General features: G+C 48.3%; 39 protein-coding genes and 3 pseudogenes (1 of these 42 only partly in view). 15 read left to right on the forward strand and 27 right to left on the reverse strand.

Going from position 1 to position 57,671, the window contains the following annotated elements:
• Positions 1-119: 119 nt before the first annotated feature.
• The 6 genes from GC097_RS15700 to GC097_RS15725 form a co-directional block, all read right to left on the reverse strand.
• On the reverse strand, positions 120-914 hold the full coding sequence (locus tag GC097_RS15700) for a TatD family hydrolase (RefSeq protein WP_171684238.1): 795 nt from the start codon (positions 912-914) through the stop codon (positions 120-122).
• Positions 907-1,485 (reverse strand): RNA 2'-phosphotransferase, encoded by a 579-nt coding sequence (locus GC097_RS15705; protein WP_171684239.1) that lies wholly within the window; start codon positions 1,483-1,485, stop codon positions 907-909. Before GC097_RS15705 ends, GC097_RS15700 begins: the two co-directional genes overlap by 8 nt.
• A gap of 30 nt (positions 1,486-1,515) precedes the next feature.
• Positions 1,516-2,829, reverse strand: coding sequence for an ATP-binding protein (locus GC097_RS15710; protein ID WP_246294268.1), 1,314 nt, complete (start codon positions 2,827-2,829; stop codon positions 1,516-1,518).
• On the reverse strand, positions 2,826-4,247 hold the full coding sequence (locus GC097_RS15715) for an RtcB family protein (protein WP_171684240.1): 1,422 nt from the start codon (positions 4,245-4,247) through the stop codon (positions 2,826-2,828). The genes GC097_RS15710 and GC097_RS15715 overlap by 4 nt, the downstream gene beginning before the upstream one ends.
• A 15-nt stretch (positions 4,248-4,262) precedes the next feature.
• The gene (locus GC097_RS15720; RefSeq protein WP_171684241.1) at positions 4,263-5,045 is read right to left on the reverse strand and encodes a nucleotidyltransferase domain-containing protein; all 783 of its coding nucleotides are present in this window, start codon (positions 5,043-5,045) and stop codon (positions 4,263-4,265) included.
• A gap of 282 nt (positions 5,046-5,327) precedes the next feature.
• On the reverse strand, positions 5,328-6,740 hold the full coding sequence (locus GC097_RS15725) for an RtcB family protein (protein ID WP_171684318.1): 1,413 nt from the start codon (positions 6,738-6,740) through the stop codon (positions 5,328-5,330).
• A gap of 177 nt (positions 6,741-6,917) precedes the next feature.
• On the opposite strand from GC097_RS15725, the gene GC097_RS15730 reads away from it, so the two are divergent.
• Positions 6,918-8,240, forward strand: coding sequence for a WCX domain-containing protein (locus GC097_RS15730; RefSeq protein WP_171684242.1), 1,323 nt, complete (start codon positions 6,918-6,920; stop codon positions 8,238-8,240).
• On the forward strand, positions 8,227-9,030 hold the full coding sequence (locus GC097_RS15735) for a WYL domain-containing protein (protein WP_171684243.1): 804 nt from the start codon (positions 8,227-8,229) through the stop codon (positions 9,028-9,030). The genes GC097_RS15730 and GC097_RS15735 overlap by 14 nt, the downstream gene beginning before the upstream one ends.
• A gap of 303 nt (positions 9,031-9,333) precedes the next feature.
• Here the strand turns inward: GC097_RS15735 and GC097_RS15740 are convergent, their stop codons facing one another.
• Complete coding sequence (locus GC097_RS15740) at positions 9,334-10,278, reverse strand: aldo/keto reductase family protein (protein ID WP_171684244.1); 945 nt, start codon at positions 10,276-10,278, stop codon at positions 9,334-9,336.
• Between the two features lie 193 nt (positions 10,279-10,471).
• Here GC097_RS15740 and GC097_RS15745 point away from each other — a divergent pair, with 193 nt between their 5' ends.
• The 4 genes from GC097_RS15745 to GC097_RS15760 all read left to right on the forward strand — a co-directional run bounded on the left by GC097_RS15745 (position 10,472) and on the right by GC097_RS15760 (position 15,249).
• Positions 10,472-11,593 carry a GntR family transcriptional regulator gene (locus GC097_RS15745; RefSeq protein ID WP_171684245.1) on the forward strand — a complete coding sequence of 374 codons (1,122 nt, stop codon included), beginning with the start codon at positions 10,472-10,474 and terminating at the stop codon, positions 11,591-11,593.
• A 431-nt stretch (positions 11,594-12,024) separates the two neighbouring features.
• Positions 12,025-13,383 carry an ABC transporter substrate-binding protein gene (locus GC097_RS15750; protein WP_171684246.1) on the forward strand — a complete coding sequence of 453 codons (1,359 nt, stop codon included), beginning with the start codon at positions 12,025-12,027 and terminating at the stop codon, positions 13,381-13,383.
• Positions 13,384-13,454: 71 nt separating this feature from the next.
• Positions 13,455-14,396: a carbohydrate ABC transporter permease gene (locus GC097_RS15755; RefSeq protein ID WP_171684247.1), complete on the forward strand. Its 942-nt coding sequence runs from the start codon at positions 13,455-13,457 to the stop codon at positions 14,394-14,396.
• A 16-nt stretch (positions 14,397-14,412) separates the two neighbouring features.
• Positions 14,413-15,249, forward strand: a complete 837-nt coding sequence (locus GC097_RS15760) for a carbohydrate ABC transporter permease (RefSeq protein ID WP_171684248.1) — start codon at positions 14,413-14,415, stop codon at positions 15,247-15,249.
• Positions 15,250-16,077: 828 nt separating this feature from the next.
• On the opposite strand, the gene GC097_RS15765 is transcribed toward GC097_RS15760, so the two are convergent.
• Both GC097_RS15765 and GC097_RS15770 read right to left on the reverse strand, forming a co-directional pair.
• The gene (locus GC097_RS15765) at positions 16,078-16,953 is read right to left on the reverse strand and encodes an ABC transporter permease (protein ID WP_171684249.1); all 876 of its coding nucleotides are present in this window, start codon (positions 16,951-16,953) and stop codon (positions 16,078-16,080) included.
• Between the two features lie 37 nt (positions 16,954-16,990).
• Positions 16,991-17,770, reverse strand: a complete 780-nt coding sequence (locus GC097_RS15770) for an ABC transporter ATP-binding protein (protein ID WP_171684250.1) — start codon at positions 17,768-17,770, stop codon at positions 16,991-16,993.
• Positions 17,771-18,115: 345 nt separating this feature from the next.
• On the opposite strand from GC097_RS15770, the gene GC097_RS15775 reads away from it, so the two are divergent.
• Genes GC097_RS15775 through GC097_RS15785 form a run of 3 tightly spaced genes read left to right on the forward strand, consistent with a single transcriptional unit; the run spans position 18,116 to position 21,972 of the window.
• Positions 18,116-19,477, forward strand: a complete 1,362-nt coding sequence (locus GC097_RS15775) for an LLM class flavin-dependent oxidoreductase (protein ID WP_171684251.1) — start codon at positions 18,116-18,118, stop codon at positions 19,475-19,477.
• A gap of 13 nt (positions 19,478-19,490) precedes the next feature.
• A complete protein-coding gene (locus GC097_RS15780) occupies positions 19,491-20,861 on the forward strand; it encodes an LLM class flavin-dependent oxidoreductase (protein ID WP_171684252.1) in 1,371 nt (456 codons plus the stop codon).
• 34 nt (positions 20,862-20,895) lie between these two features.
• Positions 20,896-21,972: an aliphatic sulfonate ABC transporter substrate-binding protein gene (locus GC097_RS15785; RefSeq protein WP_171684253.1), complete on the forward strand. Its 1,077-nt coding sequence runs from the start codon at positions 20,896-20,898 to the stop codon at positions 21,970-21,972.
• Positions 21,973-22,335: 363 nt separating this feature from the next.
• Here the strand turns inward: GC097_RS15785 and GC097_RS15790 are convergent, their stop codons facing one another.
• The 15 genes and pseudogenes from GC097_RS15790 to GC097_RS15875 all read right to left on the reverse strand — a co-directional run bounded on the left by GC097_RS15790 (position 22,336) and on the right by GC097_RS15875 (position 50,732).
• Positions 22,336-23,169, reverse strand: a complete 834-nt coding sequence (locus GC097_RS15790; RefSeq protein ID WP_171684254.1) for a (2Fe-2S)-binding protein — start codon at positions 23,167-23,169, stop codon at positions 22,336-22,338.
• A 22-nt stretch (positions 23,170-23,191) separates the two neighbouring features.
• Positions 23,192-24,055, reverse strand: a pseudogene (locus GC097_RS15795) (ABC transporter ATP-binding protein).
• Positions 24,056-24,273: 218 nt separating this feature from the next.
• A complete protein-coding gene (gene deoR, locus GC097_RS15800; protein ID WP_171684255.1) occupies positions 24,274-25,218 on the reverse strand; it encodes a DNA-binding transcriptional repressor DeoR in 945 nt (314 codons plus the stop codon).
• Positions 25,219-25,504: 286 nt separating this feature from the next.
• Positions 25,505-26,524 (reverse strand): DUF7309 domain-containing protein, encoded by a 1,020-nt coding sequence (locus tag GC097_RS15805; protein ID WP_171684256.1) that lies wholly within the window; start codon positions 26,522-26,524, stop codon positions 25,505-25,507.
• Positions 26,525-26,688: 164 nt separating this feature from the next.
• Positions 26,689-30,327 carry an immunoglobulin-like domain-containing protein gene (locus GC097_RS15810; protein WP_171684257.1) on the reverse strand — a complete coding sequence of 1,213 codons (3,639 nt, stop codon included), beginning with the start codon at positions 30,325-30,327 and terminating at the stop codon, positions 26,689-26,691.
• A gap of 60 nt (positions 30,328-30,387) precedes the next feature.
• Entirely contained in the window at positions 30,388-34,185 is a 3,798-nt protein-coding gene (locus tag GC097_RS15815; protein ID WP_171684258.1) for a GH92 family glycosyl hydrolase, read from the reverse strand.
• 82 nt (positions 34,186-34,267) lie between these two features.
• Entirely contained in the window at positions 34,268-40,165 is a 5,898-nt protein-coding gene (locus GC097_RS15835) for a GH92 family glycosyl hydrolase (protein WP_246294270.1), read from the reverse strand.
• Positions 40,166-40,457: 292 nt separating this feature from the next.
• Positions 40,458-41,249, reverse strand: coding sequence for a carbohydrate ABC transporter permease (locus tag GC097_RS15840; protein ID WP_376768393.1), 792 nt, complete (start codon positions 41,247-41,249; stop codon positions 40,458-40,460).
• Positions 41,250-41,280: 31 nt separating this feature from the next.
• Positions 41,281-42,264 (reverse strand): carbohydrate ABC transporter permease, encoded by a 984-nt coding sequence (locus GC097_RS15845; protein WP_171684260.1) that lies wholly within the window; start codon positions 42,262-42,264, stop codon positions 41,281-41,283.
• Positions 42,265-42,329: 65 nt separating this feature from the next.
• Positions 42,330-43,682: an ABC transporter substrate-binding protein gene (locus GC097_RS15850; RefSeq protein ID WP_171684261.1), complete on the reverse strand. Its 1,353-nt coding sequence runs from the start codon at positions 43,680-43,682 to the stop codon at positions 42,330-42,332.
• Positions 43,683-43,816: 134 nt separating this feature from the next.
• Positions 43,817-44,596 carry a response regulator transcription factor gene (locus tag GC097_RS15855; RefSeq protein WP_171684262.1) on the reverse strand — a complete coding sequence of 260 codons (780 nt, stop codon included), beginning with the start codon at positions 44,594-44,596 and terminating at the stop codon, positions 43,817-43,819.
• A gap of 16 nt (positions 44,597-44,612) precedes the next feature.
• The gene (locus GC097_RS15860; protein ID WP_171684263.1) at positions 44,613-45,947 is read right to left on the reverse strand and encodes an ABC transporter substrate-binding protein; all 1,335 of its coding nucleotides are present in this window, start codon (positions 45,945-45,947) and stop codon (positions 44,613-44,615) included.
• A 2-nt stretch (positions 45,948-45,949) separates the two neighbouring features.
• Positions 45,950-47,755, reverse strand: coding sequence for a sensor histidine kinase (locus GC097_RS34970; protein WP_171684264.1), 1,806 nt, complete (start codon positions 47,753-47,755; stop codon positions 45,950-45,952).
• A gap of 178 nt (positions 47,756-47,933) precedes the next feature.
• The gene (gene pepF / locus GC097_RS15870; RefSeq protein ID WP_171684265.1) at positions 47,934-49,733 is read right to left on the reverse strand and encodes an oligoendopeptidase F; all 1,800 of its coding nucleotides are present in this window, start codon (positions 49,731-49,733) and stop codon (positions 47,934-47,936) included.
• Between the two features lie 732 nt (positions 49,734-50,465).
• Positions 50,466-50,732 (reverse strand): hypothetical protein, encoded by a 267-nt coding sequence (locus GC097_RS15875; protein ID WP_171684266.1) that lies wholly within the window; start codon positions 50,730-50,732, stop codon positions 50,466-50,468.
• 237 nt (positions 50,733-50,969) lie between these two features.
• Between GC097_RS15875 and yhbH the strand changes: the two genes are divergently transcribed.
• From yhbH to GC097_RS15895, 4 genes are all read left to right on the forward strand, one after another.
• Entirely contained in the window at positions 50,970-52,127 is a 1,158-nt protein-coding gene (gene yhbH, locus GC097_RS15880; protein ID WP_171684267.1) for a sporulation protein YhbH, read from the forward strand.
• Positions 52,124-53,557 carry a SpoVR family protein gene (locus GC097_RS15885; protein ID WP_171684268.1) on the forward strand — a complete coding sequence of 478 codons (1,434 nt, stop codon included), beginning with the start codon at positions 52,124-52,126 and terminating at the stop codon, positions 53,555-53,557. Before yhbH ends, GC097_RS15885 begins: the two co-directional genes overlap by 4 nt.
• A 292-nt stretch (positions 53,558-53,849) precedes the next feature.
• On the forward strand, positions 53,850-54,074 hold the full coding sequence (locus GC097_RS15890; RefSeq protein WP_171684269.1) for a hypothetical protein: 225 nt from the start codon (positions 53,850-53,852) through the stop codon (positions 54,072-54,074).
• A 23-nt stretch (positions 54,075-54,097) separates the two neighbouring features.
• Positions 54,098-54,487 (forward strand): aspartyl protease family protein, encoded by a 390-nt coding sequence (locus GC097_RS15895; RefSeq protein WP_171684270.1) that lies wholly within the window; start codon positions 54,098-54,100, stop codon positions 54,485-54,487.
• Positions 54,488-54,572: 85 nt separating this feature from the next.
• On the opposite strand, the gene GC097_RS34735 is transcribed toward GC097_RS15895, so the two are convergent.
• Positions 54,573-54,992, reverse strand: coding sequence for a DNA methyltransferase (locus GC097_RS34735; protein ID WP_171684320.1), 420 nt, complete (start codon positions 54,990-54,992; stop codon positions 54,573-54,575).
• Between the two features lie 14 nt (positions 54,993-55,006).
• Between GC097_RS34735 and GC097_RS15905 the strand changes: the two are divergent.
• A pseudogene (locus tag GC097_RS15905) lies at positions 55,007-55,438 on the forward strand (SpoVR family protein); the annotation flags it as partial.
• Positions 55,439-55,470: 32 nt separating this feature from the next.
• On the opposite strand, the pseudogene GC097_RS15910 reads toward GC097_RS15905, so the two are convergent.
• A pseudogene (locus GC097_RS15910) lies at positions 55,471-55,911 on the reverse strand (Uma2 family endonuclease).
• Between the two features lie 585 nt (positions 55,912-56,496).
• Here GC097_RS15910 and GC097_RS15915 point away from each other — a divergent pair.
• Positions 56,497-57,288: a hypothetical protein gene (locus GC097_RS15915; protein ID WP_171684271.1), complete on the forward strand. Its 792-nt coding sequence runs from the start codon at positions 56,497-56,499 to the stop codon at positions 57,286-57,288.
• 318 nt (positions 57,289-57,606) lie between these two features.
• On the opposite strand, the gene GC097_RS15920 is transcribed toward GC097_RS15915, so the two are convergent.
• Positions 57,607-57,671, reverse strand: the end of a protein-coding gene (locus GC097_RS15920; RefSeq protein WP_171684272.1) for an aldo/keto reductase. The gene runs 766 nt beyond the window's last position; only the last 65 of its 831 coding nucleotides appear in the window; the start codon falls outside the window, past its right edge; it ends in the stop codon at positions 57,607-57,609.

Below are 57,671 nucleotides of genomic sequence, written 5' to 3' on the forward strand. Positions count from 1 at the left end.
CCGTTGAGTTCCCCTGGTTCCTCTGTAGCTCCTCTCACGTTCCACTCGAGCTCCCCTCGAGCTCCCCCAGCCCCGCCTTAGCCCAAATTATGCCCCAAGCTTGCACAGCCCTGGCCTCATTAAAGCCCAAAAAACTCCCTCGCCGTCCTCGTCGTAGCTTCCGCAACCTCCTCCGCCGGTTTACCCAAACAATGCGCAACGGTTGCTGCGATATGAGGAAGAAACGCCGGCTCATTCCGGCCATCCTGCGGCTTAACGGGTAAATCCCGAGGCGTCAGAAAAGGGGCGTCGGTTTCCAACATCAGACGATCCAAAGGTATTCGCTTCACCAGCTCGCGCAAATGCTTGCCTCTACGCTCATCGCAGATCCAGCCGGTGATGCCGATATGCAGCCCTAGCTGCAGATAGACGTCAAGCTCCCGCATTGACCCCGTAAAACAATGGACAACAGCCTTACTTTTCCCCGCGACCAGGTAAGGTTTCAGAATACGCACGAAATCAGCATGCGCTTCCCGCTCGTGCAGAAAAAGTGGCATGTCCAGCTCGCAGGCAAGCTGAATCTGTTCTTCGAACCATTTGCGCTGCACATCACGCGGTGAAAAATCCCGGTTGTAATCCAATCCGCACTCCCCAATGGCCACAACCTGAGGCATCTTGGCTAATCGCCTCAATGTATCCAGCGTTCGCGCTGTACAATTCCGCGTGTCGTGCGGATGGACACCGGCTGTCGTAAACAGCTGCCCTGGGAATTTCGCCGCATACCGCGCAGCCGAATCGCTGTTCCTCTCGCTTGTGCCCGTCAAAACTAGAGGCGATACGCCTGCCTGAACCGCTCTTGCAACGACCTCGCCCCGATCCTGCTCAAAAGATCGATGCATCAAATTAACACCAATATCTATCATCTGCTTATTCATTCCGACCGCTCCCCTCTCCCCGTTCATATACGCTGCAAAACTCAGCAGGAACGGCATCTGCAAGCCAAACTTCATTTCCTGCATAATAGAACTCAATCCCCGCGCGCAAAGCCTTCACCGTATCAATACTTAAAATGACAAGCTCCCCTCTGCGTTTACCGGCAAGTGCAGCAAAATCAAGCCCTTCGGACAAATGCACGTACTGACGGTGCATGGGGCGCAATCCTTGTTTCAAAATCTTAGGAGCAGCCTCCACATTCGTGCCATGATACAGCACCATAGGCGGAACCCCGGTTGGATAGCTGACTTTATCATGGCTATGCCCGTACCTCGCCTTAATGCGATCGCCTACGATTTCAAAGCGCTGCTTTTCACAGCGCTCAACTACTTCCTCAATATCATTCAAGCTAAGCTCGGACCACTCCGGCTGAGCACGAAGAACATCCAATAAATCTGCAACCGCGCAAGAACCATCATCAGAATCAAGGTGAAGCCCGAATTTTTCCGGCGAATGCCGTAATATTTTACTCATGAACTTACTTAATCTTGTTTGTACGTTATTTGATAACATTCGTATCACATCCTTCCATCAATCCTCATCTCAATTCACCAAAAACCCAACCCGAACCTCCGAGTCCTCCTTCAGCCACGACATCGTCTGCCCCTTATGAAGATCCGATTTCATCGACTTCACCAGCTTCTCTATGTCCACACTCTGCTCATAATGCCACTGAAGCGCAGCCGCTGCGAACAACTCATTTAACTGGGCAAAAGTAAATCCCTCCGTTTGCTTCGCCGTTATCCGCATCATTTCATCGGTCACAAGCTTCCCCATACCCTTTTGCTCCAAATAGGTCTGCCTAAGCGTGACGTCTGGAAGCTGGATTTCATAAGCGCGGTCGAAGCGCCCTGCCCGGTTCATCAACGCGGGATCAATTTGCTCCGGGTAATTGGTTGTTCCAATGAGGAAAATACCTTCTTTCGAAGTCGCGCCGTCCAAAATATTCAAAAAGTAAGACCTTGACCGCTGAGGCATCGCGTCAATATCCTCAATCACCAGAATCATTGGCGCCAAATTCGCCGCCGCTTGAAAAACCTCCTGAATGGAGTCGCTGCATGTATTCTCCGTGATTTGCCAGTAAGCAACCGGTGCTTTCACGCTGCCGGCGATGGATTTGACAAGCGTTGTTTTTCCGTTGCCCGGCTTCCCGTAGAGCAGGATGCCTCTTTTGTAAGGAAGCCCATATTCCTTAAAAAAGGTACGGTCCTCATCGAAAAACTGATCGATGGACCTATAAATATCCCGCTTCACTTCATCCTTCATAATGACCTCTACACGGTCGACCATGCGAGTAATGGGAGCCAGCTCTTTTTCCATGCCATTAGGTCCGTCTGTAAAAATGGTCACTTGCCGCCGGTCCAAAGCTCTGCGACGCTGCCGCGCTTGCTCTAGAAAACGCCGAAGGCTGGCGTCATCCACGGCAAAAACAAAGTCCTCCGCGCCAATGCCATGCATTCGAAAGACAGGCACCCGGGCTAGCGCGATTCCCCAGTCCGGATAGGCGAAGACGTTATTGCGCAGGGTAGGAAAAGTACGGTAGGCCGAGATTTCGCTCTCTCCCTCCAGTCCGAATGCCCGAGATTCCATATAATCGAAAATCTTTGCAACATGCCGTACGTGACGGCTCCCTGTTTTAACATCTTGTTCCAGCAACTCCCAATATTCTTCTTTCCCATCGTCACTCACATAGGGTTCAAACTGCTTTCCGAATTGTTCTCCCAGCACGCTTTGGATACGTTCAAGTACATAGGCATAATCCCCATATGCGGTGAGCGAGCCGCTGCCAGACCTATTCGGAACGGTCACTGCGGCCGCAAAATCTTCTCCTGTTTTCACCATGTATTCTATCTTCATTTGGCACCTTTTACTGTCGCCATGGGCTTGCACTTCGCAACAACCTGAGCCAGATCCGCTCCGACGACACTCTCTATAATTTGATCGACATCTTTGTATGCTTGCGGAGACTCATCGAGGATCGACTCCAATGACTTTTGATTGACGACGATTTCCTCCGAGGTCCCTACGCGCATGGATGCGGCAAATTCACTCAGCGTAATCAGCCTTTTCGTTGCGCTGCGCGAACGGATGCGGCCCGCTCCATGGCAGATGGAGTGAAAGTTGGCTTGGCCGCCCGGCGCTCCGACCATGATATAGGAGGCCGTTCCCATCGAACCCGGAATGAGTGCCGGATGACCGGTGTTCACATAGGGCAGAGGATTATCCGGGTGCCCTGCGGGAAGCGAACGCGTCGCCCCTTTGCGATGGACAAAATAGGATTCCCCCTCATGCTCCTCCTCCCAGGCATAGTTATGCATAAGATCATACAAGGTCGTCATTTCAAACTTCGACCCGAACACATCCTTGCCCGCCTCGCGAACGGCGTATGCGATGAGGTGTCTATTCACAACGGCATAATTAAGCGCCGAGTACATCAAATTGACATAGGACTGCGCAGCTTCATGCTCCAGCGGAGCAAAAACAAGCTTAGGATCGGCGGTTCCTAACCCAAGCATTCGCATGACTTTCGACATCTCGCTGCTGCACACTTGGCTGACGGAGCCGCCCCACGCGCGTGATCCGGAATGGATCATGACGATGACTTGACCGTCGAACAGCCCCCAAGCTTCGGCGACCTCGCGGTTCTCTTCAGCGATCTCAACTGCCTGAATCTCGGCAAAATGGTTCCCATTCCCCAGCGTGCCGAGCTGACGATGTGACCGGTGCCACACTGCATTCGGGAAGCGGTTCAACACATTTTCATCCACTGTAAATTTGCTGCACTCTACATGTGTAAGGGACGTCGCCTTCCTGGGCGTATACCCGTCCGGTATATATTTTTTCGGCAGACCGTGCAGACCTTTGGTCACGATGTGCTCCAAGCGAACATCTGAGAAGTGACCGCGTGCGTGATCCTCGACAGGCAAATATTTTTCTATCGTTTTGACCAGTTTGCGGCGCAGCTTCACATCCTTCAGCTCATCCTTGTGCACATTTGTCATATGCACCCTCATGCCGCAGCCAATATCGCTGCCGACGATCGACGGCGACACATACCCATCATGGGTATGCCACGCAGCCGTTGTGCCAATGCAAGTGCCGACACCTACGTGTACGTCCGGCGTATAACTCATATATCTTTGATTCGGAATCTGCAAATTGTTGTTAGCCATCTGAAACACTTGATAATCTAACGCTTTAAACAGCTCAGGAGCTGCATAGACATGGACAACCCCCGAAGGGAGCTGAACCTGCTGTACATAATTTTCTTTCATTCGTGTTTATCCTCTCTATGAACCCCAAACCTCCTTCAGCGCCTCTCGGAACAGAGCATCCAATACTTGATCCTGCTGCTCGCCATAGGCCGCAATCTGTTTGGCGGTTTCTTCAAAATAAGCGATTTGCCGTTCTAAATAGTCGTTGATCACCGTTATTTTCGGCTCTAAATGGAATTCGACACCGGCCTTTTTCCGTGTCAACAATGTGTCTATTTCTTGCTTTAATTTCGAGTTGGGGAGCACTTGCTCCACCAGCTTTTCGAATTCCATAGGCGGCATGCTGCCGTGCCTTTCAATCCACTCGCAGGCGAGTATCGGGCGCAGCACATAGAAATATTTTTTGATTTTGACGACATCGCCTTGCAAATATTCCCGAAAATTCCCTTTTGCCATATGCAGGTAGTGATACATGCTTGATCGCGGGGAAAATGTGAACGGTGAGAGCTGACGGATTTTCTCCGTTACGCTGTACCTCTCCATATACGGGATCGGCGATTGCAGCCATTCGAGCAAAGGCGGATTCGATTTGCGAAACAAGTTCAACGCCTTCTTCAAATCCCAACCGTTGATATCGAGAAGATCGCTGATCGGACGTTCAATAACATCCCGTTTTTCAAAAATGGACAAGTACCAGTCCACCGGCCTTACATAGATGAACCTTACATCATAATCACTGTCCTTAGACGGGAATCCCCACGCCCTGCTGCCTGACTCACAGGCATACAGGATCCGGACGCCCTCCTCTTGTTCGATTTGCTGAAGCTGCGAATGTATATGCTTTAAATCCAAAGTCATCAGACTCACCCTCTCTTCCAAATATGGACGCAAAAAAACCGTAGACCTACATCGTCTACGGCTTTTCATGTCAAATTTAAACGAAGCCACTCCACCGAGGACCTACGTATTCGTCACAAACCCGGTCGAGACCGATGGCATGCTGCATTTTTCAATTGTCAGGATAGAAATTTGATTGCGAATCATATCGTCGGCCTCCTTTCCATTCATTTACAAACATCATACGAGTCAAACCCACATCACGTCAATCATCCTGCGGCGGAAAGATTCGTTATACTCAACCTATACCCCTTTGATCCCAACCATAGGCTTGCAAGTCGCCACCACATCTGCAAGCGAAGCGCCGACCACGCTGTCAATAATGAGATCCACATCCTTATAAGCTTGAGGACACTCATCCAAAATCGTTTGCAGCGAGCGATGGTTCACCAAAATCTCTTCCTCGGTGCCTACTTTGAGCGATTGCGCGAACTCATCGACGGTGACCAGCTCTTTGGTCGCTTTACGTGATCTGGCTCTCCCGGCGCCATGGCAAATGGAGTAGAAGTTCTTAACCCCTTCCTCTCTCCCCACCATGATGAAGGACGATGTTCCCATCGAACCCGGGATCAGGGCCGGATGGCCGGTAGTTTTGTAAGCGGGCGTATTGAGGAAATGGCCTGGCGGCAGCGCCCTTGTCGCCCCTTTGCGATGAACAAGCATCGGTTGATTGCGATGAAATTCCTTTAGCGCGTAGTTGTGCATAAGATCGTAGAGTACCGGCAGATCTTCCTTCTCGCCAAAAACTTCCTTGAACGCTTCACGCACACCGAAGGCAATCATATGCCGATTGCTGACCGCAAAGTTTAGCGCCGAATACATCAAATTAAGATAGGTTTTCCCTTCAGTACTCGAAATTGGGGCATACAAAAGATTCCTGTCGGGATTTTCAATCCCCCAGCTTTGCATCGCTTCTCTGAAAACTTTGGTAAACTCTTGGCCTAATCTTGCTCCCCAAGCGCGTGATCCGGAGTGTATCATAACGACGACCTGACCGTCGAACAATCCCCATTCCGCCGCCAATTGCTGATGTTTTTCCGCTACTTCCAAGTATTGAATTTCGATAAAATGGTTCCCACCGCCAAGCGTTCCCAACTGGCCATGCGCATATTTGCCGATTTTCTCCGGCAAGTTCTCCAGGTAGGCATGATCGAACTGGAACGTAGATTCTTCAACATGCGTCAACCACTGTTCGCTAGGGATATACGATTGTGGAAGTCCTTTCAGCCCGTGTTTCACGACTTCCATAATGTCGATATCGGCATAATTGGTATTGGTGCGCTCATTGGTCGGCACATATTTCTCGATGGCTTTAATTAATGACCGGCGCACGCCTTTGTCTTGTATATCTTTTTTGTGCAGAGACGTAGTATGAACGCGCATGCCGCAGCCGATATCCACGCCCACAATGGAAGGCGAAACGAAGCCGTCTTTCAAGCTCCAGACAGCCGTTGTGCCGATGCAGGTGCCAATGCCCACGTGAGCATCCGGCGTATAGCTCATATGCATATTGCGGGGAATCCGCAGATTGTTGTCCGCCATTTCATAGACCCGGCTTTCAAAAGACTGGAATACCTCGGGGTTAGCAAAAACGTGAAGGCGGCCATGAGCCAGCTCCATTTCGTAATGATTGTTGCCGTGTGTCGTCATTTTCATATCCATATCGGTTCTCCTCCGTTAGTTCTTCTTGTTTGTTCTTCTACACCTATCTTCGCTCATTTAGGATGAGGCGAACATGGCGAAAGTATGACGACAGGCCAAAAGTTTTCCATTTTCTCCTAAACGTTCCCCTGCTACAATAAGATAAGGTTAGAGGAAGAGCGAGGGGATTATGTGGCTAGGGAAAGCTTTGATAAAGAAATCCAGTTTCTACGGATGTTCGTTCTGACCAGCGGAGCGTACAACCGGCAGCAATTTGCGGACAGGCTGGGAATTTCGATTCATACCTTTGATAAAACGATACGCAGGTTAAAAGAAATCGTCGCTGCGATGCATCAACAAGTGCCGGATGCGCAAAAGAAGGAATTCGCCGATATGCTGCGCTATAGCTATTTCGATTCAACAGACCCCCTACTGCTGTTCTTATTTCGGGCCAAATCGTTGAAAGAATCGGAAAGCCTGCGTATGTCCACCCTGCTTGCCGCATTGAATGAGCAGCCTTTGACCGCGACTCAGCTGATTGAGGTATGCAGTAAAGAGCTCCCTGCGGATGCTTCCCTCCCTGATGAAAAAACGATCCGAAACGATTTGAAATATTTGGAGGAAGTCGGGGTCATTACGAAAGCATCCGAAGCGCGCCCTTACCGGTACCGCATCCATAATGCATTCATCCACGAGCTTACACAGGATGAACTTCTTGATCTCTATGATTTCGTTGATGTAATGGCCAATACGCAGGTCCCATCGGTGCAAGGTTATTTGCTGCGTGACGGGCTGAAAAAGCATATGAACCGCACTGCGGGCACATCAGCCGAACCGTCAGGGACAGAGCCTTTTCTATATAAATATCAATACTACTCACGGATTTTGGACGAGGCCCATTTGTCCGCATTATTATCCGCGATCACGCAGCGCCGCAAGGTCCAGTTCCTTTATTTTTCCCCAAAAAATAACCAAGCTTATGCTTCAAAAAATACGAATCCGTTATTCGAACGGGAAATGGAAGGCAAGCTGCAGATAACGGTACCGCTGCAAATCGTGTACGATCACCAATATGGGCGGTGGTATTTGCTCGCGCATGATTCGCGGCACGGCATCCGGAAATTCCGCCTGGAAGGGATGACGCAGATTGAGCACGGCGAGCCTGTGGACGCGTCTTTTTTCGAGGAAAAAAAGAAGGAAATGGATGAGCGAATCCGGCTGAGTTGGGTCATTGATACGGGGCGTGCCATTACGGTGAAAGTACGGTTTTATAATCCGGGCCGTTCCGGACCTAATTTCATCAAAGACCGCGTCCGTCTTCAGGGACAGTGGGGAGAAATTACGGAAGAATATGATGATTCATTCGTCTATGAAATCACGGTAAACGGCACATTGGAAATAAAGCCTTGGATTCGAAGCTTCGGGTCTAGCTGTGAAGTGCTCGAACCTATTGAGTTCCGGCAAGAGATGATTGCGGAGTGGAAGGAGCTTGCGGGGTACTATGAACCTTTTTGAGAAAATTTTTAACTATGACATGATGACGCGTTTGGAGAATTCCGGTACCCTTATGATTACTTCTCTGGAGAAATCCTGGTTAAAAACGATGCTCAGCCATTCGGCTGCCCCGCATGCCTTCACACCGGCTGCTTTGGAAAAGCTTCAAAGGGTATTGGATACAGAGCCTGATTTGGATTTATCCGAAGCGTTTACGGAGAAAGCCAGAAGCAATGTGATACATGTGTATCATCCGCTGCTGCGTACCCTGCGCCGGATCATTACACGGCATGGAGCCATCAGGCTCACTTACCGGGTAAAGGATGAGCGTACTTTTATCAATGAAATGGCTTTTCCGTATAAACTCGAATATTCGCAAGTCAAGAAAGACTGGTATTTGCTCTGGTTTCATCTCAGGCATCGGGCGATGATGAGCACGAAGCTCGACAGCATTGAAACCATTCACGATCTTCCCTTCTCCGCCGAGCGGGCTGCCCAAGTCCGGTTACAAATTGAAAAACTGCTGCAAAAACGCCAAATCCATGCCACCATCGCCGTCCTCAAGGAATACAATCGAGAATTGTCGCGGATTTTGTATGCCTTCTCTTGCTTTGAGAAGCAGGTCGACTACGACGACACGGAGGGGACCTATACGATCCGGCTAACCTATCTCAACAATGAAGCCGAGTATGTACTTAGCAAGCTCCGCTTCTTGGGCAAGCGAGTGCGCGTCACACAGGGCGAGCATTTGCAAAAAAGGATGCTGGAGTCGGCTCAAAGAGCTTTGGCTAGATATGAGGCAGGCGGTTAAGAGCATGTAGAGCGCGGGATGACATTACCCATAGTGTCAACCCCAAAAAAGGCCGTCCCAAAAGTCATCATAGATGACAGAGGGGCAGCCTTTTTGTGGTTGGTTTGAGGGAGGGGAACTACAGGGCGCTATCTGAGTTAAACGGGTTGTTTTTAGGCTGCAGACGGAACTACATGGTCTTAATGGCTCTGAAAAACTGCCATTTTGTCCACTTTACATAAAATAAGGGATCGTAGTTCTCTCAACTCTGCAGAAATATTGATTTTTTGGAAAATAGCGGACCATAGTTCCCGCATCCCCGCATCAAGCCTTATTCATTATCGCCTCTATGCGCTCTAGAACTTCAGCAGATAATACAATATCCGAAGCTTTGGCATTGTCTTCAACCTGTTCCGGACGGCTTGCACCTACTAAAGCACTGGCAACATTAGGCTGACGCAAAATCCACGCAAGCGCTAAGTTTCCGATCGAAATGTTCAGATCTGCTGCTAAGGCTTCAAGCTGGTTCACTTTTGCTATATTTTCCTCCGTGAGACCTTTTCGGAAGTTTTCCAGCTTCGCCGCTCTGCTATCTTGAGGAATATCAGAAACAGACTTATATTTGCCAGTCAGCAAACCCTGCGCTAAAGGTGAGAACACAACCTGACCAATCCCCTGCTGCTCACCTAGCGGAATCACTTCTTTTTCGATATACCGATTAAAAAGGTTATAAATAGGCTGGTTGACGATGATTCTATCGAGCAAATATTTATCGGCCACAGCTAATGCTTGCGCCATTTGGGCTGCTGTCCATTCACTCACGCCGACATAGAGAACTTTGCCTTGTGTAACCAGATCATCCAGTGCCCGCAACGTCTCTTCTATTGGTGTCTCCTTATCATAACGGTGGCAGTAATACACATCCACATAGTCCGTATCAAGCCGCTTTAAACTCGCATGCAGCTGTTCAATGATGTGCTTTCGAGAGAGGCCTCTATCATTAGGTCCGTCACCCATAGCACCAAATACCTTGGTAGCAAGCACATAGGAATGACGAGGATACGCTTTCAAAACCTCGCCTACGACCTTCTCCGCTTCTCCTCGCTCATAAACATTTGCCGTATCAAAAAAGTTAATCCCCAGTTCATACGCTTTATGAATGGAATTGACAGCATTCTCACGTTCAACGTAGCCGCCGTATGTCAACCAGCTTCCCAAGCTAATCTCACTGACCTTTAATCCCGAAAGCCCTAATTTACGATATTTCATCTCATTCCATCCTCCTAATATTTTCAATTTCAGGCTCTACTATTATATCAATAGTTAGATAAAAGATATAAGTAGTGAAAAGTTTCTCACATAATATCCAAAAATAAAGCTAGTTACGTTTTGGTAACTATTGAAAAACATTAACGCGATGATATACTTAGTATATCAATGAAATATAGTTAGGGTGAATCGGATGGAAGGACATTTATACGAACAGCTTTATAACCATATCCTTCAAGAAATTAATAAGGGGCAGATGAAGGCAGGAGATCGCGTATCCTCCGAGAAAGAATTGGCCGAACGGTTTGGCGTCAGCCGAATCACATCCAAAAAAGCGCTGGAGAAGTTGGCCGAAGCCGGGGTCATCAAACGCATTCAAGGAAAAGGATCATTTGTTGCGGATGGCGTTAGAGAAGGATTGGATCACAAACGTCAGTCGGAAGAAAGACCGAGTCTAGTATTCGATGAAAAAGAAAGACCGTTGATCGGGTTCATTATTTCTAATTTTTCCGACGAATTCGGCCTGCAGTTGCTTCGATCGATTGAAAAGCAGAGCGCCGAGCTCAACTACGATCTGATCATCAAGCGTTCTCGTGGGAACAGGGACGAAGAAAAACGTGCTATCCAATTGCTTGTAAGTCTAGGCATCAAAGGATTAATCGTGACTCCCATCCATGGCGAACATTATAATGCTGAGCTGCTTCGCCTCGTCTTGGACAAGTTTCCCGTTGTATTAGTCGACAGATATCTAAAAGGAATCCCGGTTTGCTCCGTTTACACGGACAATAAGAAAGCCGCCGAGGATCTTACGCTCCATCTGATCGGGAGGGGCCACGATAAAATCGCCTACTTGTCTCCGCCTGAGGTAAACACGTCAACCTTGGAGGAAAGGCTGTTGGGTTATACTTTGGCCTTTACCCAAGAGGGATTGAAGTTAAATCAGGACTATTGTTTAACGAATTTGAAGGGTATTCTCCCCAAGAACCTGGGCGGAACTGAAATCGATAACGACAAAAAGGCAATAGAGCATTTTCTAGAACAATACCCTGATGTGAAAGCGTTTGTCGCCTCGGAATTTCTGGTCGCAACCTTGTTGACTCAGGTCATCCACTCGCTTGGAAAATCACTGGACGAATATGATATCGTCTGCTTTGACTCACTCAACGATTACCTCGGGAAGCCGATATTCACTCACATTCAACAAGATGAGAAGCGAATGGGCAAAGAAGCTGTGGACTTGCTCGTCTCACAGCTGATCGGAGAAGCTGTCCCCGAACAGAGAATTATCGAGCATCGATTGGTCGTGAAGGAATAGCCGGTAACGGTAACTGAACAGCGATTGAAAAACCATGGGTTGCACTCATGGTTTTTTGTTTTGTACTCACCGTAAAGGCAATTTTCCCGGTGGTCAACATCAGAAATTGAGCAATTTTATGTACATAGATGTCGCGATATTGAAGTTGACATGGTATGTTTGACGCATTAATATACTTAGTATATCTAGATATACTATTTTTTTGAAAAAGAGGTGAATCTTCTCGGTATACACGCAGTAGCGAATCAAGAAGAATCAGTCGTTGAAAGCTGCATATCATTTCATAGTCAACTTCAATGTAAACGCATACATATTTAGTTTGTTATCCTACTCCCTTTAGTCTCCTGCACATCGGAACTTGATAGAAGGTGAAATAAGTTTTCAGGAAGGCAAGTTGAAATAACAAAACCAACCTTAAGGGGGATTTATGTATGAGAAAATCTAAAAACCTCGCAATTCCAACACTGGTGTCCGTTGTTACTATTTCAGTTCTTGCAACCGCTTGCTCATCGACTCAAACTACGGGTGGTTCTACTTCGACTAATCCTTCAGCCGCTCCATCAACCACAGCAGCCTCGGAAGCTAAAGGCGCACAAGGCGGCGTTTCCACTGTCACGATGTGGCATGGGCTTACCTCCATTGATTTGGATAATATGAATAACGTCGTAAAAGCTTTTGAAGCGAAAAATCCTACGATCAAAATCAAATTGGTTTATACAGAATCCAGTGAGGGCGCCGATCAGAAGCTGCTTACTTCGGTCGCAGGCGGCAATCCTCCTGACATTGCCTATTTCGACCGGTTTAAGGTCGGCTCTTGGGCTGCGCAAGATTCATTGACTGACCTGTCCGCAATGGCTGCAGCGGCTGGAATTAACAAAGATTCATACTATCCTTTTGCATGGGACGAGTCCAGTTATAAAGGCAAGTTATATGCCATTCCACTCGGAACGGATTCCCGCCTGCTCTTTTACAATAAAGATCATTTCAAAGAAGTGGGGCTCGACCCGAACAATCCGCCCAAAACGATTGCCGAACTCGAAGCTGCCGCTCAGAAACTGACCATTAAAGAAGGAAAACGTTTCAAACGGATCGGTTTTATTCCTTGGTACTCACAAGGGTGGCTATACGGCTGGGGATGGTCGTTCGGAGGGGATTTCCAGGATAAAGCAACCGGAAAAATCACGGCAAATGATCCTAAAGTCGTAGATGCGCTTCAGTGGATGACCGATTTCGGTAAGAAATACAATGTAGAAGACATTGCAGGATTCACAAGCGCAGCAGGCACCGATGAAATGGACCCATTCATTGCCGGTCAAATCAGTATGAAGATTAGCGGAAACTGGACGGTAGCGGGTATCAAGAAATTTAAACCGAACCTGAATTATGGCGTTACACCGATCCCGACACCTACAGGCTCTAACTTCACAACATGGTCCGGTGGTATGTCCTTAATCATCCCTAAAGGCGCCAAAAACGTAGAACCGGCTTGGAAGTTCCTTGAATTTTTAGGTAAAGAAGAAGGGCAATACTTGCTGAACTCCCAGTCAGGCATGTCGGTAATCGATTCGGTTAACGCCAAGTTCGGGTACAAGGACGATCCCATCATGAAAGAATTCGTTAATATTCTTCCGAAATCACACAACCGTCCGGTCATTCCTGAAGGGCAGCTGCTCTGGAATGAATTAGCTTCCGCAACAGAAAAAGCCACTCGCGGTAGCGGCACCCCTAAAGAGAATCTCGATAAAGTGACAGAGACCGTCAATAAAGCGTTAGAGAAATATAATAAATAAGATGCTCCGCAGGCAGGGAGAGTCCCTCTCTCCTTGCCTATTGGCGTTTTATATTCGGAAGGAGGATATACATGGCAAAGTTAACTGATTCTGTTCATGTGTTAGATCATGCAACAGCAAGAAGAAAACAAAGATCATTTCGCACATCAAGCTTGATTGGGTGGCTCTTTGCTTCACCTTGGGCTCTGGGACTCATTTGCTTTTATGCAATTCCAATGTTCGCATCCGTCTACTTCAGCTTCACCACTTACAGCATCCTTCAACCTGGTGAGTTTGTCGGTCTGAATAATTATAAGGATCTTTTTAACGATCCCTTGTTTTGGAAATCCATCTACAACACGATCTATTTTGCCGTATTTTTTGTTCCTTTAAGCATATTTTTCGGTGTGGCGCTCGCTATGATGCTGAATATGAAAATCAAGGGGATGGCTGTATACAGAACGATCTTCTTCTTACCCACCCTTGTGCCGCAAGTAGCTTTGGCCGTTCTATGGATGTGGTTGTTGCACCCAAACTTCGGCTTAGTGAATGGGATGTTAGCAAGCATCGGTATCGATGGTCCCCCTTGGCTCGGTGGTGAATCGTGGTCCAAACCTTCCCTTATCTTGATGTCGCTTTGGGGGATCGGCCATGCTGTCGTCATTTACCTTGCTGGATTAGGGGACATCCCCGACGAGTACTACGAAGCGGCGGAAATCGATGGAGCCAATTGGTTTCAAAAAACGAAAACCGTTACGCTGCCTTTGCTAACTCCTGTTATTTTCTACAATCTGGTCATGGGAACGATCGGCGCTTTTCAACAATTCACCCTCCCCTACACAATGACCAAAGGCCAAGGAACTCCTGCAAATTCCATGACATTTTACGTCATGTATTTATATGAGAACGGATTCAAATATTTCAAAATGGGCTATGCTTCCGCCATGGCATGGATCTTGTTTGTTATCGTCATGGCACTAACGGCGTTTATTTTCGTTTCGTCAAAACGCTGGGTTCATTATCAAGGAAAATAAAGGAGGCAATAACGGAATGAATCCTATCGCTGTTAAAAGAATTAACCGAACTTTAGCACATTTATGCCTAATTATTGCTTCATTCTTTTTCATTATTCCGTTTATCTGGCTGGTCTCAACTTCTCTGAAGCCGCTCACGCAAATTTTTACCTTTCCTCCGGAATGGATTCCGCATCCGTTTCAGTGGAGCAACTATTCCCGGGCGGTAGAGTACATCTCTTTTTGGACATATTTGAAAAACACTGCGATTATTACCATCGTCAGTACGATCGGTGTAATCGTCTCCTGTCCTTTGGTTGCATACAGTTTTGCCAAGTTGGAGTGGCGGGGTCGCGGCGTGATGTTCTTCGTCACCCTCGCAGTTATGATGATTCCCGGACAAGTCACGATGATTCCCCTTTTCCTTTTGTTTACGAAGTTAGGATGGGTCGGAACATCTCTCCCGCTCATTGTTCCTCAATTTTTTGGAGTACCGTTTTACATTTTCTTATTACGGCAATTCTTTCTTGGCCTGCCCGATGCCCTTCGCGAAGCGGCCCGAATAGACGGCGCCAGCGAGTTCCGCATTTATTTGCAGATCATGTTTCCGTTAGCCAAGTCAGCTGTCTTAGCTGTGGCACTGTTTCAATTTATGGGAAGTTGGACCGATTTTATTGGTCCCCTGCTCTATTTAACCAATGAGCCGTCCTATACGGTCTCCCTCGGATTGCAGCAATTCCAAAGTCAAAAAGGCTCTGAATGGGGCATGTTAATGGCCGTATCCACCATGATGACCATACCGGTGATTATCCTTTTCTTTTTTCTACAGAAAACATTTATTAACGGAATTACTTTTAGTGGTATAAAAGGTTAGAAAGGCAGCTGGCTTTGCCTTTATCAAAGGCGAAGCCAGTAGCCATTTTGCGAGCAACAGCCGGACGTTTGGTCGTACTTCATACGCGAAAGGGAACTGCAGGGCGCTATTCGAGGAAAATCGTCGATTTCAAAAGTTAATGGGAACTACAGGGCCTTATTCGCTCCAAAACAGCCAAATTTCGGGTGAAATGATGAAATAGAGGACCATTGTTCCCGCTAGTTATCCCAATTACTCCTTTCTGCCAAAATAACGGACCATAGTTCCCTCCACTACTCCGCCTCCGCGCCTGCTCACTTGTTCGGATAGAAGGCTTTTGGGGCTCGTATTATTCGGAAATGGCTCGGTTCGAGCCCAATCCAGGCAAATAAGAGCCACCAGAGACTTCTATCCTGCGAAAATGGGACTCTTCGGCTGGGATAGAAGGCTTTTGGGGCTCTTATTATTCGGAAATGGCTCGGTTCGAGCCCGATCCAGGCAAATAAGAGCCTCCAGAGACTTCTATCCTGCGAAAACGGGGGTTTTCGGCTGCGATAGAAGGCTTTTGGGGCTCTTATTTGCCTGAGTGAGGCTGGAATCGGGGCAGAATGCCCCTCTTCATTGGATGATTTCCAATGAAACGGCCATTCCAGCGGCTGAAATGCCATTCTCGTTGGATGAAATCCAACGAGAACACCTGGGAGGCCCGTATTCCTGCCTCATAACAGCAGCTCAATTGGAATTTGTCCAATGAAACAGCCAATTCCTCGTCTAAAATACTACGTTCACTGGATTTCATCCAATGAACGCCTTTGTGCCACGCCAACTCTCCGTGGTGACAAGAACTTTTTACCCCTTAAAGCTATCGCGCCATTTCAACAGCTTCTTTTCCAATACCCGCACCAACGAGTCGGAGCCTTTGCCGACGAAAGCAAAGATCAATATCCCGACAAACACGATCGCCGTCTGCGAGAACTGTCTGGCATCCAAGATCAAGTACCCAACCCCCTCGCTAGAGCCCATCAGCTCCGCCACGACCAAGCCCAGCCAAGCAACGCCGATCGAGAGCCGCAAGCCCAGCAAAATATTAGGCAAAGCCGCCGGCAGCACCAGTTTGGTAATTTGTTTAAACTTACTGAATTCCAGCACTCTAGCTACATCGAACAATTTGGAGTCAACATTGCGGATGCCAAGAAAAGTCTGCACATATAACGGGAAAAAGGCACCTTTGGCAATAAGCAATACCTTGGAAAACTCGCCAAAGCCAAACCAAAGAATAAACAACGGCGTGATCGCCAAATGGGGGATCGTACGAAGCATCTGAACGGAAGGGTCAACCGTTTGCTCGAACTTGCGGAACAAGCCGACGAGCAAGCCAAATCCCAGCCCTAAACTGCCGCCAATCAGAAAGCCTACGGCCGCACGCCAAATGCTGATTTTCACATGCCTGAAAAGCTCTCCGCTTATTAGCAGGTCATAAAAGGCCTGCCATATCGCATACGGCGTAGGCAGCAGTGTTTTGGACACCACGCCTAACGAGCCGAAGATTTGCCAGAGGATTAACGCCGTAATCGGCAAAATGCTCCCCCTGACGACGAGTTCCCATCTGCCTTCCTTCCTTTGCGGCGTTGAAAAGTTAGGCTGTTCGGACGAAACCGGCTGTTCAACGGCCTTGGGCCGGGAAATGGGCTGATTTTGGCCAACAATGACTTCTGCTTGACTCATCGCTGCTCCCTCTCTTTCTTTTCAATAGTAAAATGCTTTAAATACCCGAGCTGTCTATCAGCTCTAATTCCTCGACGGGCTCAAATTCGCTGAGCACCAGCTTGCGCAGCTCTTGGAACGAAACGGTTGTTTTTTTACGCGGATAAGGCAGGTCGACAGCAATGATGTTACGGATCGTACCCGGACGCGCATCCATCACAACGACCCTGGTAGCCAAGAACACAGCTTCATCAATGTCATGCGTTACAAGAATCATCGTTGTCCGATTTTTCTCCCAGATATCGAGTGCCACCTCTTGCAAATGCGAACGCGTGAAAGCGTCCAATGCGCCAAACGGTTCATCAAGCAGCAGCACCTTCGGATTCCGCAGCAAAGCCCTTGCTATGGCAACCCGCTGCGACATACCCCCCGACAGTTCTCTCGGGTACGATTTCTCAAATCCTTTCAGCTTAACAAGCTCGATCAAAGAATCCACACGCGCCCGCACATCCGGATCTTTCAGGCTAAGGTCTGCGGCGATGTTTTTTTCGACAGTCAACCAAGGGAATAAACGATGCTCCTGAAAAATAAATCCTTTATCGATGCCGGGCTTCTCAACTTGCTTTTGTTCGAGAAGCACTTTTCCGTTATGCTCGGTGTCCAGCCCTGCAATGATTTTGAGCAGTGTGCTTTTGCCGCAGCCGCTGGGTCCGATAATGGTGATGAATTCACCTTCTTTAATTTTCAGCCGAATGTTATGCAGCGCTTCGACACGGTGCCCTTGAGGCGTCTGAAACCATTTGCCCGGTAAATCAATATCTAGTGCAATTACGCTCATCAAGCTCTCCCCCTTAGGCCAATTTTTCTAAAAATAAAAAAAGAGACCTCCGCAGCCCCCCCTTTGCGGGGAAGCTAGGAAGTCTCCAGATACCTGGTGGACGCGATTTAATTCATAGTGATTCACTTGGATATACAGGGATCATATCATCACAAATTTTGGAAGTCAACCCTTTAATTCTTACATTACCCACTTGTTTTATCGGATTTGATGTGCTAGCATAACTAATCAATAACCCAGACAGCCCATTGGTCAACCAACGGCTCTCCAGGCACAGCCCACAGCGGCAGCTTGGAGAGCTTTTCTTTTTACCGGGGCAACTTCTACATTATGGAGGGATGAAGGATGAGTACACCTGAGCACCGGCAGCTGCGCTTGGGCGCATTTCTTTTTCAAGTGGGCCACCACGTAGCGTCTTGGCGTTATCCGGAGACGGATGCGCAGGGCATTTTGCAGCATGCATTTTATGAGCATTTTGCCCAGACGGCGGAACGCGGCAAGTTCGATATGATTTTCCTCGCAGACACCCTCGCAGTCATCGACCGCTTTAAAACGAACATCAAACATACGGTGACAATCCGGCCTGAGCCGATTACGCTTCTCTCCTACTTGGCAGGAGTGACCGAGCGTATCGGTTTGGCTGCAACCGTATCAACGACCTATCATGAGCCGTACAATTTAGCGCGTGAATTCTCCTGCTTGGACCATTTGAGCGGTGGTCGCGCAGCGTGGAATGTCGTGACCTCCGGCCGGGATGAAGAGGCTCATAATTTCAGCCAACAGCGTCATCCCGCTCATGAGAAGCGATATGAACGAGCGCGCGAATTCGTCGATGTCGTGACATCCCTATGGGATAGCTGGGAAGATGACGCCATTGTGGCCGACAAAGCTAGCGGCATTTTCGCTGACCCTGACAAGGTGCACGAACTGAATCATCGGGGCGAATTTTTCGCCGTACGCGGACCCTTGAATCTGCCGCGCTCGCCGCAGGGCAGACCCGTTGTCATTCAAGCGGGAGCTTCCGAAACCGGGAAGCTCCTCGCCGCACAGACGGCGGAAGTTGTCTTCACAGCATGGCAAACGCTGGAGGAAGCGCAGCTCTTTTACCGCAGCGTCAAGGAACTGGCTGTCGCTAACGGAAGAGCGCCGAATGACATCCTCATTATGCCGGGCATCTTCCCTGTCATTGGAGCAACGGAAGAAGAGGCCCGCGAGAAGGAAGCGCTCCTCCAGTCCCAAGTGCTGCCGGCCGTTGGATTATCCATGCTCTCCGCATCGCTGAATGTCGACCTGACCGGCTATCCGCTGGACGGCCCGCTGCCCGATCTCCCAGAGCTGCAGCAGGTGAACGGCGGCAAAAGCCGCTTCCAGCTCGTCTCCGATATGGCGCGCCGCGAAGGCTTGACGATCCGCCAGCTCATGTACCGGGTGACGGGCGCCCGCGGTCACCGCACCATTTATGGCACACCGGTACAGATCGCCGATCAGCTCGAAGAGTGGTTCAGCAGCGGGGCGTGCGACGGCTTCAATATCATGCCGCCTTACTTGCCCGGAGGTCTGGAAGAATTCGTCGATCTTGTCATACCCGAGCTGCAGCGAAGAGGGTTATTCAGAACGGAGTACGAGGGCACGACCTTGCGCGATCACCTCGGACTGTCAAGACCGGCAAGCCGCTTTCGAGCGGCTGAATCTGCAAGTAGAAACTGAGGGGAGCATGCCGATGGGAACGAACAATCAACAAAGACAGCTTCATTTGGGGGCTTTTATTTTTGGCGTAGGCCATCATATTGCGGCTTGGCGCTATCCGTTGACGAATACAAGCGGACTTTTGAAGCTTGATTTCTACAAGCAATTCGCGCAGACCGCGGAGCGAGGCAAATTCGATCTTATTTTTATCGAAGACATCCCCGTGCTTCCGGAGCCGCTGAACAGAGCTGTTCAGTATACTCTCCCCGTTCGGGCGGAACCGCTCACCCTGCTGTCTGCGCTTGCCTCCGTCACTAAGAACATCGGACTTGTCGGAACGGTATCCACGACTTACAGCGAGCCTTTTCATGTTGCACGCAAATTCGCTTCCCTCGATCATCTAAGCGGAGGGCGCGCAGGCTGGAATGCCGTCACAACGAGTATGGAAAATACGGCCAAAAATTTCGGACGCGACCATCACTTGGACCACACGCTCCGCTATGAGCGGGCGAAGGAATTCGTGGATGTCGTAACCGCGTTATGGGACAGCTGGGAAGATGGCGCGCTCCTCGTCGATAAAGCTTCCGGCCAGTTCGCAGATCCGGATAAAGTGCATGAGATTAATCATGTAGGCGAGCATTTTTCCGTGCGCGGCCCGCTGAACGTCCACCGCTCCGTGCAGGGACGCCCGGTTGTCGTGCAGGCCGGCTCATCCGCGACAGGGCAAGCTTTTGCCGCTCAGACAGCGGAAGTTGTTTTCACGGCGTGGCAGACGCTGGAAGAAGCGCAATGCTTCTACGCGTCGCTCAAAGGTCAGCTGCCCACTTATGGACGATCGCCCGATGAGCTGAAAATATTGCCCGGCGTCCTGCCCTTCATTGGGGCAACGGAGGAAGAGGCGAAGCAGAAGGAAGCCGAATTCCAGGATCTCGTCCTCCCCGCGGTCGGACTGGGGATGGTGCAGAACATCCTGAGAGTGGATCTGTCGGGCTATCCGCTGGACGGACCTCTGCCTGATTTGCCCGATGCTGCCGATATCAATGGCGGCAAAAGCCGCTACCAGCTTCTGCTCGATATGGCGCGCAGAGAGCAACTCACGATTCGCCAGCTGATCCACCGGGTAACCGGCGCCCGCGGGCATCGAACCATTGCCGGAACTCCTGTCCAAATTGCAGACCAATTGGAAGAATGGTTCGTGCATGAAGCTTGCGACGGCTTCAACATTATGCCTCCCTATTTGCCCGGCGGGCTGGATGAATTCGTCGATCTTGTCATTCCTGAGCTGCGGCGGCGCGGATTATTCCGCTCGGATTATACGGGTCGGACCTTGCGCGACCACCTCGGCTTAGCCAAACCTGCGAATCGCTTTGCAAAGCCAGCAGCGTCAGCATCATCTGTTCATTAATCATCTATTACATTCAGTGAGGGGTCATGGCCATATGAAAAAGAAATCATTTAATAATAAAAGATTATCCTTATTGACGCTTATCACGTTGGTTCTGCTATCAGCATGCGGAGCAAAAACGACGGGCGCTCCGACAAACGCAAGCACTGCGGCTCCAAGCGGCACACCTGCTGCGCAAAGCACCACTGCCACATCCACTCCCGCGGCTGCTCCGAAAGAGAAGGTCGTTGTCAACATCGGCATCCAAGGCAAAACAGGCGTCCTTAACTATGCGCGTGATAAGGGATATTTTGAAAAAGCCTTTACCGCAGTTGGCGCTGAAGTGAAATGGAATGAGTTCGCCAGCGGCCCTCCTCATTTCGAGGCCATTGCTGCCGGAAGGCTTGACTTCGGGGCTACCGGCGGGACTCCTCTAATTTCCGGTCAAGTCGGCGGGGTTGATTTTAAAGGCATAGCCGTTACGAGCGACGGGAAAAAAGGCAACATGATCGTCGTGCCGAAAAATAGCCCCATCAAGGAATTGAAAGATCTCAAAGGCAAAAAAGTCGCCGTGGCGAAAGGCAGCAGCGCCTATAACTTCCTATACATGGCTATCGACAAAGCCGGACTGAAAGGCGACGACGTGAAAGTCATTCAGCTTCAGCCCGATGAAGCCAGACCTGCTCTCGACAGCGGCGCCATCGACGCTTGGTCCATTTGGGAGCCCTACGCGACTACAGCGGTGTACCAATCTGGAGCATCTATTCTGGTCTCCGGCGAGAATCTGAACATCAATGCGCCTTCCTTCCTGATTGCGAGGACCAAATTTACACAGGAGCACCCCGATCTTACCGTGCTTTTCCTCAAAACTTACGAAGAAGCTCGTAAGTACTACGTCGATCATCAGGACGAAATCGCCGACGAGCTGTCCAAGTCCCAAAAGCTAGACAAAGCCATCATTGTGGATGTCTTGAAAAACACATTCCCGATTCTCTCTTCGATAACGCCTGAGTTCGCCAAAGCGCACCAGGAGCAGGCTGACTTCCTGCAATCCGTCGGCGCGATTCCGAAAAAGCTGGACACATCGCAAGTGCTTGAAAGCAAATTCATCGATCAAGCGCTGAAGAAATAGCGGTTTTGCAGCAAAATAACTAGAACAGCAGACTCTGAGGGCTAGGAGTTAAGCCGCTTGCAGCAAATAAGGGAGAAAATTCCTTCTAATTTGACCGCAGAAGCTGGTCAGATCAATTTAGCCTGAAAAACTCCCGCTATTTGTACCGATTTCGTGGGAATTCACTAAATCCGGTCAAATTAACGGGAGTTTTTTCCTTTATTCCCCTCCGAGATCTTCATTCCATCCATTTAGAGGTGAATTTTCCAGTTATTATACTACCACTACTTCCCTGACCCGAAAACATCATCGTTCATCCAACCTTCCCCACAACAAAAAAATCTGCCCAAGCTCACCGCTGCAAGCAGATTTCCTCTATGTATGCTACTGCACAGCAACCTTATCCGCTGCTTCTTGCGCCAACTTCTCCCGGATCTGCGCTTTACGCTCCTCGCGCTCGCTGGGTTTCATCCGCGGGCATGTGTAGCAGTAATAGCCGCCTTCCGTCCGGTAAAACATACAACAAGCGCTCTTCATCCGGATTTGCGTATCGGGCTCGCCCGGGGCTCCAGGATAATCCAAGAAAATGAATTTCACTTGCAGCGGATTCCCGGCACGCCCGAAGACTTGACCGCTCATACTTTGCGAAACAAACGTCCATTCTTCCTCAATGCGCAGCTGTTCCTCCTCGGAACCGGCTTGTTCCTTCATATTGTCGAAAAAGTAGCGAAGCCGCATCGGAAAAAGCTTCCATAGATGCGTGATATCCATCTCGGCTGCCAAAGAAGTAGCTTCTACGATCGGGCGAATATGGATGCCGTACCAGTTGTTCAGGCGCTCTTCGCGCCATACGCTGCGCTCTCCAGCCCGAGGGCCCTCAAGCGGCCGAATTTCACGAAGGACATAGCGGAACTCGGCATGCCCTTTGTCGTGTTGATAAATTTGCAACGTCCAAAGCTCCGGCGCCAAATCAATCAACTCATCCTTTGTCAGCATAAAATGCATGGCGTTGTTCAAAACACCAAGCCGGCTGATCACATACGCACCGGCCGCCGCAGGTTCGAGTGCCTTCATTAGCGGTGAATAGGCGTTAATCAACTCCTGCATACCGGTCTTAGACGAGAGACGGCTGCCTGCAATTGCAAATAACGGCTGTGGGTGCAGCTCCGTCGTAACTCCGAACTGCTCCGCGATAACATGCTGCAAAGACGAACTCATTTTCATGCCTCCTTCTTCCTCTTTAGCGGGATGCCCCAGCCGCAACCATGGTTTGTGGCTTTTCCGGAGCCTGCGCCTTCGTCTGCTTCTGCGCTGTCTCATCGCCTACAAGATCGTAAGGGATACAAAGCGGCACACCCGTACGCGGATCCGCAACGATATCCGCCTCAATGCCGAATACTTCGCGAAGCACCGGCGCGGTGACAACCTGCTCTGGTGTCCCTTCGCTGACCACCTGCCCTTGTACAATCGCGACCATATGATGCGCATAATGGGTCGCATGATTCAGATCATGAACGACCATAATAATGGTCCTTCCTTCTTCCTTGTTCAGCTTCTGCAGCAGCTTCAGTACTTCCAGCTGATGCGCCATATCCAGGAACGTGGTCGGCTCATCCAGGAAAAGAATGTCGGTTTGCTGCGCCAATGCCATCGCAATCCAAGCACGCTGCCGTTGACCGCCGGACAGCTGATCTACCGGACGATCGGCGAACGGCGTCATGCCGGTAACCTCAATCGCCCAAGAGATCGTCTCCTTATCTTCCTTCGTCATGGAGCCGAAGCCTTTCTGGTGCGGGAATCTTCCGTAAGACACGAGCTCGCTGACCGTCAAGCCCTCCGGCGCAGTCGGATTCTGCGGCAAGATCGCCAGCTCCCGGGCGACTTCCTTCGTCGTCCGTTGGTGGATGGACTAGCCGTCAAGATACACCTGGCCGCCTTTTATTTTCATAATACGCGCGAGCGATTTCAAAATGGTGGATTTGCCGGAACCATTGGCCCCGACAAGCGCTGTAATTTTGGCATCGGGAATGGACAAATTCAGGTTGCTGACGATCAAGCGATCGTCGTAAGCGATATCTACTTGCTGTGTATACAAACGAGTCATGGGGACGCTCCTCTCAGGATGAGCTTGCTCAAGCTCCTGTTCATAAAGGCCATTATACCACAGGTGATAATGATTATCATTACTATTTTAGGATAAAAATAAACCGCTTATGCCTCTGCAAAATTCCTGTTTCCGCCTCACGCTTTGCAAACGCTTACAAAAATGAGCATAAAAAAAGGAGACGGTCCGTTATAGCGTAGGAGCTCTCCTTTGAATTTTCAAACCTTATAATCTAGCAAATACTGAGCCGTAAACTGATCGGTAATTAACGTATTGGTATATTTCCCGCGAATGGCACCGTATATCGCATCAACTTTCGTTACGCCGCCTGCGACAAGGATCGATTTCTCTTTCTTGCTCAGCTCATTCAGATCAATGCCGATTGTGCGGCGGTCCAGCTCTTCACTACAAATAATGCCTTCCAAATCTATGAATCTGGAACATATGTCTCCCACGCCCTTCCCTTGGATAAGATCCAAATCCGAAGAGGAGAAATAATCCGCTTTGAGCAAAACAGAGTCTTCTGTCGGAACCCCGACCGTGAACACGGCGATATTGGCCTGCTTGCCCAAATCAAGAATTTTGCGAATATGCCGGTCCGCTTCAATAGCCTGCTTCACTACGATATGATCGACAATCGCAGGCAGCGGTAAAAGATGCGGATTCGTATGAAACGCCTCGCCAAAAAGATGAAGAATCTCCGACGCGTATGTATTGCATTCTGAATAACTGATGCCGCCGTTTAGTTGAACAACCGTGACATCTTTCACATGTTTGTTTTGCAGCTTCACAGCTACTTCATAAAGCGTCGTTCCCCATGTAGTCGCAATGGTATCACCGTCTTTCACGACTTCACACAAATAGCCAGCCGCAGCCTCGCCTAAATATTTTTTGACGATATCTTCCAAGTACTGAGGAACTGAAACAACAACCGCCTTCTGCAGCTGGTACTTTTCCTCTAACTGAGCGGCTAAACTCTCATTTTTTTCAGTAGGGTCCGTAATCTTAATTTGAACAATACCATCCGCTCTTGCTTGCTGTAGAAACTTCGAAACAGTAGGGCGAGATACGCCAAGGTGCTTTGCTATCTCATGTTGACTATAGTCCAACTGATAATACATTCTGGCTGCATCCATGATTCTTTCCAGCTTGTCTCCGCTCATACGTCTCAACCCTTTATTTTATATTAAACTAGTACTGCTCCTAATTTCACAATAATTATAGGGACAATCCCAATAAAAGACAATCTTTTTAAATGCTAACCCCATTCAACCATAAGAAAAAGAAAGTATTTCACCAAAAATCGAGAAAAACCGTCAGGAAAAGATGATATGATCCCCCTAAATAAACTTTCCTGTCGACTCTTAACACTGTCTACTTAACGGGAGTGATATCAAAACATCCTGACGGTACATATGCGTGCAGAGATTTCCATCAACTGGATTTCCCTTATCCATTAAGAAAATGATCCATGATCCCTTCTTTGGCTTCCTCCAAAGCTGGCAGTTCAAGTATCATATGAGCCTCTATTTCGAAAGCATGCAGAAGCTGTCTCAAATAATTTGCCACATTTTCGTTGCATACCCATATACCTTTGGGAATTACTTGCATTTTATCGAGAATTTCAAATAAACGCTCAGCCATCTTTTTTGGCACTTCCGATTTTTCAGCTAAACCGAAATGAAGAATTTGTCCTGATTCATGATCAACAATCAAAATCATCATCGGGTAATACGGCCTTTCGCCTTCGTCAATAGGCATCGGCATATAAAAGCAATCTATCTCCCAAATGGCAACTATCTTTTTGAGTGACTTTTTCACTTTGGCGACTCGCAATTCATCGATGGGGTCCGCCGTATTCGCCATTACCACCTCTATAGGCATTGGTTCTATCCACTCATCTGACCAAGTCAAATTCAACTGCTCTCCAGTCGAGACTCTTGTTAAAAAGGTATTATTCGCCCCTTCCAATAGAGCGTCCGGATTGTGTTTATATGCTTCGGCAACTTCTACCGCTTGCTGCAGCGCCAAAGTTAAAAATAAGACATGCTCCTGATTCTCAATCGGCCATGGAAGAAACCCAGGTTCATATAATCGGAACGTTGGCCAAGCATTAGCTCCCCGAAATTTCAGCCCAAGCTCTTTGATTTGTTTATACTCAGCGGGAAGCAGCTCCGTTCTATTATCAAAGGAAAGCATCAAGCAGTGCTGCGTAAACATTGGATCTTGATTCGAATCCCCTTCGAACATGCTCATCAAGGTTTCAAGCCCCTCTGTCCCCAAATAGACAGCCAGACCATACAGATCGCCTCCTCCGCCCATGACACAGCAGTATCCAATCTCTCCGTTCAAAGGATTCTGCACACCGAAAATATGGCCGTTCGACAGATGCTCCCAACACGCTGCTCTTTTAAATGCTGCTGCTGCTTCATACAAGTTTGTCCATTGCTCCATTGACTGTAGATTCATATGTTTCTCCTTTTTTTGGCTATACGGACTGTATGCTCATCATTTTAGCATAACCATTTTGAAAGTCGAATATAGGAGACTACTATTGTTCCTTGCAACACATGTTAAAAAGGGCAGCTTCCCATAAGGAACTGCCCTTTCCTATAAAACCTTGCTGCAAATAACTAGCCGAGAATCATTTTTGCGATGATAGCCAAGTCGGCTATGTCAATTTTGCCGTCGTTGTTCAGGTCGGCCTTCTTATACAGTTGCCAATCCGGATCGTCGGACGTTTTGCCGTAATAGGCTGCCATAATCGCTAAATCTCCGATACTGTAAGTGTTATCCCCATTCAAATCACCTGGCATTTGCGTGTTCATGGATGCCCGGAAAATTTGCAGCGCGACGTTCAAGTCGGCTGCGGCTTGATCCACTTGGGTTTGGCTGGCTGCCGCGTTGTCCGCTACGGCTTTGGCGCTATCTATCGCTCTTTGCAGCGCAGCTTTCGATCCGGCCGGATATTGGCCGCTGCCCGTCCCTTCCACTGCAGCATCGTGCAGGGATTGCGCTTCGGCGATAAGGCCACTCAGCGATGCTTTGTCTACACTGTTGATTTGAATAGCGTGAGTAACGCCAGCTACATTAGTTTCCGCACCCTCACCGTCTGCAATAACTACATTGGACAGCGTTATGGCCGTGGATACCGATGCTGCAGCAGGTTTGGCTTTCCATTGCAGGCTAAGCAATCCGCTCACGAGAGAATCTTTGTGGGCTCCGATACTTGCCGCAAGAATGCGAATTTGACCCGGTTTTTCTTTCTTCTCAATGACGATGAACCCTTCTTGCAGCGATTTCACGGAGATAAACTCCACAGCAGATGGGTCATACGAGAAGGTCAAGTCTTGGGCATAGATGCTTGGGTTCACGCTGTGCAAATCGTAAATAAGCTCAAACGAAGCACCGGAGATGACATGATCAACGCCGGTCAAATACACGGTGTTGCTGTCAGGCGTTTCTTTTATCTTAAAGTCAATCGTATACGTTTTCTTCGTAGAACCGTCCTCCGCAGTAACCACGATCACGGCTCGGCCCGGCAGGCTTTCCGCCTGAGTCACCTTCAACGTGGCATTCGTATCTGCCGCCGTTGCAGCAACGGCCGGTACTTGGACTGTCCCTTCCGGGAGTTCCACCGTATACGCTGCAGTATCTTTATTAAATCCGGACAACGGATCCCCATTGATTGTGATTCCGTTTAAATCCGCATTGTCATTTAAAGGTACTTCGACCTCGCCTAGCGCAGTGACAGTAATGGTAAAAGTTTTCGTCATGCTCCAAGCGCCGCTGCTGATCTTCGCAGTTAGCACTGTCGTAACATTCGGATCGCCGTAACAAGGCCGCACGATTTTACCATGAAAATCGATCACTTCCGCGTCTGAGCTCGACCACGTAATGACCACTTCAGGCATCCCGGGTATGCGGATCGGCAATATCAAATCATGCGAAACTGCATTCGTATTCCCCAAATCAAGGACAGCCGCAGCCGATATCACTCTTTCCTCATCGGCGCTTAACGCCTTAACCGTGAAGGTAAACGCCTTCGTTACGCTCTCTGATCCTTTGCTTAGTGTCGCGGTGAGCACGATGACGGCATCAGGCTGCCCGACGCCAGGGCGATGAACTTGCCCCGTTTCACCGAATACGGCCGGATTCGAACTTGCCCAAACAATCTTCGAACCGAATCGTCCTGCAGTCGGTAAGTACACATTTTTTGTCACCGTACCGACGCCGCTAAGCTCAAGCTCGGCTTGGTCTGCGGCCAGATCGCCCTTATCTCCTTGGGCAACCACAGTGATCGTGAACGTTTTGGTTGCTGCTGCCGATCCGCTCGTGATGTTGGCCGTTAAGGTCACCACAGCGTTCGGCTGACCCGCACCTGGACGAGATACATGTCCGGTCTCGTCAACCACAGCAGGATTCGATGAGATCCATGTAATGGTCGATCGATATTTGCCTTTAGTCGACAGTTTCAAATGATCCGCAACAGCGCTTGTGTCTCCCAGTTGAAGGGCGCCTTTGTCCAGCTCGACCGCTTCCGCGTCGTCCATCGGGAGCACTTTAACGAGAAACGTCTTCGTCGCGATCGAATCGCCCTTTCTTATCGCAGCGGTCAGCTGCACCTCGGCACTCGGTTCACCTTGAATAGGTCTTGATACAATCTTACCTGCATCGCTCAATACAAGCGGATTCGAACTCACCCATGTGATCGTTGTTTGCTGCTCGCCTGCTGCAGGCAGATTCAAATCATGTGAAACTGCGGAAGTATCGCCTAGATTAAGCGCGTCTTTCGCGGCATTCACTGCTCTTGTATTGATTTCCCCGACAGTCGAATCATGTTCAATGGTTATATCGTCAACAGAACCGCGGAAAAATCCTTGGACTGTCCCGCTGGCGTCGAATCCGAACAAAATTTTATCAACGAATTTTCCATTCGCTACCTCGCCAATATTGGTCGTGATGAAATTCCATTGATCTTCGACGACAAAACCGCCTTTCCCTTGGGCATTCGGATGAAGCACAACGCCGTGTTGATCTTTGGCCCCCAAATCATGTAGGTAGGTCCCATCGGTAAACAAAATGTCAAGAGCCACATATTTGCTTGTCGTTCTCACATAGGTCGACAGAACATCGGACTCCTTCTCTGGAAACACCCAGTAAGAAAGCGTAGTAGAAGGTTTAACTGCAATTTCCTTATCGAATATTTGGTTGTAAGCGTAGGATTGATTGGCATTCAAAGCATTTCCGGAAAACTGGAGAGCAGCCGCTCCATTATGGGCGCCGGTTCCTTTCTTGGACTCCATCCCGCCGATTCCGCAGCAAAACTCTCCGACATTCTTCGTTAACGACAACAGCCGATAGGTATTGTCCGGGCCTGTCGTATCCGTTGGGGAGATATCCCCCGATTCAAAGCCGGAATCAAAATCAATCGCCGCCTCATATTGATAGTCAGCTTCTCGCATCGCCAGTACATTCACATTAAACTGCTTGGTTTGTACGGCATTGCCTTTTTTCACCGTCGCCGTCAATGTGAGCCCTGCAGTCGGCTGACCGAGATCCGGACGCTTCACCAATTTGCCCGTGTTGCTGAGCACGGCAGGATTCGAACTTGCCCACGTGATCGTCGTGCCTTTTCGATACGTTGTAGGTAGTGACAATCCTTTCGTTAAAGCGCTCGTATCGCCTAAATCGAGGGCTGACGCCGCTGACGCTACGGAAGTGCTGTCATCCAGCTCCACCGCGTACAATTTCCAATCGGCTAATTGCGTATTCGTCGACTCGCCGTTGTTATTCAGTATGAATAAACGGTAATAGCCGTATTCCTTCACTTTGGCGTCTGCAATCGTATACTCTTTGGTTTGGAAACGCGCACTGAAGGTTTGATTGCTTTGTTCATCCAGCACAGTCCAATTCACGCCATCATTAGAACCTTCAATCCGCCAGTTCTTCGGATCCCTTGTCGGCGCATCGTTGGCTGACACCATGCCATACTTTTTGACCGCTTGCGTATCGCCAAAATTGAATTGGATCTGCACCCAAACATTCGTTGTCTGCGCCCCCAGCCACTTCGTATTGGCATTATTATCGAACAATTTCACGGCTGTTTCACTAGGCGGGTTTTCTTTGCTGAACTTTACGGTCAAATTGTTAGCCAAGGCGACATTGACCAAGTCTCCGGGAGCAGCTTGCGCCGCTAAAACCGGAAGCAGGACGGCCATCAGCACGCTGCAGATCAGAAGATGCAAAATAGATAAAAGCCTTTTCCTCATTTTCCAGGAACCTCCTTGAACAATAGATAACAAGATTTGTACTTCTTCCATAGAGAGGAGCTATTCCGGAATCTCAATAAATCTCCAAAGCTGAGCATTATTGTACGCGCTGCTGCCAGTGATGTTGACAACGCTGCCGTCCGCGGTTCCCGAATTCAAGACATTGAGATACATTTTCTGCTGACTGGCATTAAGGAGTGCTGCATTAGTAACTGTAAAGGCGTTGGCAAACACATAGTCGATTTTCCATTTCTGATAGCCTAAATTAGTATTCGACTCGATAAGCGTTCTGGTAGAATTGGCGTTGCTGCCACCCGCAACACTAAGCACCTTGCCGGCAGCCGGGTTCAATAGTTGATAGCCGCCGCCTGCGGCTGGAGTGACCTGCCATTTCTGATTGTCACCGCCGTGATCGGTGCCCAACTGTTGTTCTCCGGTCGGAGACACTTCGAGCACTTTGCCGCTATTGGCATTGATAATCTTATACTTGGCATTTGATTTTGGCGTTTGGACCATTCTCCACTTTTGCGCCTCGCTGCTGGCCGCAGCTTCTGTGGTTACAGCTCCGCTTGATGGAGTGACACTCAGCACTTTCTTCGTTTTCGTATTCAATACTTTGTAGTAACCGTCCTCTGCAGCAACAACGAGCCATTTCTGTTCTTCATTCGTATTCGGTGACTTAACCAGTGGCTGCGTCCCGTCCGAACTGTTCACATCCAGCGCCTTTCGGGCACTTTCATTGATCAAGGTGTAGTTCGTACATGCAGCACCGTTTAGCGACCATTTTTGATGACTTCCGTCAACATCCGATCCGAGCTGCACGCTCGCTCCGTCTGAGCTGTTCTCAGCAGGAACCTCCAGCACTTTACCGGTCAACTTATTGACTAATTTGTACGTCCCGTTATCCACAACTTGAGAGCCGAGATCTCCATTGGAAGGCGGTGCCTGCGGTTCCGGAGGATTCGTTGCCCAGCTTGTATTCGGCGTTGTTCCTAGCGTAAAGTCAAGAACGGCTCCGTCCTTAATGAGATCATAGGGCAGCCAAGTGCTGTCATAGTTATGGCCATTCAGCTTCAAGCTCTGGATATATTTCGCATCTTCCGAGGCGCCGTTGCCGATCAGCTTAATTTGTTTGCAGTCGCCTAAATTGATCGTCGTTTCCTCGAACAGCGGAGCATTCATCGAGAAGCCGCCGATCCCCGGAATGGACGGATACAACCCTAGCGCCGCCAATACAAACCATGCTGAGCCCGCCCCCAAATCATTGTTGCCAATCATTCCGGCCGGTCCGTCATGGAACAGCTCTACCATCCCCTTGCGCACAATTTCCTGCGTTTTCCAAGGCTGTCCGGCAAAGTTGTATGCCCAAGGGATACCGTAGCTCGGTTGGTTGCCCAAGAAGGAATACGGCTGCGTCGATCCTGCGTTCAATTTCTGGAAAAAGAAATCGAGTCGCGCCCTTGCTGCCTCCAGGCCGCCCATTTTCTCGAATAATCCCTTGTAGTTAAAAGGAAGCACCCATGTGTATTGAGCTGAATTCGCTTCTTGGAAGCCGTGTTCGCTAGCCGGATCGAAGCTGCTCTCGAAATTTCCGTTCGCCAGACGCGGCTGGATATAGCCGTCTTTGAACGAAAGCATCCAGCTCTGCGAGCGGTTCAAATACGTATTGTATTTCTCATCATCGCCTAGCGCTTTGGCAAACTGAGCGATCGCAAAGTCCGCATTGTTGTATTCCGGAATATACCCGGTCACCCATCCGCCTCTTTCGATCGGAATGTAGCCAAGCTGCAAATAGTCGGCCAAATTAAACCGGCCATTCAAGCTGGACGGCGTCGATGCATGGAAATCCATGACCTTCAAAGCTTCTTGCAAATCGAAGTTTCTTGCGCCAAAAGCGTACATGTTGGAGATCGTAATCGATGCGGGATCGCCGTTCATCACATTCGTTTCGGAATTGGCAATGCTCCATTTCGGCAAAAACCCGTTTCTGCTTTTGGCATCATCCACAAAGGATTGCGCGATATCTGAGCCTATTTCCGGATATAGAAGCCCGATTAACTGCATCTGCGTCCGATACACGTCCCATCCGGAAAAAGTCGAATAATGCGTGTAACGGCCTCCGGTATTATAAATCTTTTGATCGAAGCCTCTATAATCGCCGTTGACATCGCTGTACACATTCGGGTGGATCAAAGCATGATACAAAAAGGAGTAGAGCATCCGCTTATGTTTGTCAGTGCCGCCGGAAACTTGAATTTTACTGAGCGCCATTTTCCATTTGGCTTGTGCGGATTGTTTGACAGACTCGAAGTTCCAGCCCGGATTTTCCGTTTTCAAATTCAGCTTGGCATGATCGATATCGGTATAGGAGATAGCAACCTTGACGTACACTTCTTTCTGGTCCGTCGTATCGAATCTGACATAGCCTCCCACTTTGCGGTTGTTCGGAATTTCCGATGATTCAGATACGTTATCCTTCGTAATCTGCGACCCTTTGTAGGTGCCGACTTCGGTGAACGGTTGACTGAACTCAGCCGCAAAATAAACCGTATAATTGTTCGTATTATCAGCTAAAGTACCGCCGCTCCCCTTACTGCCGCAAAATCCGCCGGCATTCACATAACCCGTAACCATGGAGCTGTTTTTGTCAATGTTGACGTTAGCATCTCTAACGCCCGTGCCGTTAATGCCCGTATTAATCAGCATCATCGCCTGCGTGGACGAAGGATAAGTGAATCTGCCGATACTCGTTCTCTCTGTTGCCGTAAATTCGGTTTTTATGTTGTATTTATCCAACAGAACACTGTAATAACCAGGTATGGCCGTCTCATTCTCACGTTGAAAAGGTGACGCATAGTCCTCGAAATTCGTTGCCGGCGATTTGCCCATTTTACCTACGACAGGTAAAAACGGGATGTTCTGCGCAATATCACAGCCGGGCCCGTCAATATGCGTTAAGCTGAATCCTGCGATTGATTTGCGATCGTAATCATATCCCGATCCCAAGGGTGATTTGCCCGAGCCAAGGTCGTTATAGCCGGTATCCGGACTCCATTGGATCATACCGAAAGGGACGACCGCACCCGGAAATGTATTTCCTCTGTTGCCCCCGAAGCCGACGATGTCCAGCTTATTGTTTTGTGAGCCTAACAACGGATTGGCGTACACGGACGGATCAAATTCGGAGTTTCTAATTTGAATGTCATCGATAAAACCCCGGTATGTCCCCGCATTGCCGCTTTGTTCGTAAGAAACGAGAATACGTTGAATCGTTTTCCCCGCTGCGGCCGATCCGACATTCGAAGTCACAAAATTCCATGTGTCCAAAACTAATTGATCGCCCTTGCCCTGTTCTTCAGGGTGCATAAGAATGCCGTGCTGGTCCACTGCTTGATAGGTGTGCAAATACGTACCATCGTCAAAAGCAAGATCGACGGCTACATAGGTGCTGTTTTTTCCATGATTTGCCGTGCTGCCGTCCAGCGTTGACTGGCTTTGGGGATAAATCCAGTAGGACAATGTCGTATTGGATTTTACAGGAATATTCACCTCAAACACTTTATTGTAAGCGTAGGCCGTACTTGTTCCTGTCGCTTTACCGGCAAAAAGCAGTGCTTTTTTACCGGATTTGCGCATCTCGCTTGAAATTTGGGATTGGGCTTGACTAACATGATCGCTTGCTTCGGATTCGTCCACCCAATTAGGCTGCATAGCTTCTTGGCTTTCAAATCCTGCATAGAAGCTTGGCGCTGCAGCATCTGCGATCTGATTGAACGCCGGCGGGATAAACACGATGCCCCACAGCAGCACAAAGCAAAGCAAAAGACTGAATACTTTCCTCATAGCCTTTCTTTTCATCGCGATGACCTCCAAATTTTTTCCATGTGAAAAAATCGGGAGGAAGACGTTTGCCGCCCGCCAACCTCCCGACCAGTTGTCATTACTCTAGAATCTTTCTTGCCATGATCGCAAGATCGGTGATATCGATGATGCCATCATTATTCAAATCCGCTTTTTTGTACAAGTCCCAATTCGGATCTTGCGATGTTTTGCCATAGTAGGCGGCCACAATCGCTAAGTCACCGATACTATACATATCGTCACCGTTCATATCCCCAGGCATGGAGGTATTCACCGATGCAAGGAAGCTTTGCAGCGCCGAATTCAGATCCGTCACCGCTTGATCTACTTGCGATTGCGTAGCTGCTGCGTTGCCTGCAATTTGACCGGCAGCGTCGATAGCCGCTTGCAGAATAGCTTTAGCACCTGCAGGATATTGGCCGGTTCGAGTGCCTTCTACGGCTGTATCGTGCTTCGCTTGCGCTTCTGCGATCAATGCGCTGAGTGCCGTTTTGTCCACGATGCTGATGACGGCATTCTTGAACGTTTGCAGAGCTGAGTTCAGCTGCGCTCTCGCTTGATCTACTTCCTCTTGCGTAGCTTGCGTATTCGCCGCTACTGCTTTAGCTGCGTCAACAGCCGTTTGCAGAACTGCCTTGGAACCAACAGGATACTGACCGAATTTGGTTCCTTCCACAGCTGCGTCATGTACGGCTTGCGCTTCAGTGATCAGACTGTTCAGCGCCGCTTTATCCACAGCTTTAATGGAGATTGTTTTGGAAATGCCCGGCAATTCAATCTCTTTGCCTTCTCCATCGGCAACAACAAGATGAGAGACAGCGATGGTTCCGGTGGCTCCAAGCTCGGATGCCTTCACTTTGAAACGAAGCGTCAGCAATGCTCCGTTAGGATGGGCAGCACCCGCTCCAACGTGAACGGCAAGGTATCTGCTTTGACCCGGTACTACCTTCTTATCCACGATAACGAAATCGTCTTTCAAAGATTTATCGGCTACCAATTCGAACAGGTTCGAATCATAAGTAAACGTGATATCTTGGCCATACACGCTTTGCGCCACTCCGCCTAGCCCGTAGGTCAAATCAAAAGTTTGACCGGCCGTAACGGCTGAGCTGCCGGTTAATAAGGCACTTGGCTCGCTTTTCGCGTGATCGATGGAAATATCATCGAAATAGCCGCGTGAATATCCAGTTTTACCCGTGGTGTTAAAGGAAATAAGAATTTTATCTACCGTTTTCCCGGCTGCCACTGCACCGATATTGGACGTAACGAAGTTCCATTGATCCGAAATGAGTTTGCCGCCATTTCCTTGCGCCAGCGGATTGAGTCCGACGCCGTTTTGATCGACGGCACCCAGATTGCGCAGATACGTTCCGTCGGTGAACTGTAAGTCAACCGAGTAATATTGACTTGTCGTTCTTACGTTGCCAGGTAGAACGGTTCCTGCGCTACCTTCCGGATTAATCCAATAAGAAAGCACGGTAGAAGGTTTAATGTCGAAATCAACATCAAACATTTGATTATACGCGTAGTTCTCTACGGCATTTGTGGCATTGCCGGAATACAGGATTGCGCTTGTGCTGCTATTTCGTCCTGGTGTGCCAACCTTTGTCTCAACACCACCGATTCCACAGCAGAACTCGCCAATGTTCTTCGATTCGATTGTACGGTTTTCCCAAGTCGGCATTACATCGCCCGGTTCGAGCCCCGTTTTGAAGTCAACGCCGGCGCCATAGTTTAGATCCGTATCATTGATGGCAAGCACCGTTACCGTAATTGTTTTCGTTGCGCTTACACTGCCTTTTTTCACAGTTGCCGTCAACGTTAGGCTTACATTCGGCTGTCCGACATCCGGACGCTTCACAATTTTCCCTTCGTTAGTAACAACAGCTGGATTGGAGCTTTCCCATGTAATCGTTGTGCCAAATTCGGAATTGCCGTTAGGCAGGATCAACTTTCTGGTTACAGCGCTAGTGTCACCCAAATCCAGGGCTTTAACGGTCTCAGCAACCGCTGTATCATCGCTCACCGGAGGTGTCGGGTAGCCTATAAGCTCGATTTCAGCGAATGAAGTGGTGGTGGTTCCCGAATTCTCCGTAACCTCTAGTCGGTAGTATTCGTATTTACCCGGACTTTGTATTGTGAATGGACGGGTATACAAACGCCAAGCAAAAGTCTCGTTCGTTCTTTGATCTAGTACGGTCCAATTCTTGCCATCATTCGAGCCCTTCAGCATCCAGCTTTTCGCATCGCCTTCCGTGTTGCCCGAAGTCAGCGTATACATGGCAGCCTGTTTTTTCGAGCCAAGGAATTGATATTGAACCCATGGCGTCTTGCTGTTAAACGTTACCCGGGTATTCGAGCTGTTATCGAACAGGTTGCCGATTGTGGAGCTGTTTGTGCTATCGGTCGCTTTCGCTAAGCCTTGAGAGACCAATTTATCCGTGAGATCTCTCAGCGGAGCTGGAACTTCCGAACCTTTGGTAATGGATGACGGCACATCGTTTTCGCCGCTTCCCCATGTCGAAGGATTAGGTCCCATGTCAAAGTCCAACGTAGCGCCGGCTGCCAGGATCGCATGCGGCAGCGATGTTTGCGTGTAGGCTTCGCCATTCACTTTCAAGCTTTGAACGTACTTGTTCGCCTTGCTGTTGTTAGGCGCATTGACGACGAGTTTTTTGCCGTTTTCAAGTTGAATGGTCGCTTTTTTGAACAATGGCGCGCCTACGGCATACTCAGGACTGCCCATTTTGAGCGGATAGAAGCCTAAAGCTCCGAAGATATACCAAGCGGACATTTCGCCGTTATCTTCATCGCCTGCATAGCCTTGGCCGATTTGGCTGCCGAGGTAAAGGCGGTCTAAAGCTTCGCGAACTTTCTCCTGTGTTTTCCAAGGCTGCCCTGCGTAATCATACATGTAAATAATATGGTGGGACGGTTGGTTGCTGTGCCCGTACTGGCCCATTCTTACGTCTCTGGCTTCTGTCATTTCATGGATGACACCGCCATAGGATCCGGCATTTGAGCTGGAAGCAGGTTCCGGTATGCTGAAGAATTGATCCAGCTTATCAGCCAGCTTCGCTCTGCCGCCGTACAGATTTGCCAAGCCTTGGCCATCTTGCGGCGCATGGAATGCCATATTCCAAGCATTCGTTTCCGTGTAATCGCCGCCCCAATTTCTAGGATCGAAATTGGCAGGTGTGTTTCGCCAAGCACCGCTTGCGGTTCTGCCGTTGAAGAATCCTAAATTAGGATTAAACATGTTGACATAATTTTGTGCCCGGTTGATGTAATATTGTTGATCTTCTTTGTAATAAGCGTTATACGCATCGCTGGTGTCATTTTTCTTCGCGAGCGCATCGGCCAGGTTGGCAATGCCATAGTCATTGATGTAACCATCCACAGCCCATGACAATCCTTCGCCTGTATCCGTATTGGTAAAGCCATCGAAAACAGAAGTAGCCATTCCTTTTCTACCTACGTTGCCATTTGGCGGAGTGACCGCAGCGTCTTTCAACGCGGATTGATAGAAGCTTTTAACGTCAAAGTTCGTAACACCTTTCAAGTAAGCGTCAGCAAAAGCGACATTTGCGCTGGTACCGACCATCAAGTTGGCATAGCCCGGAGAAGACCATCTGGAAATCCAGCCGCCATCCCGGTAGTGCTGAACGAAGCCGTCAATAAATTCACCGGCTTTATTCGGCGTCAGCAGTGTATAGGCCGGCCAAGCCGTCCGGTACGTATCCCAGAAACCGTTGTTGACATAAATTTTACCGTCATTAATTTTAGCGCATGACGTAGTTGCCGTGCTCGTCGTGCATGACGTAATTGGCGTTTGATCTGCATGCTTGTATACCGGCGCTTCATTCGTGCCGACATTCTCAAACGCTGAGTTAGGGTACAAGAACAAGCGGTACATGTTGGAGTACAACGTGATCAGCTGATCCTCTGAAGCGCCTTCAACCTGAATAACGCCCATTTGTTGATCCCACTGCGTTTGCGCCTTTTCTTTGATCGTTTCAAACGTATCGGCAGGGCTGATTTCCATTTCCAGGTTTTTCTTGGCTTGATCCACACTGATCAAGGATGTCGCAATCTTCATCGTAACCACTTTATTCGTCGTGGTGTCGAATTTGTAATAGGCCTGCACATTCGTTCCACCGCCGCCGCTGCCTGTCAATTTGCCGCTTTCCTTGACCGGCTTATCGAAAGTAGCATAAATGAACATGCGCGTTGCGCCTGTGGAAAGTCCGCTTTTTTGATCGGAGTAGCCAGAAATGGCATTGTTGGCAACATCCAGCGTAATGCCGCCACTATTGCTTTGGTTGTCAAAAAGCAGATTAGACGAGTCCCCGGCAAACGTGAATCGGAACATAGCTGCATGATCCGTTGGCGTAAATTCCGTTTTGAGACCATTTTCAAAAGTAACGCCGTAGTAGTACGGTTTTGCGATCTCGTTAGCATGCTTGAAAGGCAATGCCCGTGTTGTACGGCTAATATTCGGAGCGCCTACTGTGTCGGAAGGCATAACGTGGAACGTTTGCCGGTCTCCCATCCACGGACTTGGCTCATGGCTCAGTGCAAAGGCTTGAATGGTTGGCAGGTTGTTTGCGTTATTGCTTTGATTGTAATAATAAGCCCAATCCGAGCTGGCGTTTGTTTTGGGTATCCAGAAATTAAATCCGTGAGGTACGGCAACGGCAGGAATATTATTGCCTCTGGAGAAGGAACCGTTGGATTGCGTGCCTCTCAGGATGTTGGCATAATCGGAAAGCCGGCTGTAGTTGGCAGGAGTTGGATTGCCTTCGATTTTGACATCATCAATCGTTCCTTTGAAGCTTGTTCCGGTCTTCGCTGTCGGATTATCGTACGCAATCAGAATGCGCTTGATCGTTTTCCCGGCAGCGACAGCTCCGATATTGGATTTTTTGAAATTCCATTGGTTGTTGTAAAGCGTCTTGGAGTTTCCTTGATCCTGCGGATTGAGTTTAATGCCATGTTGGTCCAGCGCACCGAGATCATGCAGATAAGTGCCATCGGAAAATGCGAGATCGACCGCAGCGTAGGTGCTGGAGTAATCCATCTGCGCTTTATCCGTAAATTCAGGAGCGATGTAATAGGAAAGTTCGGTATTTGGCGTTACCGCAATGTTGGTATCATAAACTTTATTGTAGGAATACGCTCTGCCGTCAACCAAGTGGGTTCCGGAATACGTAAACCCTTTTAAGCCGCTCCACCCCGCATTCGATTTCGCATTGTAGAGACCCGACGGACCGTTCGACACATACGACTTCATATCTGCCGGAGGAGGCGGAGGGAGAACAATGCCATTGGAAAGCTGGAACTCGGACAATTGAATATAGGAATCGCCGTTGTTCGCCGTAATGTTAATCCGGTAATAGAGATAAGGCTTTTCATTCGCGAAGTCATATACTTTCGTCTGAAAACGTTCGCTAAAAGATTGATTCGTTCTCGTATCCAAGGTAGTCCAAGCACTTCCGTCATTGGAGCCTTCGAACTGCCAGTTCTTAGGGTCCCTTCCCGCCGAATCGTTCGCGGAGGTCAAGGCATATCGGACGACCGTCGATGCTTCGCTAAGCTTGAATCTTACCCAACTGGTCGAGTTCGTATCCAGCCATTTGGAATTCGTGTTGGAATCGATCAGATTGATGGCTACTTCACCTGAGGATGCATATTCTCCTCTTGCCGTTACTTCAACGACCTTATTCGTGATGCTCCCCGGGATGCCTGCAAAAGGCGTGTTACCGTCGATACCGGCAATCAGGCGAGTTCCGTCTTTGTCTGACTCCACGGTATTTTCCCATGTCACAGGGGGATCACTAGCCTCGAATGACGAGAAAAAGTCGGCCCCTTCCGTAGCTGCTAGCGCCTTCTGATTCGAAGGTGTATAAAATGCCCCTGTAAGAAGTGTAAAGCTCGTTGCCATAGCCAGAAATTTCCTAGCTTTCCGGTTACTCATTCCAGAAAACCTCCTATTTTTGTTTTCAAAGCAAATCTGTTCTAAAAAATCCAAACAGCCTCCTTTCGAAGAACAACTGTAAGCGCTTCCCCATAAACATCTTACTGAAAGAGCTTGGCTTTAACTATGCGGTAAATCTATCTTTTCTTCCGAAAAAATAATCACATTTGACTCCAAGCCACCGATATGTGCCTTTGACGAGGCAGCAATGACTGCCTGTCATTTCTTATGTTCAAGCATTTTTCTGTACAAAAAAACGCAGACCCATCAAGTCTGGCGTTTTTTCTGATGACTAGCCTTTAATTGAACCCGCGAGCAGACCGCGAATAAAATATTTGCTTAAGAAAATATATACGAGCAGCGTCGGTAAAGCGGCCAAAATCGCTCCGGCCATCTGTACGTTCCACTGTACGATTTGACTGCCGGACAAGTTTTGCAGGGCGACCATGATCGGCTGCTGCTTCTGTGTCGTAAGCGTTACGGCAAACAGGAATTCGTTCCATACGCTCGTAAACTGCCAGATGCCGACTACGACAAATCCCGTTAACGAAAGAGGAATAATGATGTAGCGGTAAATACCGAAAAATCCTGTTCCGTCAATTTTGCCCGATTCCAAAACCTCCGTCGGGATCCCGACGTAAAAGTTGCGAAACATCAACGTGCAAATGGGCAGCCCATATACGACATGTACGAGAATTAATCCAGGAATCGTGTTATACAGCTTAATCGATTGCAAAAACTGAATTAACGGAATAAGAATACTTTGGTAAGGGATGAACATCCCGAACAGCATGAGCGAGAAGAGTAAGTTTGATCCTCTGAATTTCCATTTGGATAAGATGTATCCGTTTAAAGATCCAAGCAGAGACGATAACAACGTAGCCGGAATGGCCAGCAAAAAGCTGTTCGTTAAATTGGGAATCAGTTTCTTAAACGCCTCTTGATAGCCCTTCAAGTTAAAATACTCCGGAAGCGCCCACATTTTATCGAGTGTAATTTCGTTCAGGCCCTTAACGCTTGTAATTAGCATGACATAAACCGGAACCAGATAAACAATCGCCAAAACGATTAGCACCACATACATCAGCGTACGATTCACACGCTCCAGCGACATGTTAATCCTCCCCCTTGCGCAAGTTGGAAATCAAGTAAGGAATGATCAGCAAGGAAACTAGCAGCAGCATAATCATCGCTATACCGGCACCTTGGGCATAATGATTTCCACGGAATGTCGTTTCAAACATGTACACGCCGGGCACATCCGTTACAAACATGGCTCCCGGTCCTGTCATTGCATACACCAAATCGAAAATCTTTAATGAGATATGCGCCAAAATAATAATTAAGCTCATCGTGATCGGCTTCAGCTGCGGCAGAATAACCTTCCGGAGGATCTGCCATTCCGTCGCGCCATCTACTCGCGCAGCCTCCCGCAGGTCCTCGGATATGTTCCGCAGGCCAGCCAGATACATCGCCATTGCAAACCCGGACATTTGCCAGATCGCTGCAATAGCAACGGCAATAATCGCTACAGGGAAACCGAAATCAATTTGCCCGATATGGATTTTGGGGATAATTTCTGTGCTTACAAACCAGCTCGGCACATTCGTTACGCCCAGCGATTTCAACAATAAATTGACTCCGGTCGTCGGATTCAGAATCCACTGCCATACGACCCCTGTCACGACAAAAGAGAGCGCCATCGGAAATACGAATATATTTCGGAAAAAGGCTTCCCCCCGCACTTTCCGGTCTACCATAACGGCCAGAAACAAGCCAACGAGCATCCCGCCTGCGATAAACAGAGCGGTAAACATAATCGTATTCCTTAAATCCGATTGAAAGCGGAAATCGTTAAACAGAAACGAATAGTTGCTGAATCCGGCGTAAGTCAGATTTTTGACAAGCGTGTTCCACTGCGATAACGAGACGTAACCAGTCCAGGCTATAAAGCCATAAACAAAAATAGCAATTGCCGCTACGGAAGGCAGAAGCATTAAAATGGGGACAAGCTTTTCCGACTTCCAAATACTGCGCCTGCGCAGCGCAATGCTAGGTTGATCTGTATTCAGTTGTTCATTTGAACGGATAGCGTTCATCTATTCACACTCCATAAAAACAGGGTCAGATGCCTAATCCGTCATCTGGCCCTGTCGATTTCTCCTTATTTTTTCATACCGTTGGCATCTTGTGCTTGTTTAAGCGCTTTAGCTGTTTGCTCTACATCGCCTTGGGTTACGAAGATATTGATCGCTTGGTTGGCCTGTGTCGTAAAGCCTTCAGGCGCTGCGGAACCGTGAGCCATACTCGGTGTGAGCTTGCTCTTTTTAAAATCTTCGATCGTCGTTTTACCGTATACGTCGTATTTGGAAGTATCCGCATCAACCCTTGCCGGAATCGATCCTTTCAGCGGGTTAAACACGTCTTGACCTTCTACAGAGCCAAGAACCTTCAAGAACTCCTTAGCTGTCGCTTGGTCTTTGGAATCTTTAGGCAGAGCAAAGGTATCCGTTACGACCATGAACGTACCGTCCGTGTTCGGGGAGGCAACCCAGCCAAAATCTTCGTTGGCTTTTAATTTCAAATCCGTCGTGAAATATCCTTTCGCCCAGTCACCCATATTGTTCATAGCCGCTTCGCCTTTGGCGACCAGTTGGGCGGCATCCTGCCAGTTGCGGGCAGCATGGTCCTTATTCACATAGGACAGCATCTTTTTGAAAGTTTCCAGCGATTTTTTCACACGAGCGTCGTCGAACGGAATTTCGCCGGTCCACAACTTTTTGTAATCGTCAGCTCCAAATTCGCCGAGCAAAACATTTTCGAACAGCATCGTTGCTGTCCAAGGCTCTTTATCGCCAAGCGCCAGCGGAGTAATGCCCTTCGCTTTTAATGCATCCGCTACCTTAATAAACTCATCGAAAGTCGTAGGCGCTTTCAAACCATTTTGGTCAAAAATTTTCTTATTGTAGAAAATCACGTTGCCCCGGTGAATATTGACCGGAACGGAATAGATGTTTCCATCCTTGCTAACCATGTCAACCAGGTCCTTCGGAAACTTATCCTTCCAGCCCTCTTTGTCGTACAGGTCATTCAAGGGGCTGACCTTGCCGGCAGCAACCCATCCCGTATTCAGTTCCGCACCGCCATGAACTTGGAACGCTGACGGCGGATCGCCGCCCTGCATGCGGGAGGCAAGAACGGCCTTCGCATTGGTTCCGGCACCGCCGGCTACTGCGGCATTAATGACTTCAATGTCCGGATATTTATCTTTGAACAATTTAATAAGACCTTGAAGTCCCGCTTCTTCACCTGCACCCGTCCACCAGCTAAAGATTTCCACCTGTTTTTTACTTGCCGCCGGAGCCGGAGTTGCAGGCGCTGCTGTTGCAGCAGGCGTGTTGGCAGCCGCAGACGGAGCCGGGCTGTTTTTCGCCTCATTGGTGCTCGAGCTGCATGCTGTAAGAAGTGAACCGGTTAATGTTACAGTAGAAAGAATAATAGATAATTTACGTTTCACAGTACTTCCCCTTTCAGATCGCTTTTGTATGAAACCGCTTTACAAAATTATCTTACTCAATTGGGGAAATACTTTTAATGAGGTAAATCTATCTTTTATTCCGTTTTTTTGCACAATCGGCGCCCTGCCTGTCTTTAGGCCCTCCTTGACCTGTAATCGCCCGGCGACATGCCCATCTGCTTTTGAAACCATTCGCTGAAATACCGGGGGTTGGGATAGCCGACGGCCTCCCCAATCTGATAAATCTTGAGGGTGCTGCTGCCAAGAAGCTCGCAGGCTTTCTCGATGCGCAGATGCGATAAATAATCACTGAACGATTTGCCTGTTTCTTGGCGGAACAACCTGCTTAAGTAATTCGAAGTGACGAACAATTCTTCGGCAATTTGATGAAGATGAAGGTCCTCCGTGAATCTGGCGGCCATCATCTGAAGCGCTTTTTTGATCAAGTACGAGCTGGGCTCCTCCGATACTTTCGGTTCGAGAGCGGGTTTGTCCGGTTGAACCGCTTCTTTCGTGCATATCATCTTGGCTTTCTGCAAAGCAACTTCGATCTCTTCCACATCCGACGGTTTCAGCAGGTAATCTACGGCTCCTAAACGAAGCGCTTCTTGGGCGTATTTAAAATCGCCGTATCCGCTGAGGAAAATAACCTTGGTGTTCGACAGCAAGCGTTTGTCATTTTCCATTTCACGCAATCTGGCTACCAGTTCCAAACCCGTCATATTGGGCATGCGAATATCCGACAAAAGGATATCGACGGGGTGGTCCTCCATATAACGGATAGCTTCTAGTCCGTCTTGAAACACTTGAACCAGATCGATCCCCAGCATCTCCCAATTGATATGCTCACTTAAGCCTTCCCGAATCCAAGTTTCGTCATCTATAATAACGGCACGGCAAACGGTCGCGTTCATCGATGCATCCTCCGTCCTACTTCGAATTTCCATTCATTTTCCTGGTAAGCTGGCGCAGTTCACTCGCCGCATCTTTAAAGGATACTTCCGGCTTGACATAAGAGGTAATGATTTTGGCCAAAGCCTTTTCTTCGATTTCGACCATAGCCGGATAGTAGCTAATCGAAGGTTCATTTTTAGCAATATCCATACTTTTCAAAATCAGCGCAAAATCCGGTCTTGTCTTTTTAAAGGAGGGATCGTCTAGAATAGAGCGCCGTGCCGGCACTCCGCCCTGCTGCGCATAGATCATCCCTCCGCGCTTCCCCGTCGCATACTCGAGAAACTTCCAGGCATCGACGGAATTTCTGCTGCTTGCATTAATGGCGAGCGTCCAGCCATGCTGAAACGGAACGCGCCTGATATTCCCATCCCGATCTCGGGTACCCGGGATTAAGGCAATTTTTATTGAATCTTTATTGGGGTCGCTGTTTTGTTTAATCATGGGATAGGCCGCATTCCAATACGGGGCTGCCATGGCGATTTCCCCCGCTATTAAAGCATCCCGGGTTCTGGCAAAATCCCAGCTCAGCAAATCCTGCGGGACTACCTTCTCCTGCACCAGCTTTTCCATATATTTGCCCGCTTGAATCGACTCCTCCCGGTCCAATAAAACTTTCCCGTCCTCTTCGTTCAGCACATCGCCGCCGAATGACCACAACAGCGACGCGAAAATCTTGGATCTTTCCTCCGGTACGACAGCGGGCATCGCGAGGCCCCATCTCGTTGGGGAATTCGGATTATTGCTTTTGGTATACGTTTTGGCCAGCTCGAATAATTCGTCCCAAGTTTCAGGCGGATTCGGGATTAAATCGCTCCGGTAGTACAGAAAATGGGTGCTGATATCCGTTGGCAGCGCATAGGTCATATCTTGGTATTGGTAAGTGGACAGGAAATCGCTAACATCAAACGATGGCATATCAGTTAAATTTTTATTATTCATAAAAGGATCTAAAGGAAGAATCGCATGGACGGAGGCGAATTGGGCGATCGATGTATTGGGAATAGCGACGATGTCAAACGACTCTGTCCCCGCTAGCAGCTGGGTACCTACCGAAGTAAAATACACATCTCTTCCCAATTCGATAAACTCCACCTGGATCCCCGTATCCGCTTCGAACGTCTGCGAAATTTGACGCATCGCGCTAGATTCCGTCCCTGTTCGAATCAACACTTTTATTTTTTTAGTGCTCGCCAAAACTTTAGGCGAATCCACTGTGACCTGATCCAGCAGCAGCAAACTGCTTAACGCCCAGACTAGAAGCAGAACAAACGATACCAACATCAGCCTATTAAAATGCAGCAATTTCAATGTTATGCCCCCTCTTGATTCTCAAGGTACGATGACAATCGATAAGGGATCGTAACCGTTACCACCGCTCCTTGATCCTCGCCTGCCGCAACCTCGATTCCATATTCAAGCCCGAATGCCGTCTGTATTCGCTGTTGCACATTTCGAAGTCCCACATGGGTAGCGTTTGAGGCGGAAGGCTGCAGCAAAAGCCGGACGCGAGCCAAATCAATCTGCCTGCCCGTATTTGATATGACGATGTGCACCTTATCTTCTCTTCTGCCGGCTTTAATCGTCACTTTACCGCCATCCTGGCTTTTCGATATACCATGTTCTAAAGCGTTTTCAATGAGTGGCTGCAAAATGAGCGGCATCACATTGATGTTTGTAACTTCGGGATCCATTTCAATTTCATAATATAGCTTGTCCCTGTACCTGTAGGACTGAATTTGCAAATAGTTCTCCACATGCTCAAGCTCTTTCCCCAGTGTCGTCCATTCCTGTCCGGCATTTAAGGTAAAACGGAAGAACCGCCCCAAAGCTGTAACCAGCTTGGATATGGAATCCGCTTTGTGCTTCTTGGCCATCCAATAAATCATATCCAGCGTATTATATAAAAAGTGAGGATGGATCTGCATTTGCAGAGCTTGAAGAAGCGCCTCGCGTTTTTCTTTCTGCTGCCTTTCATTTTCATGAATCAGATACTGAATACGGTCCATCATCCGGTTGAAGCTGAATTGCAAGATGCTGATCTCTCGAATAGGTCCTTGCGTTTCCCGTACATGAAGATTGTCTTTCGCTGCGAAGGCCATTAAACGTGCCAAATTAATAACCGGCTTGGAAATGGCGGTAGCCAGAAGAAACGAGACAATGACGGAGACAAGAGCTCCGATTGCCGACATGATCAACAAGTAGCGCAATATTTTCTGATTGGGGCCGATTAATTCGTCGATGGGAACGACCGCCGTCATCTTCCATCCGCTAATTTTGGAAGTGTCGTAAGCAAGCAGCCATTTGCCATCGACAGTCTGCAGCCCTTGCCCCTGGGAGGGCAAAGCATTTATCGCTTGGCTGATCTTATTCGTAAGCGGCAGCTGAGGGTCCTGCTGGTAAATCACATCACCGGACGAGTCTGAGACTAGTAATGAGCCTGTTGCACCAATTTGAACGTTCCGCAAATACTCGCTAATAAACAGATCGTTAAACTGAACAAATAAATAACCGCGAAGCTTTGCCGTATTGCTGTCTATAAGGCGTCTGGCAGCTGTGACAGAAGCGCGAACCGGCGTTTCGAAACCGTCCTTTGGGCGGTAGATCGATTTTTTGTCGGTAAACCAGTTCATTTTTAACGGTTGATTCTCAATTTGATCCAGAACAATTTTATAATTCTCGCGATCCACTTGGTCATAGGAATAAAACAAATTTTCTGTAGAAAGAACATCATGATTCGCCGTTATAAAATAGATGGCCCGAATGTGCTCCAGCCTGCCTCGAAACAAATTGGAATACACCATATTTTTAAACTTTTGATTCGCTTCAAACAATTGAAACGAGGAGTCCAAGGGACCGTTTAAAAAATCCAGCGACTGCTCGTACAGCAAGGTCCAAGTAAGCCGGTCGATCTCTGACAGATTGGCATCCAAGGCCCGCTGAGTCTGTCCAACCGTTTGCAGCAGATAATGGCTCATCTGCTTTTGGAACAATTCATTTTCCTTTTTATAGGTGATATAGGTTATAACTACCAAAGGAAAAATCATGAGCAGTAGAAAGACGGACAGCAATATCGTACGAATAGAAATCAGTTTGCTGACACTGTTGATAGGGCTCACCCTTCCTTCCGAAGCAAGCAATACACGAATAATCTAACACGTTCAATTTGAAATGTTTGTCGAAACAAGTGAAAGAGCACATAAAAAATAAAAAAATGTAGGACAACTGAATTTCTTGCAAAAAAAAACCTTCGATGCCGCGTAGATTGCGGCTTGAAGGTTTTCAGATAGTAGGTTATTAAAATAGCTTCTCGAGCTCGTCGATCATCGATCCAATGTAGCTGACAGCGCTCTGGATAGGTCTCGCTTCCGACATGTCGACTCCGGCCAGCTTCATCAAGTCAAGCGGACTCATCGTTCCGCCAGCCTTCAACACATTCAGCCAACGATCGACAACAGGCTGCCCTTCCTCTTTCATGAGCTGAGCAACCGCTGTAGATGCAGTTAATCCGGCAGCATAAGTATAAGGATAAAGGCCCATATAGTAATGAGGCTGTCTCATCCAAGTTAGATTAGCCCCTGAATCAAGCTCCACTGTATCTCCCCAGAATTCGGAAAGTACCTCGCCTTTGAGGCTGGACAGCTTCTTCGCGGTCAGTGCTTCTCCTCGTTCCGCAGCGGCATATACTCTTCTTTGCATGTCGCCTTCCAGTAAATGCGTCACGAAGTTATGATAATAGGTGTTCAATATTTGTAAAATAACCCAACGCTTCATCCTCGGCTCGTCCGACTGCTTCAGGATGTGCTCTGCCAGCAGCAGCTCGTTCATCGTAGACGGCGCTTCAATGAAATATAAAGAAGGGCGGAAGTTGGTATAGCGCTGATTCCGAGCTGCGAGCATCAAATGCCCTGCGTGCCCAAGCTCATGCGCTAAGGTAAAGGCGCTTCGCATATTGCCGCCCCATGTAATTAGAATGTACGAATGCTTGCCGTAAGGCGATGCACAGAATGCGCCGGTCGACTTGCCTACGTTGTCCGCATAGTCAATCCAGCGTTCCGATAAAGCTTGCTCCATGAGCTCCGTATACTCCGGTCCCATAACACGCAGCGCGTCAAGAATCGTTTGACCTGCTTCCTCGGTCGTTACCGGAGGATTGAAGTCCGGGTCGAACGGCGCCTTCAAATCGCAGAACAGAAGCTGATCCAAGCCCAGCACCTTTTTCTTCAACTGCATCAAACGCCGCATATGCGGCGCAAGCTCCGCAAGAATGACATCATGAATGTTATTGTACATTTCCTTCGTCACTTGCTGGGGCTGCAACAGCATATCCGTTGCAGAATCGTAGCCACGCAAGCGGGCGGTTACAACTTGCCGCTTCACTTCCGTCGCGTAAACGGCGGCAAATGTGTTCTGGTACATCGCAAGCGTCTTGCTGAACGATTGGTAGGAAGCCCGGCGCAGCGCCGTATTCGCGGAAAACTCATAGTCCGTTTCAAACAGGGCAAAAGAAACCGGATGAGTTACCCCCTCCGCATCTTGGACAGAGTCAAAAGCGAGATCGGACAGCTTGCTCCGCTGATAAATCGTGTACGGCGCTCCCAACACTTCGCCGAGCGATGCCAAAACGGCTTCCGTTTCTGCGCTAAGCTTGTGCCGTTTGGTTTCGAGCAAGTCGTATAAGCTTTTGCGGAAAGGCTCTAAGCGAGCTTCCTCTTTCAGGTACCCTTCTACCGTTCCTTCCGGCAGCTCAAGGATTTCGGAACGAATAAACGAAATCGCGGCCCCGATTCCCGACATAACATCACCGGAACGTGCGGAGTTAGCTTGGTTGAGCGGATTGGTGGAATCTTCCGAGAAACGCAGCCTTGCATAGGCCGCTGCCCGCGAGCTGCGAGCGAGCACAGCTTCTTGTTCCTCTAAGCAGTTTGCCAGCTGAATTGCACCTGTATGCAAAGTTCCCTTGTAAAGCTCTAATTGCGAGGCCACTGCTTGAATGTCTTCCAGTTCATCTTCCCAGGCCTGCACGCTCGTAAAAAGCTCCTTCAGATTCCAAGTGAGCTCTACGGGCACTTCCTCTCTAAGTCGGCGTTGTTTCATGATAGGATAGCGCTCCTTCCTGCTGATGGTAGACTAACTGCTCTCATTATAACCGATTGCATTCCGGAAGTAATATTTTGGATGCTCATGCCGCGGCTGTGGCTGCTTTTTCGATTCCGTAAAACCGGAACAATGTACGCTGAAGAATACATCCTGCTGCTTGCGATAAAAAGCTGGCCTCCCTTTCCCAGTGAGCAGACCTATCTTGCACAAACTTCTTGACGCTTCCTCTTTCTGGCCATTTCTAGTGAATTTACCTGTAAAAACGCAGGTATTTGAATGGAACTGAATGGAGGATGCTGATTTTGATGACCTTTTTGCAGTTGAGCTGAGTAGGCTCCCCTTACCACGACCTGCAACTGGCAGTAAAAGTGAGAATCCGAGGGTCTGAGGGGAACTAAAGGAGCTTATTCCACCGCAATCGCCCAATTCTATGTCCACCAGGGCAAAAAGATTAACCGACCGCCGCCGTAAGAATATGTGGTAAGCTGCGCTCATCCCAAAAACATATAAATTCTATAATGTAAAAAAATTCACCTCATCTCCAGCGTAGCCGCGGGCAGTTAGAGACAGACTTTTTTTAAACTCTAATGGACCATTTAATTTTCTCCGGGAAACAAAACAGCAACAATAGTGAACACATTATCAACTTGCTCAAAATAAATTCTGAATTTTCTGATTACTATAGCTTTGTCCTAACAGCAGGGAGCCAGATGATCGAGCGAGTTTCCATTATTCAAAATCCTTAGGAGACAATGATTTCAAAAGCTCAGAAGTTGACATTCCTTTACCTTGTTTATACTCTACACGACTTTCATCAATCATGCGCTTAAGTTCTGGATTCACTTTTACTTCAGAACTAATGGAAAGATGATCTTCCTCTTGCAAAACGACCGTAAATTTCCCTTTTCCAGGTATAAGAAATTGACGCACTGAGTGCTCACTATTCATGCTGATGATGGTTTCCATGAGCTCTTCGGAACTAGTTACTTTTTCCATAACTTTCACCACCAATTGTCTTTACTTGTACATCGATTATAACATTATTACATATTAAGAACTGCGTGTGCTCTCCACGACTTTCACCTTACTAATTCACTTCCCCAAAACAATGACACCTCAATCACAATTCCCATCACATATCCCCCGCTTACTTGAATATATTTAATAACAAGCTTTTTTTCCCTATGTCTGATTAGCGCCATTGCTTATCATAAACGCCATGGAGGTGTCAACATGACAGAACCCCTGTTTACCGTTTCCCGTGAGGATTGGTCATTGCACCGTAAAGGGTACCAAGATCAAACCCGACACCAAGAGAAGGTGAAAGATGCCATTAAACAGAACCTCCCTGATTTGGTAACAGACGAGAGCATTGTAATGTCCAACGGAAAGCAAGTCGTGAAAGTACCTATCAAGAGCCTGGATGAGTACCGGTTCCGTTATAATTTTAACAAAGGCAAACATGTCGGTCAGGGAGACGGCGATTCGCAAGTGGGCGATGTGCTGGGCACGGATCCCCAACCCGCTCAAGCCCCGGGGAAAGGCCAGGGTGCGGGCGACCAGGCCGGTGAAGATTATTATGAGGCCGAAGTCAGTATGGAGGAGCTGCAAGCCATGCTTTTCTCCGAGCTGGAGCTGCCGAATTTGCAGAAAAAAGAGAAGCGCAATATGACGACCACAGAAGTCATTTTCAATGATATCCGTAAGAAAGGCATCATGTCCAACATCGATAAGAAACGCACCATCATTGAGAATTTGCGCCGCAATTCACGTTCAAATTCGCCGGGTATCCATCATATCAGCCCCGATGATCTACGTTTCAAAACGTGGGACGAAGTCGAGAAACCGCACTCGAATGCCCTGATTATCGCAATGATGGATACGTCCGGCTCCATGGGCTCCTTTGAAAAGTACATCGCCCGCAGCTTCTTCTTCTGGATGACACGGTTTCTGCGAACGAAATATGAGAATGTGGAAATCGTCTTCATTGCTCACCATACGGAAGCCAAGGAGGTCACCGAGGAGGAGTTTTTCACGAAAGGCGAAAGCGGCGGCACGATTTGCTCATCAGCCTATCAAACCGCCATCGATATCATCGATAAACGCTATCCGCCTTCGCAGTTTAATATTTATCCTTTCCATTTCTCCGATGGAGATAACTTAACGTCAGACAACGAGCGCTGCGTTAAGCTCATCACGCAATTAATGGAACGTTGCAACATGTTCGGCTACGGAGAAGTGAATCAGTACAATCGGAGCAGCACACTCATGTCTGCTTTTCGTCATATTCATGACCCTAAATTTCTGCATTACGTCATCCGTGAGAAAGGCGAAGTCTACAAGGCATTAAAAACCTTTTTTACCAAGCAGGAAGGGGTGGCTGTTCAGTGAGTAAATCCGAAATTCAACAGCTTGAATACGCCATTGATGAAATAACGGAAATTGCCAAGGGGTTTGGGCTCGACTACTACCCTATGAGGTATGAAATTTGTCCCGCGGAAATCATTTATACATTCGGGGCATACGGGATGCCAACCCGTTATAGCCATTGGAGTTTCGGGAAAAATTTTCACCGTATGAAAACTCAATACGACCTGGGTTTAAGCAAAATTTACGAGTTAGTCATCAACTCCGACCCCTGTTACGCTTTCTTGCTGGATGGCAACTCCCTCATTCAAAATAAGCTCATCGTCGCTCACGTGCTGGCGCACTGTGATTTTTTCAAAAACAACGTCCGCTTCTCCAAAACGAACCGGAACATGGTCGAGAGCATGTCCGCTACGGCGGAGCGTATCCGCCAGTATGAGATCGAACATGGCATTGACGAAGTCGAGCAATTCATTGACGCCGTACTCGCGATTCAAGAGCATATCGACCCTGTCCTCACCCTATCCTACCGGCAGGCACGCAACCGGCAAGAAACGAACAAAGCTTCAGCTCCTGCTGCGCGTTCAGAATTAACCTACGGTTATGAAGACTTATGGGGTCTTGATGCCAAAAGCAAACCTGCTTCCGCTGCGGATAAAGAGGAAGTCAAACGCTTTCCGCCGAAGCCGGAGAAAGATATTCTGCTCTTCATTGAAGAAAATGCGCCGTACATGGAGGATTGGCAGCGGGACATATTGACGATGCTGCGCGATGAGATGCTGTACTTTTGGCCACAGCTGGAAACCAAAATCATGAACGAAGGCTGGGCTTCGTACTGGCATCAACACATTTTACGGGAATTGGATTTGACCGAAGAGGAAACAATTGAATATTCCAAGCTTAACTCATCGGTCGTCGTTCCCTCCCGGCATACGTTGAATCCGTATTATTTAGGCCTGAAAATATTTGAAGACATCGAGAAGCACTGGGATAATCCGACCGAAGAGGAAATCCGGACGCAAGGACGCAAGAAAGGCGAAGGTCGAAGCAAAATATTCGAGGTCCGCGAATATGAATCCGATACTTCTTTCATCCGAAACTATTTGAATAAGCCGTTAGTCGAGGAACTGGATTTATACGTCTTTGAGAAGAAAGGCCCGGAGTGGAAAATTACCGATAAAACGTGGGAAAATACCCGGGATCAGCTGATTTATTCGCGTGTCAACGGCGGCTTTCCCTACATCGTCGTGGAGGATGGCGACTACCAGCGCAATGGCGAGCTGTATTTGAAGCATTCCTACGAAGGGGTTGAATTGGATCTCAAATATGTCGAACGAACACTCCCCTATATTTACAAGCTCTGGGGCAAGACCATTCATATGCATACGATTGTGGAAGATAAGCCTGTATTGTTCAGCTATGATGGGAAGAAGCATCATCGCAGATTTCTATAGGGGAATGACCGGCCTCGAGCGTTTGAGGCCGGTTTTTCCTATTCCAGACTGAACAGCTCTCTTGTATTCACAAATGTTAGAGGAACGTGAAATCTCGGTAACGAGAGGGCACCCGATCGGTAACCTACCCGGCTACCGAGATGGACGCTCGGAGAGTGCTTATCCGCTAGAGTTTGTCAAAGTGCTTACGCGAATATACTCTCTACGAACGATCACGGATCTTCGTGAGAGCTTCATTGTTACCTGTTTTGTGATAAAATGGAGGTATCAGAACCTAATGGAGGTGCCAGCTATGCAATGGGAAGAAGTACGTAAGATTTATCCTGACCAATACGTTAAACTACAAATTCTTGCATCCCATACCGAAGGCAGTATCAAATATGTAGATGAAGTTGCTTTGATTAAAGCTATTCAGGATCCCAAGGATGCAACTATTGAACTGCTCCGTTCAAAGGACGGTATCGTTGTGTCTCACACCTCAAATGAAGAGCTGAAGATTGAGCTCCGCGGCACTTAGAGACTTACGAGGAGTTGTACAGTATGAAAGTTGATCTTGTGGATGGACTGCTGCAAACCTCGATTACGATAAATTACAAGGGACAAGTACTCACGATAGACAAGCTGGTCATTGATACCAGTGCTTCCCACACTCTCCTTTCCGCCGATGCTGTAGCTGATATTGGTGTTTATTTTGAGACTGGAGACGAACTCGTCAGTGCTTTCGGCATCGGCGGCGAAGAAAGCTGTTTTAGAAAAGCGTTTGATTTTGTCACGCTGGGTGACTTCAAGATTGATAGTTTCAAGCTCGATGCTGGTGCCTTGCATGAAAAACTTGAGATTAATGGGCTTTTAGGATTGGATTTGCTTATGGCGGCGAATATTGTACTGGACTTATCTAGTTTTAGTATGTATACAAAATCAAGAAAATAGTACGGCTGTCGATAGACAGCCTCTACATTCATAAGTGCCCTAATCAGGTAATAGTGTATAAAGAAATTTAGAATGATTAAGCAGTTCAGACACCTCTTCGTACATCCCTTACACTTACCTTCCCACTCTTAACTGAAGCGACACACTTTTTCAATTTGCCGACTCTATCTTCAAAATAATGAATGCCGTCAACACCACCATCTGCGCCTTTCTTACAGCTTGTTATTCCCAATAAATGCAATGACCACAGTTGGAATTGGTATTTGTCACGATTAGCTAAGTCAACTGCCCCATCTAAATCAAATGGCTCACCCGTTACCTTGTTCGGCTTAAGAAGTAAACCAAATTCCTTATGAAGTCTCTCTTTGATTGTGGTGATCGTAATATGTGTAATATCTATACCAATCCATTTTCTACCCAAACGTTCAGCAGCAACTATTGCAGTTCCACAGCCGCAAAATGGATCCAATACAATATCTCCCGGGTTAGTAGCAGACTTAATAATCCTTTCTCACGCAAGGACGCAAGAAAGGCGACGGTCGAAGCAAAATATTCGAGGTCCGTGAGTACGAATCCGACACTTCTTTTATTCGGAACTATTTGAATAAGCCGTTAGTGGAGGAGCTGGATTTATATACTTTTGAGAAGAAAGGTCCTGAGTGGAAAATTACCGATAAAACGTGGGAAAATACCCGGGATCAGCTGATTTATTCGCGTGTCAACGGCGGTTTCCCCTACATCGTCGTGGAGGATGGCGACTACCAGCGCAATGGCGAGCTGTATTTGAAGCATTCCTACGAAGGGGTTGAATTGGATCTCAAATATGTCGAGCGAACACTCCCCTACATTTACAAGCTCTGGGGCAAAAGCATTCATATGCATACGATTGTGGAAGATAAGCCGGTAATGTTCAGCTATGATGGGAAGAAGCATCATCGCAGATTTTTATAGGAGAATGACTGGCCTCGAGAGCCGGTTTTTTTCTATTCCAGACTGAACAGTCTGGTCATGGGCACTTGTAAATCTTTAAAAACATTGGATTGGATGGTATCCTGCTCTGCGAACAGCTGGCGCAATTGATAGCTGCCATCCTCCAGTGAATAAACATGTGCCGTTCGATTCCCAGGGTCAACAATCCATTATTCCTGTACTTTATACTTCTGATATAAGTTGAATTTCTCATTAAAATCCTTTAATGCCGTCGATGGCGACAGCACTTCAATGACGATAGCCGGAGCACCGTGACAGCCACTTTTCGAGATTATCTCTTTCGAGCAAACAACCGAGAGATCGGGCTGTGCGATATGATCGGGTGACTCATACTCACCACTTTCGCTGAAAAATACATCAAATGGAGCCACGAACACAAAGCAGCTCCGATTCTGAAAGAATGTCCGTAGGGAGAAATGGAGCTCTCCAACAATAAATTGACACGAAGTTCGACCTCCTTCTGATTGTTACTTTAGAGACCTTACTAAATTGCACCATGCCTCCTCGGCACGTTGCTAACATTTACTCGTTATGAACACCGACAAAAGAAGTGCTTTTCCGACAACGTTAATCGACGGACATCCTTTACAAGTCATGTTACGCTTAAAACTCAGTTAATTGATAATAATTTCCATGTTAGGAGATGAGTTGAAGTTGAGAATGAATATTTTATTTAACAAAAGACCTATTTCTGTGAACTTTATTGGCACGGACCACAAACTAATTCCCTCTCTGATCAACGCTCTTCGTTATAACAAATTTACAACGACGAACCTTGGCCAAACGTTAGAGCATGTTGACTTATTTAGTTCAGAAGCCATTTTATATGCAAAGGATGGAAATAAAGCCCGAATTCCTATTTTCTAAAACCGCCTTCTTACATAAAACGAAAGTCCATTCGTCTGAGTGATTCGATCACTAGGCGGATGGACTTTTTTCATGCGTCAAGCATATTTCTTTTGTGATATTCATAGAATGATAGAAAGAGTTGATTTAAGAGAATAGGAGCGAGTTGCCTTATGTCCACGTTCCATCCAGCCAAAAGTAACGCAGCCACCCTACTTATCTATATCCTGATTATGCTAACTAGTTTCATATGGACGATTATCTTAGGGTTTCACAAAAATGACCAACCGCCGAACCTCGCAATCTCCGAGTATCGCGTCACCCAGGCCAGCAACGGCGTTACCCTTCATAGCATTCAGACACCGCCTCAAAACATAGGGCTGAGGGCCATTACCGGGAATGTGACGGACATGAACGAAAATGGCATCAATGGCGGCTTCTTTTGGCAGGGTTATCTGCTGAGTATCGCCGTTATCAATGATCGCCCCGTCAAAGGGCTGCCTGGCGACTACGGCTCCGGCTGGTTTAATATTGACCGCAAACGGGGGACGTTGGTCTGGGATGAGAAAGCGCAAACTTTCACGATTCAAGTCGTTGAAAACGCCGATGAGCTGAAAGTGATGGACCGGGGCCATTACTGGGCACAAGGCGGCGTAAGCATGGGACTGACGAATCCGGACGGATGGGCTGCCCAGGCCATTTCGGAGGAGATGCCTGTCATCGATGAGAAACGCATGCGCTCGGGAATTGTTTACGACAGAAACAATAACGTTTATCTAGTCGTTGCCCCTACGCCCTGCACAGGCGAACAATTCCGCACAGCCGTGCAGGAACAGGTGGGGAACGGGCAGCTGGTGGACGGTCTTTTCTTGGACGGCGACGGTTCCTCGCAGCTCAAAGTCGCGGATTACCTGCTTCCCGGCGATCATCGCGAGGTATATCAGATGATTGCCCTGCTGAAGTGAGGGAAGTCGAAAAGAGGTTCGCGGACAGGGAACTACAGGGCGTTATTTCGACGAAATGAGTCCTAGAAGCCGCCGAGGCGGAACTACAGGGTCTTATTTTCTCGAAACACAGCCGATTTCGCCAAAAACAACCAAATAAAGGACCACAGTTCCCACTAAACTGCAAGTTAGCTGTTTTGCAGGTAAATAGCGGCCTGTAGTTCCCTCCATTTGCACGTGCTTCCATCGGTGGCGAGGAGAGGGAGGGGAGGGGGGGGAGGGGGGCTACGGCAAAAAAGAGGAATCCCCGCCAACCAACAGCGGCAATTCCTCTTCCTATTAGAACGTCACGTTGTCCGGGTCCGGACCAATGCGTTTGTTCTGGTTCAACGAATCAACGAGAG

This window comes from Paenibacillus planticolens (genome assembly GCF_013141725.1).
In the GTDB taxonomy this organism is placed as follows: Bacteria; Bacillota; Bacilli; order Paenibacillales; family NBRC-103111; genus Paenibacillus_E; species Paenibacillus_E planticolens.

Excerpts from the sequence above, each read along its gene's own strand:
- GC097_RS15840 (WP_376768393.1), bottom strand. The coding sequence starts at position 41,249 with ATGTATGTGGTGCTAATCGTTTTGGCGATTGTTTATCTGGTTCCGGTT.
- GC097_RS15745 (WP_171684245.1), top strand. The coding sequence starts at position 10,472 with ATGGAAGGACATTTATACGAACAGCTTTATAACCATATCCTTCAAGAA.
- GC097_RS15875 (WP_171684266.1), bottom strand. The coding sequence starts at position 50,732 with ATGGAAAAAGTAACTAGTTCCGAAGAGCTCATGGAAACCATCATCAGC.
- GC097_RS15915 (WP_171684271.1), top strand. The coding sequence starts at position 56,497 with ATGTCCACGTTCCATCCAGCCAAAAGTAACGCAGCCACCCTACTTATC.
- GC097_RS15735 (WP_171684243.1), top strand. The coding sequence starts at position 8,227 with ATGAACCTTTTTGAGAAAATTTTTAACTATGACATGATGACGCGTTTG.
- pepF (WP_171684265.1), bottom strand. The coding sequence starts at position 49,733 with ATGAAACAACGCCGACTTAGAGAGGAAGTGCCCGTAGAGCTCACTTGG.
- GC097_RS15740 (WP_171684244.1), bottom strand. The coding sequence starts at position 10,278 with ATGAAATATCGTAAATTAGGGCTTTCGGGATTAAAGGTCAGTGAGATT.
- GC097_RS15835 (WP_246294270.1), bottom strand. The coding sequence starts at position 40,165 with ATGAGTAACCGGAAAGCTAGGAAATTTCTGGCTATGGCAACGAGCTTT.
- GC097_RS15755 (WP_171684247.1), top strand. The coding sequence starts at position 13,455 with ATGGCAAAGTTAACTGATTCTGTTCATGTGTTAGATCATGCAACAGCA.
- GC097_RS15890 (WP_171684269.1), top strand. The coding sequence starts at position 53,850 with ATGCAATGGGAAGAAGTACGTAAGATTTATCCTGACCAATACGTTAAA.
- GC097_RS15760 (WP_171684248.1), top strand. The coding sequence starts at position 14,413 with ATGAATCCTATCGCTGTTAAAAGAATTAACCGAACTTTAGCACATTTA.
- GC097_RS15705 (WP_171684239.1), bottom strand. The coding sequence starts at position 1,485 with ATGTTATCAAATAACGTACAAACAAGATTAAGTAAGTTCATGAGTAAA.
- GC097_RS15720 (WP_171684241.1), bottom strand. The coding sequence starts at position 5,045 with ATGACTTTGGATTTAAAGCATATACATTCGCAGCTTCAGCAAATCGAA.
- GC097_RS15725 (WP_171684318.1), bottom strand. The coding sequence starts at position 6,740 with ATGAAAATGACGACACACGGCAACAATCATTACGAAATGGAGCTGGCT.
- GC097_RS15780 (WP_171684252.1), top strand. The coding sequence starts at position 19,491 with ATGGGAACGAACAATCAACAAAGACAGCTTCATTTGGGGGCTTTTATT.
- GC097_RS15815 (WP_171684258.1), bottom strand. The coding sequence starts at position 34,185 with ATGAAAAGAAAGGCTATGAGGAAAGTATTCAGTCTTTTGCTTTGCTTT.
- GC097_RS15895 (WP_171684270.1), top strand. The coding sequence starts at position 54,098 with ATGAAAGTTGATCTTGTGGATGGACTGCTGCAAACCTCGATTACGATA.
- GC097_RS15790 (WP_171684254.1), bottom strand. The coding sequence starts at position 23,169 with ATGAGTTCGTCTTTGCAGCATGTTATCGCGGAGCAGTTCGGAGTTACG.
- deoR (WP_171684255.1), bottom strand. The coding sequence starts at position 25,218 with ATGAGCGGAGACAAGCTGGAAAGAATCATGGATGCAGCCAGAATGTAT.
- yhbH (WP_171684267.1), top strand. The coding sequence starts at position 50,970 with ATGACAGAACCCCTGTTTACCGTTTCCCGTGAGGATTGGTCATTGCAC.
- GC097_RS15775 (WP_171684251.1), top strand. The coding sequence starts at position 18,116 with ATGAGTACACCTGAGCACCGGCAGCTGCGCTTGGGCGCATTTCTTTTT.
- GC097_RS15810 (WP_171684257.1), bottom strand. The coding sequence starts at position 30,327 with ATGAGGAAAAGGCTTTTATCTATTTTGCATCTTCTGATCTGCAGCGTG.
- GC097_RS15785 (WP_171684253.1), top strand. The coding sequence starts at position 20,896 with ATGAAAAAGAAATCATTTAATAATAAAAGATTATCCTTATTGACGCTT.
- GC097_RS15770 (WP_171684250.1), bottom strand. The coding sequence starts at position 17,770 with ATGAGCGTAATTGCACTAGATATTGATTTACCGGGCAAATGGTTTCAG.
- GC097_RS15765 (WP_171684249.1), bottom strand. The coding sequence starts at position 16,953 with ATGAGTCAAGCAGAAGTCATTGTTGGCCAAAATCAGCCCATTTCCCGG.
- GC097_RS15715 (WP_171684240.1), bottom strand. The coding sequence starts at position 4,247 with ATGAAAGAAAATTATGTACAGCAGGTTCAGCTCCCTTCGGGGGTTGTC.
- GC097_RS15805 (WP_171684256.1), bottom strand. The coding sequence starts at position 26,524 with ATGAATCTACAGTCAATGGAGCAATGGACAAACTTGTATGAAGCAGCA.
- GC097_RS15700 (WP_171684238.1), bottom strand. The coding sequence starts at position 914 with ATGAATAAGCAGATGATAGATATTGGTGTTAATTTGATGCATCGATCT.
- GC097_RS15855 (WP_171684262.1), bottom strand. The coding sequence starts at position 44,596 with ATGAACGCGACCGTTTGCCGTGCCGTTATTATAGATGACGAAACTTGG.
- GC097_RS15845 (WP_171684260.1), bottom strand. The coding sequence starts at position 42,264 with ATGAACGCTATCCGTTCAAATGAACAACTGAATACAGATCAACCTAGC.
- GC097_RS15750 (WP_171684246.1), top strand. The coding sequence starts at position 12,025 with ATGAGAAAATCTAAAAACCTCGCAATTCCAACACTGGTGTCCGTTGTT.
- GC097_RS15710 (WP_246294268.1), bottom strand. The coding sequence starts at position 2,829 with ATGAAGATAGAATACATGGTGAAAACAGGAGAAGATTTTGCGGCCGCA.